This window comes from Collinsella sp. LCP19S3_D5, from assembly GCF_052121415.1.
In the GTDB taxonomy this organism is placed as follows: domain Bacteria; phylum Actinomycetota; class Coriobacteriia; order Coriobacteriales; family Coriobacteriaceae; genus Collinsella.
The window spans coordinates 1-50,752 of sequence record NZ_JBQKEH010000015.1; the positions used below are offsets into that span (position 1 = coordinate 1).

The following is a 50,752-nucleotide window of genomic DNA, read 5'->3' on the forward strand; positions in this document are numbered from 1 at the left end:
CATGCCGGGGGCGGACCGGGACGGGTTCAACGGCAGGCCCCGCCGACCGATTGCAAGCGGTCGGCGGGGCCATTGTGGCTCTTGACAGCGGATTGGGTCATATGAGCGAAAACCCGCCAGAGCGAGCAAGGCGCCTTGAAACGAGGCGGCATTGACCTTTTGGTCATGCCGCCGAAGTTGAAAGGCAGATTGCCGCTCTGGCGGGCTTGCAGCGTCGAGCCGTTACGCGGTTTGGTAAAACCGCGTAACTAAATCAACTTGAAGCCCTTGCGCTTGCCCACGGAGAGGGTGTCGCCCAGCTTGAGGGCACTGGGGTCGATGTTGTAGCTCTTGGGAGCCACGGCCTTGCCGTTGATCTTGACACCGCCGCCGTCAATGTCGCGACGAGCCTGGCCGGCGCTGGCCGAAAGACCCAGGTCCTTGAGCAGGCCGGCAAGGTAAATCTGGCCCTCGTCGTTTACGGTCAGTTCAACATGCTTCTCGGGGAAGTCGGCGAGCTGGCCCTCCTTGAACACGCGGTCGAACTCGGCCTGAGCCTCGTCGCCGGCACCGGCGCCGTGGTAGGTGTCGCACAGGTCGCGGCCCAGAGCGCGCTTGAGCTCATAGGGATCGGCAGAGCCATCGGCCAGGGCAGCGTCGATCTTGTCGACCTCGGCCGGGGTGAGCGAGCTCGCCAGGCGGTAGTACTTGCCGATCATCTCGTCGGGGATGGACATGGTCTTGCCGAACATATCCTTGGGCGCGTCGGTCAGACCGATGTAGTTGCCATAGGACTTGGACATCTTACGGACGCCATCGGTGCCCTCGAGCAGCGGCATGGTGAGCGCGATCTGCGGCTCCATGCCCATCTTCTCCATGAGCTCACGGCCGGCGAGCAGGTTGAAAAGCTGGTCGGTGCCGCCCATCTCCACGTCAGCCTTGATCATGACCGAATCGTATGCCTGCATCACGGGATACAGGAACTCGTGCAGGGCGATCGGAGTCTGTGACTGATAGCGCTTGGTAAAGTCATCGCGCTCAAGAATGCGGGCGACGGTGAACTTGGAGCACACCTGCAGCAGACCGGCCAGGTCCATCGACAAGATCCAGTCGCCGTTGTGCACGATGGTGGTCTTCTCGGGGTCCAAGATCTTCATGGCCTGGCTCACGTAGGTCTCGGCGTTGGCCTCGATCTGCTCCTGAGAAAGCTGCGGGCGGGTGGAGTTCTTGCCCGAAGGATCGCCGATCAGCGCGGTACCGTTGCCGATGATCAGGGTGACGTTATGGCCCAGGTCCTGGAACTGGCGCATCTTGCGCAGGGGCACGGCGTGTCCCAGGTGCAGGTCGGGGCTGGTGGGATCGACGCCGAGCTTGATGTTGAGGGGCTCACCCTTCTCAAGCTTCTTACGAAGGTCGGCCTCGGGGACGATCTTCGCGGCGCCCGAGGTGATGATACGCATTTGCTCGTCAACAGACAGCATTGGGTATCCTCCTTTTGCTATAGCACCCTCGCCGAAAACGGCGGTGCTGGAAGTCCATAAACTCTCATATGATAACAAACTGACGCGACACAGCACCTACGACAGGAAAATCCTCGTCCTGCCGTATGCGTCGATGGCAACTGGCAGACGTGTACCGTCACGCTCAACCAGATAGCGCGTCTGCCGGCGACGCAAGCAGTCGCGGCAACAGGCCTGTCCCGTCGCATCGGTGGCACAGACGCCCTCGGCGGTCAGCAGGCAGTGCTCGCACACCATGAGCTCGGGACGATCGGTATCGACGGTGCCCAGGACGCCAGGACAGGCGGCAAGCTCGGCAACGCGTTTCGCATCGTGAGCGACAAGTTCGGCAGGCAAAAACACGCGCTGCGCCCCAAGCCCTCGCAACCAGGCGAGCGTTGCCCGGTTCGCACAGAACACCGGCGCTGCCACGTCAAAGACGACGCGCAGTTCGCGAGCTATCGCCACTTGTCCCAGATTACGACAGACGATGCGGCCGGCGCGCTGCATGAGCGACCGAGTCCGCTCGATATCGCCCACACGGCAGACCTCGTCGAGCACAACAGTCGCACCGGACAGGTCGAGCTCTTCGTTCGGGTCCTGGTCCATCAGCTGCCAGGCAAAGACCAAGCGAGCGGCGACAGACTCTGCAGGTTCTTCCGGCTGCGTTCCGCTATCCATCAGAACGCCCGCAAACGGCAGCGTCTCGACAGCGCGTTTCGCAAGCACGACCGCATCGGCCTCGGCCCGCATGCGCTCCAGTGCCGCCGCCGTTTGCTCAAGCACACCAGCACTGCGAATCAGATACACTTCGCAGCCCGCGTCGACCTTGCGCTTGCAATGGACAACGATGCGCTCCCCCGCCTCGGCATCCACCGGGCAGGGAACTTGCGGCCAGCGTTTAGGTACATCGGGACGCGCGTCGGCGCCCGGGTAAAACCTGATCTCGAGCGTATCGCCCGCCGCCACGGCGGCATCGAGCTCGACGGTCACCTCCTCATGTCCCACGGCAACCAAACGGCCCACACGCACGCCCTGGTTGATCGCGCGTTCAAAACTCATAAGCTCCGCGCCCGAGAGGCCTCGCAGATACGCGTCGGTAAACCCGCGGTTAAACGACCTTCCCAGCTCACGTTCGAGCGCCTGCACGGCATCGGGATCCCACGCGCCATCACGCAGCATATCGAGCGCCCGGCGCCACGCCCGCACCACGTTGTAGACGTAGTCGGGGTTCTTCATACGCCCCTCGATCTTGAGCGACGCCACCCCGGCAGCAACAAGCTCGGGTAAATGAGCAATGCCCAGATAGTCACGCGGGCAGAGCAGACGATCGCCTTCGACGGCAACGACGCTCTCCCCAGCCTCATCCACCAAATCGTATGCCAGGCGGCACGGCTGCGTGCAGTCGCCACGCATCGCCGACCGTCCGCGCCGCAGGGCCGAAAACTCGCACGCGCCCGAATAGCCAATGCATATGGCGCCATGGCAGAACACCTCGATGGGCACACCGGTAGCGCAGAGCATCGCAATCTCTGCCACGGTCAGCTCGCGCGCCGTCGTCACGCGCTCGACCCCCAACTCGTCAGCCGCCAAACGCACAGCCCCCTTGCTATGGACGCCCGCTTGGGTGGACAGATGAATCTCGACCCCCGGAATTGCCGCATGCAGCGCGCGGGCTAGGCCCGCATCTGCCACGATCAGCGCATCGGCGCCCAGCGCATGCGCATGTGCCCCCAGTGCCACGGCTTCGGACAGCTCGTCGTCGAACACGAATACGTTGAGCGTCACGTACACGCGCACACCATGGGCGTGCGCCACGGCACACCCGCGCGCAAATTCGTCGTCACTAAACCCGTGCGCACTCACGCGGGCGTTAAATCCGCTCAACCCGGCATAAATGGCATCGGCACCTGCCGCGATCGCGGCGAGCATCTGATTGAGCCCGCCAGCCGGAGCCAACAGCTCGGGCAGTGCCAGACCCGATGTTGGCGTCCCATTCCCGCATTGTCTGCTAGGCTCCGTCGCCCAAATCGCCATCGGCAAACTCCTTACCAAGGTATGCAATCACTCTGTTAATTGCCGTCAACCAGCATACACGAGGCTTCGCGCGGCTCGATTGGTTTATCGTGTAATAACTTATGTCCATCCTGCCCGACGCATACCCGCCGCCTGGCACGACATACTTGGAGGTCAACATATGGGTCCTCGCCAACGACAGGGACACGGTCGCTCTAAGACGCACGTCCTGCCCGTCATCCTGCTTTCGCTTTTGGGCTTTTTGCTCATCGCGGGCGTAGCATTTGGCATCGGCATGATCGGCAACGTCAACCGCTGGCTGTCCGACCTGCCCGACTACACCGACGCCAACGCCTATCTGGTCAGCGAGCCTACCGAGATTGTTGACTGCAACGGCAACAAGATCGCCAGCTTCTATACCCAAAACCGCAAGTCCATCACCAAGGACCAGGTCTCCCCGTACGTCCTGCAGGGCACGATCGACGTCGAGGACGAGCGTTTCTACGAGCACGGCGGCATCGACCTCTTGGGCATCGCGCGTGCCTCGGTGGCAACCCTTGCCGGCGGCCACGAAGGAGCCTCGACCATCACCCAGCAGCTGGTGCGCAACACCATCCTGCAGGAGGAGCAGTTCGACTCGACCATCGAGCGTAAGGTGCGCGAGGCCTATATCGCCATCAAGATGGAGGACATGTACTCCAAAGACGAGATCCTCATGATGTACCTCAACACCATTTACTATGGCCACGGCGCCTATGGCATCGAGGCCGCCGCCGAGACCTACCTCTCCAAGAGTGCTTCCGACCTCACCCTGAGCGAGGCCGCGCTGCTCATCGGTCTGCCCAACTCGCCTTCACAGTACGACCCCACGGTCAATCCCGACCTGGCGCTGTCCCGCCGCAATAAGGTGCTCGACAACATGCTGCGCCTGGGCCACATCACGCAGGAAGAGCACGATGCCGCGCAGGCTGAGCCCATCACCCTCAACGTGACCGAGATCTCGGGCAGCGGCGTCGACGTATACTCACAGCCCTACTTTGTCTCCTATGTCAAACAGCTGCTCGAGCAGGAGTTCTCCACCGACGTACTCTTTAAGGGTGGCCTGACTGTTAAGACCACCATCGACCCCACCATGCAGCAGGTAGCCGAGGAGGCTGTGCGCGCCCAGCTCGACACGCTTTCGCTCGATGGCCTGGACATGGGCATGGTTGTCGTTGACCCCAAGACCGGCTACATCAAGTGCATGGTGGGCGGCTACGACTACAACGCCGACGAGAATCACGTGAACCACGCTACGGCAAAGCGCCCCGTGGGCTCCACGTTTAAGGCCTTTACGCTGGCAACTGCCATCCAAAACGGCATGAACCCCAACGTCATTCTCAACTGCAACTCGCCACTCAAGGCCAAGGGCACCACGACCGAGGTGCAAAACTATGGCAACCAGAGCTATGGCAACATCACGCTTAAGCAGGCAACGGCATACTCATCCAACACCGGCTATATTCAGGTGGCCGAAGCCATCGGCAATGACAAGATCATGTCGCTCGTCAAAAAGCTCGGCATCGATCCCGCCAAGGACAATATCGAGGACGTTCCCGTCATGACGCTCGGCACCGGGTCCATCTCACCGCTCGAGATGGCATCGGCCTACGCCGCTTTTGCCAACGGCGGCTATTATCGCCAGCCGATCGCCATCACCGAGATCGACTCGCGTACCGGCTCGGTTCTGTACCAGCACACCGACAATCCCACGCGGGTGCTCACCGAAGGTGAGGCTGCCGCGGTTACCGACGTTCTATCCGGCGTCATGCAGGGCAGCGGCACGGGTGCCGCCGGCGCGCTGAGCGTCAACCAGCCCTATGCCGGCAAGACGGGCACCACCGACAACACCACCAACCTGTGGTTCTGCGGCTACACGCCGCAACTGGCATGCGCCCTGTGGACCGGTTATTCCGCAGGCGAGATTCCCATCCAAAAGTACGGTTCGGACCTGCTGGGCGACAGCACCAACCTGCCCGTCTTTAAGAAGTTCATGAACACCGTTCTTGCGGGCGCCGAGCGCGAGGAGTTCCCGACCGGAACGGCTCCCACGTACAAGAACAATAACGTCTGGAAGTTCTACGGCACAAACAACAAGAAGAAGGAAGAGGACGAGGATAAGGACGAAGACGAGGAAGAAGAGACGGAGACCACCGGCGGGAGCGGCAACGAGGGCGGCAACACCGGCGGCGAAGGCGATGGCGGCAGTACCACCCCTACTCCCGACCCCAGCCCCAGCCCCGATCCCAGCCCCAGCCCCAGCCCCGACCCTGGCCCGACCCCCGATCCCAGCCCTAGCCCGACCCCCGATCCCTCCACAGGTCAGTAGATAGCAAAGCGCCCGAGCAGCTCAAATGCTCGGGCGCTTTTTGTTGGGACATACATGGCATATCGCGCGCAATCGAGATGCCACGACAGGACCGCCACAAAAAGGGCGTCGGCTCAAAACCGACGCCCCTGTATTTCTGCCGTCTTAGCTGGCGTTGTTTACGCGCGTATAGCTATTTACGCGCGGCACTGAGCTTGTTAATCAGCGCTTCGAGGCGTTCGCCATCCTCGGCAGTCTGAGCGATAACCAAAATCGTGTCATTGCCGGCAAGCGACCCGAGCACATCGGGCAGCTCGGCCGCATCGACAGCCGCGGCAATGCCCGAGGCGGTGCCGGGCTGAGCCTTAATCATAACCAGGTTGTCGGTGCGCAACACACCGGTAACCAGCTCGGAGACCATGCGCTGCAGGTGCAGGTCCTCAGCCAGAACATAGATGCCCTCGGGCAGTTTGCGCAGCCCCATATCGGCGATGTCACGCGAAACCGTCGCCTGCGTGCAATCAAAGCCCATGGCGCGGAGTTCGTCCACCAGCACGCGCTGCGTACGCACGTCTTTATTGCGCACGATATCTCTGATGGCATCCTGGCGCCCGTTGCGTTTTTTAGCCATATAAAACCTCACTCCATAGATGGCGAAGACAATCTATCAGTGATTGAATAGTTTAGCGCTATTTGAGGCTATTTGTGAATAAGAACGCATTTCGAAACAATTATATGCAAATTATTTGCGAATATGACACAGCTAGGCTATCCTTGCGCCCGTTCTGTTCAAAAAAGCAGCCAGATGCGCATACATAACGCAGCGCATAGGCTTAACGTTGGCAATCGGCCCAAACAAAAGCCCAAGGCCTCGGCGCTCTCCCTTAAGGGCCACCGCCATCTGGCGGGTCCGCACGTCATTGAGCATATCACGCAATCGTGCCGTGCGCTCAATTGAAGACACCCCATGGGGGCTCAGGCACAAATTCTCGATACAAGCAACCAAGCGGCCATAGTAAAACCGTTGGCAGGCCAGCTTTAGATGGTTATCGTCATCTATTGCGTCAAATGGCACGCAAAGCTCTTCAAGCGCCTTGGCGTCGTCGGAAAGTCGCGAGAACATGGTGGGGTCGAATGAATCCGCAACCGATGGCGCGGCCGTATGGAAACAAGCTTCGGCGCACCCAAATACGCGTTCCGCATGCGAAAGGGCAGGCGCCAAAAAGGCGATCGCACGATACGACTCGGCATGCTGCAGACACAACTCAAACAGGGAGCGTTCATACATCACGCCGGAATGTTGACAAACCAGACCGCTCTCGACCAGCTTGGCCAGGCCTGAAGCCCGGTCTCCATCGTCGGCAAGGGCAATGGATTGCGCGTCCAACATACGAGAATGGCGTTCCCGATGCGTATCGTAGCGATCGAGCGACACCGAGGGAAATACGATATCTGCCGAGGTCTCACAAGCGACATCGAGCATTGCCAAAAACGCGTGCGGCGCAAACCACTCATCGGCGCTCATTGCGATAATGTGGGCCCCGCGCGAAGCGGCAAAACCCTCGCGAAGGCAAGCTCCGCTCGACGGATCGTCAACGTCTATCAAATCGATGTGAATATCTCTGCCCGCGGCAACATCGAGCGAATGACGAACGCCCGGCGCAGCGTTGCGACATGCAACGACAATCTGCATATCGTAGAGGTCTTGGTTTTGGACGCTTTCGAGTGCGCGCATCGCGTAGCTGGGCGAACCCTCCACAACAAGGATCACCGAAAGTCGCGGAAGCGAGCCACGTCGAAGCAAGTTATCCATCCTCTCGACAGCAATAATCAACTGCCGTTCATGGTACACCCCGGCAATAAACGCAATGAGTCGCCCGATGCGCTGCACGCCAAGAACAGATGTTGCACACGGCTCGCCCACACGAGCAGCATACTTAGATGGCTCTCGCTTCCCCCCTATTCGAGCGCGACGAGCTCGGTGGGGTCATAATCTACGCCCATAAAGGTAAGGCCGCACGCCGGCGCCGTGGGACCCGCAGCAGTACGATCGCAAGCGTCAATCACCTCGCGCATCCACTCGGGATCGCGGCGATGCATGCCGATCTCGACGAGCGTTCCCACGATGGTGCGCACCATCGAATGCAAAAACGCATTGCCCTCGATGGTAAACGTAAGGATATCCTCGCCAAAGGCGACCTCATGGCCAAACTCGGCAAGCATCACGCAACGATGCGTTGGCTTGCCCACGGCAGAAGCGACCTTACAAAAGCTCTTAAAGTCCTGTTCGCCCAAAAGCGCTGGGCAGGCGGCTGCCATCGCATCCACGTCCAAAGGATAACGATGCCACCATACCGCACCACGCGATAGCACCGGACGCGCATCGCGATCGGCAATGCGGTAGGTATAGGTCCGAGAACGTGCGTCAAAACGCGCAGAAAAGCCCTTACGGGCCTTGTAGACCTCATTAACGGCGATATCTTTGGGCAGCAGCGCATCCATAGCTCGCAGCCACCTGCGGCGCGTTAAAGCGAGCTCAGCGTCCGTAACGGGCACGCTGATGTATTGGGCCACCGCATGCACCCCTGCATCGGTGCGCCCGGCACACGTCAAATCGACTGAGCGGCGCAAGAGCGTCTCTATGGCAAGACGCAGCTCTCCGGCAACCGTCGTCTGCCCCGGCTGCTCGGCAAATCCGCTATAGGACGAGCCGTCATAGGCAACACGAAACACCAACGTGGCATCGAGCTCTGGAGTCAAATTGAAATCAGACGGCGCGGTCATGGGCGCTCCCAACAAACAAACAACGATATCGCGACAAAAAAAGAGGGGTACGCGAACGTACCCCTCGAATATAGCCTATGCAGACGAATTGTCTACTCAGCGGTCTCCTCAGCAGGAGCCTCCTCGGCAGCGGTCTCCTCGACAGCCTCGACCTTCTTGGGAGCAGCGGCCTTCTTGGGGGCCGGAGCAGCCTTCTTGGCCTTGGGCGTGCAAGGCTCGGTGACGAGCTCCATGATAACGATGGGAGCGTTGTCGCCCTTACGGTTACCGAGCTTCATGATGCGGGTGTAACCGCCGTTGCGATCCTGCCACATGCCCTGAGCAGCCTTGTCGAAGATCTCGGCAACGAGCTGCTTATCGCCGAGCTTGGCGATAGCCAGACGACGAGAGTGCAGGTCGCCCTTCTTGGCCCAGGTGATGATCGGCTCGACAACCGAACGCAGCGCCTTAGCGCGGGTCTCGGTGGTCTTGATGCGGTCGTTCTCGAAGAGGGCCTTGGCCAGGCTCTTCTTCATGGCCTTGGTGTGGCTCGCATCGGTGCCGAGCTTCAGGCCCTTCTTAACGTTGTGACGCATGGTCTAGTTTCTCCTCAAATATGCGAAGCATTAAGCCTTCAGGCTCAGGCCCATGGACTCAAGCTTGTCCTTCACTTCCTCGATCGACTTAACACCGAAGTTGCGGATGTTCAGAAGATCGTTCTCCGAGAACTCAACGAGCTGACGGACCGAGTGAATGCTGGCACGCTTAAGGCAGTTGTAGGAACGGACAGAAAGGTCCAGATCCTCGATCTGCTTGTCCAGCTCGGCGTTGTCGTTGGTGACCTCGGGAGCGAAGATCGAAACCTCCTCCTCGACCTCGGGGGTCTCGGCAAGGTTCATAAAGGCAGCCATATGCTGGTTGATGATATTGGCAGCCTGGACCACGGCGTCGCGCGGGGCGATGGAGCCGTTGGTCTCGATCTCGAGGACAAGGCGGTCGTAGTCGGTGTGCTGACCGACACGGCAAGCCTCAACGAGCTTGGCGCAACGGGATACCGGCGAGTACAGCGAGTCGACGTGGATCACACCGATGGGATCGTTGTCGCGCTTGTTGGCCTCGCCAGAGACATAGCCGCGGCCATAGCCGATGCGCATGCTCATGGTGAGATGGCCACCCTCGGTGAGCGTAGCGATGTGCTGCTCGGGGTTGACCAACTCAAACTCGGACGGAATAAAGAAGTCCGCACCGGTGACCTCGCAGGGGCCGTCAACCGAGATGGTGGCGGTCGCCTCGTCGGTCGTGCCGAGAGCCCTGAAGACAAGACCCTTGACATTCAGGACGATGTCAGTGACATCCTCGACCATGTTAGGGATGGTCATGAACTCGTGCTGCGCACCATCGATCTGAATAGCCTCGACGGCGGCACCCTCGAGCGAGGACAGAAGAACGCGACGCAGGGAGTTGCCCAGCGTATCACCGTAACCGCGCTCGAGCGGCTCGACGGAGACACGAGCAGACGTCTCGTTGATCTCTTCGACCTGAACCTGAGGCCTAATGAATTCTGACATGTATTACCTCCAGCCTCAGCAGCCCGGATGGACTACTTAGAGTAGAGCTCGACGATGAGCTGCTCGTTGATATCACCGCTGATCTGCTCACGCGTCGGCAGAGCGAGCACGTTACCAGACAGCTTCTCGATATCGACCTCAAGCCAGCCAGGGACCTCAAAGCGCTCGGAGGAAATCAGAGCCTCCTTGATGGGGAGGAGGTCACGGAACTTCTCGCCGACAGCGACGACGTCGCCGGCCTTGACGCGGTAGGACGGGATGTCCACGCGCTTGCCGTTCACGGTGAAGTGACCGTGACGGACGGACTGACGAGCCTCTTTACGGGTGCGAGCGAAGCCAAGACGGAAAACAACGTTGTCGAGGCGAGACTCAAGGATGATCATGAGGTTCTCACCGGTGACGCCGTTCATCTTACGGGCCTTGTTGAAGTAGCCGTGGAACTGCTTCTCCAGAACGCCATAGATGAACTTGACCTTCTGCTTCTCACGCAGCTGCATGCCGTACTCAGATTCCTTGCGACGGCGCTTGGGCTGACGGATAGATTCCTTCTTGCTGCTGTAACCGAGCTCAGCGGGATCGATCCCGAGCTGACGGCAGCGCTTAAGAACAGGAGTCCTGTCGATTGCCATATTGATACGATCCTTTCAGTTACACGCGGCGACGCTTCTTGGGGCGGCAGCCGTTGTGCGGGATGGGGGTCTTGTCCTGAATGCTCGAGACCTCGAGGCCAGCAGCCTGGAGGGAGCGGATGGCGGTCTCACGACCGGAGCCGGGGCCCTTGACGAAGACGGAAACCTTCTTCATACCGTGCTCCATGGCCTGCTTGGCAGCAGCCTCGGCAGCCATCTGGGCAGCGAACGGCGTGGACTTACGGGAGCCCTTGAAGCCCACCTGGCCAGCCGACTTCCAGGAAATGACGTTGCCCTGGGGATCGGTGATCGAAACGATCGTGTTATTGAACGTAGAACGGATGTGAGCCTGGCCCACGGAAATATTCTTACGGTCCGCGCGCTTCAGACGGGCAGCGCGAACGTTCTTCTTAGCAGTAGCCATCTATCTAGCGCTCCTTATTTCTTCTTCTTAGCACCGATCTGACGCTTCGGGCCCTTGCGGGTACGAGCGTTAGTGTGGGTGCGCTGGCCGCGGACCGGGAGGCCCTTGCGGTGACGAAGGCCGCGGTTGCAGCCGATGTCCATAAGGCGCTTGACGTTCTGGTTGCGCTCACGGCGGAGGTCGCCCTCAACCATGATCTGGTTCTTGTCGATATACTCGCGGATGGCGTTAACCTCATCCTCGGTGAGGTCCTTAACGCGCGTATCCACGTTAACGTTGCACTCGACGCAAATCTTCGTCGCAGTGGTGCGGCCGATGCCGTAAATGTAGGTCAGACCGATCTCAACGCGCTTCTCACGCGGGAGGTCGACACCATTAATACGGGCCAACGTAGTCTCCTCTCTTAACCCTGACGCTGCTTATGACGGGGGTTCTCGCAAATGACGAGGACCTTGCCATGGCGCCTAATGATTTTGCACTTATCGCACATCTTCTTGACCGAAGGACGTACCTTCATCGTTCTTCCTTTCGGTAGCGCTCAAACTACTTCCCTACTATCTACTCGCCCAGCCGCAGGCGTTTAAAACTATGGCTGGTCTTCACACACAATCCGACCGTAGGTTGAGCTAAGCCTGCAGTCGGAAATAGAGTGCGTGTATGCGTGCCGCTATTTGTAGCGATAGGTGATGCGGCCGCGGGTCAGGTCGTACGGGGAAAGCTCCACGACAACCCTGTCACCGGGGAGAATACGGATGTAATTCATTCGAATCTTGCCAGAAATGTTGCACAGAACCGAATGACCGTTCTCGAGCTCGACCTTAAACATGGCATTGGGCAACGGTTCCTTTACCGTACCCTCGAGCTCAATTGCGTCTTCCTTCTTCACAAGCAATCATCTTTCTCTAGAAAACGACAGCGATTGAGTATTCTACAACACGTATACACGCATCGTAATAACTTCGTAATGGCTCCACAACTACGTGGAACTTGTTACATTTGAAATGTAAAACAAAGCCGTTCCCTGATGCCCAAGATCGCCTTGAAATGAGAAGGCATAGACCTTGGGGTCATGCCTTCGAAATTGAAAGGCGAGGTTGGGCATCAGGGGGCGGCGACTTTTACATTTCTCCGCCTTGGAGCGAACACCAGGATCCTTGCGCATCGGTGGTGAGAATCACCGGACCGTCATTGGTGATGGCGACGGTGTTCTCGTAGTGCGCGGCGGGCAGGTGGTCGTTGGTGGTGACGATCCAACCGTCGGAGCCCGTGCTCACATGGTTGGAACCCATCGTTACCATCGGCTCGATGGCAATGACCATACCGGCCTGGAGGCGAACGCCCCTCCCCTTCTTTCCATAGTTAGGAACGTTGGGGTCCTCGTGCATCACGCGGCCAATGCCATGACCCACATAGTCACGAAGCACGCCATAACCGTGAGACTCGGCGAGGGACTGGACGGCATAACCAACATCCCCGATATGGTTACCGGGAACAGCCTGCTCAATGGCAGCCTTAAGGCAATCGCGCGTAACCTCGCACAGGGCCTTGGCCTCGGGCGTAGGGGTGCCGACGAAAAACGTCCATGCGTTATCGCCAACCCAACCGTCGACAACGGCTCCCGTATCGATAGAGATGATATCGCCATCGCGCAGGATCATATCGGGGTTGGGAATACCGTGGACCACGGCATCGTTGATCGATGCGCAAATGGTCCCCGGGAACCCGCCGTAACCCTTAAAGGCCGGGGTGCCGCCATGCATGCGGATAATCTGCTCCGCGAGCTGATCGAGCTCAAAAGTCGAAACGCCGGGGCGCACCATGGCTCCAACGTGGCGGAGCGCCATCTTAGATAGCGCTCCTGCCTTCTTCATCTGCTCGATTTGCGTTGCAGACTTAATCTTAATCATAGACCGAGGGCCTCTTTGACATCCCCGTATACGGTCTCGCGAGCCTGGTCACCGTTGACCGACTTGAGCAGACCCTGGCCACGATAGTAATCGACAAGCGGGCTCGTGGACTTCTCGTAGACGTCGAGACGGTTCTTGATGGTCTCGGGCTTATCGTCGTCGCGCTGATACATCTCGCCGCCGCATTTGGGGCAGGTAACATCGGCAGCAGTGCCGGTGTAACCGCAGGCGCGGCAGGTGCGACGCGAAGACAGACGATCGATAATGACCTCGGGGGCCACGTCGACCAGAAGGGCGCAGTCGATCTCGCGGCCCATGGCGGAGAGCTCGGAATCGAGCGTCACAGCCTGGGCGGTGTTGCGCGGGAAGCCGTCGAGGATGAAACCCTGCTGGGCGTCATCGGCGGCAAGGCGCTCCTTGACAAGGTCGATCACGAGCTGGTCGGGAACGAGCTCGCCAGCGTCCATGTACTTCTTAGCCTGAATACCAAGCTCGGTGCCGCCCTTGACGGCAGCACGCAGCAGATCGCCCGTGGAAATGTGGGCGACGCCAAACTCGGCGACGAGCTCCTGTGCAACGGTGCCCTTACCGGCACCCGGAGCTCCGAGCAATACGAGGTTCATGAGCAATCCTCCTCTAGCCTATTTAAAGAATCCATCGTAATCATACATCTTGATCTGGCCTTCGAGCTTGTCGACCGTGTCGAGCACGACGCCGACCATGATGAGGATGGACGTGCCGCCAAATGCCTGGATCAGCTGATTGCCCGTGAAGGAGAAGATGATCGAAGGCACGATGGCGATGAGCGCCAAAAAGACAGCGCTGGGAAGCGTAATCTTGTTGAGCGCGTTCTTGATGTAGGCCGCGGTAGCCCTACCCGGACGAACGCCCGGAATAAAGCCGCCCTGCTTCTTAAGGTTGTCGGCCGTGTCATCGGGATTGAACACCATGGAGGTGTAGAAGTACGCGAAGAACACGATGAGGACAACGTTAAGCACCCAGTTGAGCCAACCGGTCGAAAGCGCAGAGGCAACTGCCTGAATCCAGCCGATGCCGGGGAAGAACACGGCAACCTGAGCCGGGAAGTACAGCAGCGCCGAAGCGAAGATGATCGGCACGACACCCGCGGTGTTGACCTTGATGGGCAGGTAGGTGGTCTGGCCACCCATCATGCGACGGCCCACGACGCGCTTAGCGTAGGAGACCGGAATGCGGCGCTGGCCGCGCTCAAGGAAAACAATCAGCGGGATAACCAGCAGGATGATGGCGCAGATGATCACCATAGTGATGATGCCACCGCCATTGCCCTCGGTGCTGGAGAAGATCGCCTGCGGCAGACCGGCCATGATGTTCGCAAAGATGATCAGCGACATGCCATTGCCGATACCACGCTGGGTAATGAGCTCACCAATCCACATGATCAGCATGGCGCCCGCGGTGAGCGTGCCGACGATCATGAGGTCGAAGATGATCTCGGGAGCGGCGGCGCCATTAAAGCTGATGCCGAAGCTCTTAAAGAGGAAGAGGTAACCCACGGAGTTGAGGATTGCCAGAGCCAGGGTGAGGTAACGCGAATACTGCGTAATCTTGGTCTGACCGACCTCGCCCTCGCGGGCAAGCTCATGCAGGGAAGGCACAACGGCCTGGAGCATCTGGAGGATGATCGAGCTGGTGATGTAAGGCATGATGCCCAGCGAAAACACCGACACATAGCTCAACGCGCCGCCAGAGAAAAGATTCAGGAGGGCCATAGCACCTGCGGCGACCGAATTGTTATCGGTCGAGAAAAGGCCCAGCATCCCCTGGAAGGGAATGCCGGGCACAGGAACGTGCGCACCAATGCGGTACACGACGAGCATAGCTATGGTAAAAAGAATCTTTTCGCGCAGTTCTTTGATGCGGAAAGCATTCTTAAGACCATTTAGCACGGCAGCTCGACCTTTCCGCCGGCGGCCTCGATCTTGGCCTGCGCAGAAGCGCTGACCTTGTCGACCTTGACCGTGAACTTCTTGGTAAGCTCACCATTGCCGAGCACCTTGACGGGCTCGAACTCGCTCTTGGTGATGCGAGCGGCCTTAAGAGCGGCACCGTCGATCACAGCGCCATCCTCGAACTTACGCTCGAGACGCTCAACGTTAACAGCGGTGTACTCGATACGACGGGGGTTGCGGAAGCCCGGAAGCTTGGGCAGGCGCATAGCCAGCGGAGTCTGGCCACCCTCGAAGCCGGCACCCTTGGTGCCGCCAGAGCGAGAGCCCTGGCCCTTCTGGCCGCGGCCAGAAGTGGTGCCGTGACCCGAAGAATTGCCACGGCCAACGCGCTTGCGGTTCTTGGTGGAACCGGGCGCGGGAGTAAGATCGTGAAGCTGCATTTGCTACTCCTCTACAATCTCGACAAGGTGCTTGACCTTGAAGATCATGCCGCGGACGGACTCGTTGTCAGTAATCTCGCGAACCTCGCGGATCCTGTGGAGACCGAGGGCACGGACAGTACGGACCTGGTCCTGCTTGCAACCGTTGGTACTGCGGACCTGCTTGATCTTGATGGTGTCAGCCATGCTTAGTTCTCCTTACCGACGAACATCTCGGAGACCGTCAGGCCACGGCGAGCCGCGACGTCCTCAGGGCTGGAGAGCTCCTTGAGGCCCTCGACGGCAGCCTTGATGATGTTGAGGCCGTTGTCGGTACCGAGGGACTTGGACAGGACGTTCTTGATGCCAGCAAGCTCAAAGAGGGGACGCACAGCGCCGCCGGCGATAACGCCGGTACCCTCGACAGCGGGCTTGATGATGATGCGGCCGGCACCAAAGTGGCCGATAACCTCGTGCGGAATGGTGCCCTCTTCGGTCACCGGCACGTGGAACATGTTCTTCTTGGCATCGAGAGACGCCTTGGAGATGGCCATGGGCACCTCAGCGGACTTGCCCATGCCAACGCCGACGTTGCCCTTGCCATCGCCAACGACGACGAGAGCGACGAGGCTCATGCGACGACCGCCCTTGACGGTCTTCGACACGCGGTTGATGTAAACGACGCGCTCCTCGAACTCGGAGGCCTCGCGCTGCTGCTTCTGATTACGAGCCATGTGCTACATACCTCCTAGAACTCGAGACCGGCGGCACGAGCACCGTCGGCGAGGGCCTTGACGCGGCCATGGTAGATACGGCCACCGCGATCGAAGGCGACCTTGGTGATGCCGGCCTCGATGGCACGCTTGCCAACGAGCTGACCGACCTTCTCCGCAGCCTCCTTGTTCGAGGTGTGGGTGCCCTTGAACTCGGCCTCGAGGGTCGAGGCAGAGACGAGCGTCAGGCTGGAGCCCTTGCTGTCGTCGATGATCTGGGCATAGATGTTGGCGTTAGTACGGGTCACGCGAAGACGCGGACGCTCGGCGGTACCCGAGATCTTGCCGCGAACACGACGCTGACGACGCTTGAGGCCTTCCAGCTTCGCCTTATGCTTGTTCATACGTAAACTCCTAAAAAGGTTGATCTTGCCAGCACCTAACGGGGTGCTGGTCTTATGCGAGTGAGTCGGTTACGACTACTTGGCGGCCTTACCCAGCTTGCGGCGGATGTGCTCGCCAACGTAGTGGATACCCTTGCCCTTGTAAGGCTCGGGAGGACGATGGCCGCGGATCTCAGCGGCGATCTGACCGACCTGCTGCTTGTTGATACCCTTGACGTTCACGTGGGTGTTGTCGGGAACCTCGAAGGTGATACCCTCGGGAGCCTCGACGATCACGGGGTGCGAGAAGCCCAGGGAGAACTCGAGGTTCTTGCCCTTCTGCTGCACGCGGTAACCGACGCCGGCGAGCTCGAGCTTCTTCTCGAAGCCCTCGGAAACGCCAACAACCATGTTGTGGATGAGGGCGCGGGTGAGGCCGTGGCGGGCACGGGTCTCACGCTCGTCGTCGGGACGGGAAACGGTGAGGACGTTGTCCTCGATGTTGATAGCGAGCTTCTCATAGACATCGAGCTCGAGCTGGCCCTTGGGACCCTTGACGACAACGTTGTTGCCGTTGACTGCCACTTCGACTCCGGCGGGAATCTGGACAGGCTTATTACCGATACGAGACACGGTGATCTCCTTTCCTTCTACCTACCGAGCGAATTACCAGACGTAAGCGATGATCTCGCCGCCGACGTTGTGCTTGCGAGCATCGCGGTCGGTCATGACGCCATGGCTGGTGGAAATAATGGCGGTACCAAGGCCACCGCGGACGCGGGGCATGTCGGCAACGCCGGTGTACTTACGCAGGCCCGGCTTGGAAATGCGGCGGATGCCGTTGATGACCTTAGCCTTCTTGGGACCATACTTAAGCGTGATGTGCAGAGTCTTCTGGGGAACGGTGTCCTCGACATCGTAGCCCTCGATGTAGCCCTCCTCGTGCAGAACACGAGCGATCTCGACGAGCTTCTTGCTGCTCGGCATGGAGACCGTGGCCTTGTTCACAGAGTTAGCGTTACGAATGCGCGTAAGCATATCTGCGATCGGGTCTGTAAGGTTCATACAGATTCTCCTTCGTTCTTGATGAACACGTGCTCTTGGTTCTTCGCCGCCCTTAACGGCAAAGCCTAACTAGCACGTTTTCCCTGTTCCAAACGGATGCTTGAAACGCTGGTAGTGACTTACCAGCTGGCCTTCTTAACGCCGGGAAGCTCGCCCTTGAGTGCAAGCTCGCGGAAGCAGACACGGCACAGGCCGAACTTGCGGTACACAGAGTGCGGACGGCCGCAGCGCTGGCAGCGCGTGTACTCACGAGTAGAGAACTTCTGCTTGCGATTGCACTTGACGATCATCGATGTCTTAGCCACTTATATCCTCCTCACATAGAGTATTGTTCGCCCCAAGCGCCGCCCCCTTGTGGGAACGGCGCTTATAGGGCAGGTGAACCTATTTCTTGAACGGGAAACCAAAGGCGTCCAGAAGGGCCTTGGCCTCCTCATCGGTGTTGGCGGTGGTCACGAAAGTGATGTCCATACCACGCTGGTGATCGACGGAGTCAAAGTCGATCTCGGGGAAGATGAGCTGCTCGGTGACGCCCATGGAGAAGTTACCACGGCCGTCGAAGCTCTTGGCGGAGATGCCGCGGAAGTCGCGGATACGGGGGATAGCGACGGAGGTCAGACGATCGAAGAACTCCCACATACGGTCGCCACGCAGGGTAACCTTGCAGCCGATCGGCATACCAGCGCGCAGGCGGAAGGTAGCGATGGACTTGCGGGCACGGGTGATCATCGGCTGCTGGCCGGTGATGGCGCGCAGGTCGCGCACGGCACCGTCGATGGCCTTGGAATCGGTAGCGGCCTCGCCGACACCCATGTTCACGACGATCTTCTCAAACTTGGGGATCATCATGACGTTCTCGTACTGGAACTTGTCCTGAAGCTGCTGCTTGACCTCGTTGTTGTACTTGGCCTTCAGACGCGGCACATACTTCTCTTCTGCCATTGTTCACTCCTTCTTGGGGTTTTAAGCACGGGGCGTGGCCACGGTGGGTTGTCCTCGTGCCTCCTGACTGCATCCGCGCCGCTCATGGCATTTCGCGGTTTGGACTCGACGCAGCAGGAGCCGACAAAACAATCGGTACTATACGCGCATTGGGCGCGTATTTCCAGAAAAACATCGTCTGCCTGCACAACTCCACAACTCCCCCGCACAAATGGGTCCCAAAAAACAGTTGCGGTGAAATAGGGACTGTTTGACGGCTTAACCGGCTTAAACAATCCGTATTTCACCGCAACTCATATATGAGGCGTTATTTTTGGCGAGGCAGGACCAGGTTGAGGACGACGGCGACAAGTGCGGCGACGGCAATGGAGGATCCGCCAAAGACGGTGTCGACCCATGCGGGGAATCCAGCGCCGGCAAGTGCGCCGGCCGTGCGCTCAATGCCCGTGCCAAAGGCGATAGAGAGACCCATGAGCGTGGTATCGCGCTGAGACAGGCCGTGGCGGGAAAACATGACCACACCGTTCATGCCGATGGTTGCGAACACGCCAATGGTGGCGCCGCCAATCACCGGTTGCGGAATGGACGTGAGCACTGCCGCGCACTTGGGCAGCAGGCCCGCGACGAGCAGAATGGCTGCTGCGAGCGTAAAGACCATACGGTTGACGACCTTGTTCTCGGCGATGATGCCCACATTCTGGCCAAAGGTTGCCGTGGGGACGCCGCCCAAAAAGCCCGAGAGCATACCGACGAGACCATTGGCGATCAATCCGCCCGAGATCTGACTATCGGTCGCGGGGGTATCGAGCGCCGCAGAGGACACGGCGGCAAACTCTCCCATAACCTGCACGGCGTTCACGATGGCCACAACGCCCACCACGGCGCACGCCGCTGGATCGAACACCAGACGATGGGCGCCAAACGCCGGTGGGGCAAACCAACTTGCAGTCGCGACAGCCGAGAAGTCGACCATGCCCAACACCGCCGCAACGACAAAACCTGCGCAGATACCGGCCAGGATGCTGCCCAGCTTGAGCGCGCCCTTGCCGTAGTTACCGACCATAAAGGTGACGACAAACGTCACGAGCGCGACGGTCCAGTTGGTGACGCTGCCAAAATCGGCCGCGCCCTCCCCGCCTGCCATGGACGCCACGGCAACCGGGCACAGCGACAGGCCAATGACAAAGATGACGGTGCCGAGCACCGGAGCTGGGAACAGAAAGCTCACGCGCTTAAACAAAAGACCAAAGAGCACGACGAGCGCGCCGCCGATAACTTGAGCGCCCAGCACGGCCTCGAAACCAAGCTCAAGACCGACCGCTTTAAGTGCCGGCACGAAGGTAAAGCTCGCGCCCATCACGATGGGCAAGCCCGAGCCGACGATGCCTTTTATGGGGAACTGTTGAAGGAAAATGTCAAGCGCCGAGAGGACGAGCGACGCCTGAATGACGGCGGCTTCCTCTTGAGGCGTGAAGCCGCAGACCGACGCGATGATGATAGCGGGCGTGACGATACCCGCGAATGCCGCCAGCACATGCTGCAGTGCATGGGGCAATACCTGCACAAACGAAACTCTTCCCGTACGCTCGAACAGGGCGTCCCCTGCCACCGACTCTGCCATTTGCGCCTCCCATACCCTAGGCAGCGGCCCTATGCCGCCCAACGGGCGGACATTATAGGGCATATGGCACAGGTAGCATTTTGACCCGCATGCGGCAGAGGGCTGGGGTAGCTAATTTGGGACGGGGCTCTTTTAGCTACCCAACAGTGAGCGAACGCCTCGAGATGATTTTTCTGGGACGGGGATTTATAAATCATTGCGTACCTAATGATTTTTTAATCCCCGTCCCAGAAAAATCATCGAGCAGGCAGGGTAGCTAAAAGAGCCCCGTCCCAAATTAGCTACCCCTGGGATGCGACTAGCGCTTGCGGGGGACGAGCTTGGTGCGACGCAGATGGATCATCTCGGCGGCGATGGAGATGGCGATCTCTTCGGGGTCCTCGGCCTGAATGGCAACGCCGATCGGCAGGTGCAGCTCGTCGATCTGGTCCTGCGTAAAGCCCTCCTGCTCCAAGCGAGCCCGCACAAAGGCCGTCTTGCGGCGCGAACCCAGGCAACCCAAATAGGCGGGCTTGGCGCGCAAGGCCTGAATCACCACATCGATATCGGACTTGTGGCCCGCCGTGGCGACGACTACCAGATCGCGCGGACCGATGGGGCATAACTCGTCCAGGTTCTTGTAGTCGACCAGACGACGGTCGTAGACGCCGGGCACCCATTCGGGCGTCAGCGTGCCGGGGCGGTCATCGCACGCCACAACGGCAAAGCCCGCCGCCGTGAGCGCGCGCGCCGTCGCGGCGCCCACGTGACCGCAGCCAAAGATGTAGGTCAGGCCCTCGGGGCAAAGCGTCTCGATGTGCGCCGGGGGAATCTCGGAGGCGGCGTTGGTGTAGGTGACCTTACTCCCCTCTTCCGTCAGCGAAAGCCCGGGGCAACCCACAATGGTGCGGCGCGACTCCTCGCCATGGTATTCGGCGGCGTCGCTTTCGAGCGCGCTTGCGATAAACGGTTCAAAGTCGATGACGAAGTCGCCGATGCGTCGATACGCCAAGACGTCGGCAACCTCCTGAAACAACGGCGCCTGCGATGCATCCAAGTGCAGATAGCACAGGCAGATGGCTCCGCCGCAGATCATGCCGGTATCGGAGTTCTCGCCGCCCATGGTGTAGCGGACCAGGCGCGACTGCCCTGCGGCCAACAGCTCGCGCGCCTCGTCCAGCGCAAAGAGCTCGATCTTACCGCCGCCGATGGTGCCCGCTTGGCTGCCATCGGCAAAGACGGCCATCCAGGCGCCCACGCCGCGCGGCGATGACCCTGCCGTGCCGGCCACTACCACCAGCTCGCACGTCCTACCGGCCTTCAGAGCGCCAAGCGCAGCATTCACCACATCGAGCTTTTCCATCGTCGCTTCCTATTCCCTAAAAACGTCGGTAAGCATGGCGAGCGCCTCGAGCACGCCGCCGCCGACCGACGTCGCCTTGTCCGAAATATAGTTGATGTAGCTGGCGTCGCCGCGTGGGTCGACATCGGCGCATTTAAAGCCCTCAGTGACTTGAACGCCGTCGGCCAAAAGCCCGCGCAAGCAGCCGTCAATCTGCGTGACCATGGGAGTGTCGCCCGCATACCCGATCACATCGCCGGCACTCACGATGTCGCCGATCGCGCGGTCGGACCTAAACACACCGGCGGCGGGGCTGTGGATAACGCGCTCCTTGCCATACCCGGCGATGACACCCGGCACGCCCGTATTGGGCTGGGGCGAGCCCTGGGTGATGACGCGGCCGAGGAAATGACCGCGCATGGTCTCGACCACGGCATCGCAATCGACCGGCGCGGTAAAGCCCGGTCCTACGGCGATGACGACAGGCGCCATATCGCGCGTGGTGCCCAAATTGCGCTTGGCCAGGATCGCGTCGACCACGGCAGCGGGCTTAAGTTCGCTGAGCATCTTGGCCTGGGGATCCACCACAACGGCGACATCTCCGGCCTGGGTAATTGCAAGCGCCTCTGCCGGCGTCTGCGCCAAGCGGGCGCGAATGCCCTCGACCTGGACCTCGCCCAGGCGAATAGCCTCGCAAAAACTGATTGTGCGACGGATGCACGTGGGAACCGCGATATCGGCCATAACGACCGACACGCCGGCGCGCACCAAGCGGGCGGCGACACCCGTGGCGATATCGCCGGCACCACGAACATAAACGAGCATTTCCGGGGCACCTCCCTGTGCTACGGTTTGAGCAGAGCAAAAGCGGTTCGACCGCTACTCTAATGATTATTTATTATCACAGTATTATACGGCGGTGAACAGATGGAAACGGTTAGCGGCAATCTCTCCTCGGCGCTCAGGATCGAGCCGGGCATTACCGCGATTATCGGCAGCGGCGGCAAGTCGACCTTGCTAAAGGCGCTCGGCCTTGAGCTTATGCGCGCGGGCGGCCGCGTGCTCCTCTGCACCACCACGCATATGTTTCCCGTCGCCGGCGTGCCATGGGACGGGTCGAGTCGTCGCCTGGACGCCGCACCTTGGAAGCCGGGCGCCGCACATGTCCCCGGTTGCACCTGCGAGGCCTGCGCGGGCCTTGCGCGGGGAAGCATCTGCCAAGCAGGTGTCTTGGACCCCGAGACGGGCAAGCTCTCTGCCCCCGCCGAGCCGCTCGGCGGGCTGGCACAGCGCTTTAACTACGTCTTGGCCGAGGCGGACGGCAGCAAGCGGCTCCCGCTCAAAGCCCACGCCGCCTGGGAGCCGGTGATTCCCTCTGGCACGGTCAACATCGTCTGGATCGTTGGCGCCTCGGGGCTCGACAAGCCCATCAACGAAGCCGTCCACCGCCCCGCGCTCTTTTGCGAGCGTTGCGGCTGCGAGCCCACCGACATCGCCACGCCCGAGCGCGTCGCCCAGGTGCTCAATGCCGAGATGCAGGCGCTGAGGCTCGACGCCGCGCACGTCATACTCAACCAAGTCGACACGCTCAGCGACCCGGCTATGGCCGCCCGCTTCGAGGCTGCCCTCGGCCGCCCCGTCGTCGCCACCAGCCTCCAGGGGTAGCTAATTTGGGACGGGGCTCTTTTAGCTACCCCATGTTGAGAGAAAAATCATCAGGTAGGCAGGGTAGCTAAAAGAGCCCCGTCCCAAATTAGCTACCCTGGCGGCACCCCCTGCTAGCGGGGCACGTAGCGACCGGGCTGGGCTCCGGTGGGCTCGCCATCGCGCGCCACCAGCACGCCGTTGACGTAAACGGCCTTGGCGCGACCATGCGCCTCAAAGCCCTCGAGCGGCGTGTAGTCCACAGCCTGATGCTGCGTCGCCGCGTGAATGGTCCAGCGCGCCTGGGGATCCCACACGCACACGTCGGCATCGGAGCCCTCGGCAAGACAGCCCTTGCGCGGGTACATGCCAAACACGCGCGCCGGGTTCTCGCTCATCAGGCGGCAGAGGTCCTCGGGGCCCAGCTGCCCCTCAAAGCTCGTAGCAATCGCGACAGGACGATGCTCCACGCCGGGCCCGCCGTTGGGAATCGCGCGGAAGTCGTCGCGCCCGCGGTCCTTTTGCCCGTGCAGATTAAAGCTGCAGTGGTCGGTGGCGATAGTATCGATCTCGCCGGCCACAAGTGCCTCGCGCAGAGCCGCACGGTCGCCGGCATGGCGCAGTGGCGGACTCATCACATACTTGGCACCCGCAAAGCCGTCCTCTCCCTGCTCCAGATAGCAGGTGTCGTCGAGCATCAGATACTGAGGACAGGTCTCGACATAGATGTTCTTCTGCCCGCGCGCCTTGGCAGCGCGAATGGCCTCGAGCCCCAGCTTGGTCGAAAGATGCACCACGTTGACCGGAGCGTCCCCTGCCAAGTGCGCCAGATACAGCAGACGGCTCACGGCCTCGGCCTCGCACACGTCCGGCCGGCTGAGCGCATGCCCCTCGGGCCCATGAATCCCCTGCTCGTACACGCGCTTCTGCAGTTCATTCACCAACGTGCCGTTCTCGCAATGCACGCACAGGATACCGCCCACGCGCTTGAGCTCCTCGAGCACCTCGAGCGTCTCGGCATCGTCCAAGCGCAGGTGGTCGTAGGCAAAGTAGGTCTTGAACGACGATACACCCGCCTCGCGCATGGCCGAAAGGTCGGCGCGATTGCGCTCATTCCACTCGGCGAGCGCCATATGAAAAGCGTAGTTTGCCGTGCAGGTGCCGTCGGCGCGGCGATGCCACTCGGCAAAGGCATCGGGCATGGTCACGCCGCGATCGGCCGTCGCGTAGTCCACGATGGTCGTCGTACCGCCGCAGGCAGCCGCGCGCGTACCGGTCTCAAAGCTATCGACCGTCCAATCCATGCCAGTCCAGCACTGCATGTGCGTGTGGCCGTCGATAAAGCCGGGGAACACCCAGCAGTCGGTGGCGTCCTGGACGGTATCGCCCTCGGCCGGCTCGATTGATGCGGCAATCCGCACAATCTTGTCGCCCTCCATGGCAAGATCGGCGCGGCGAAGCCCCTGGGGCGTCACGAGCGCGCCGTTTTTGATGATGATCATGTTGCTCCTTATTGATTCATACAGTTGGCCACGCGATCAAAATACGAGCAGGCCGCGATATGCTCCGTTATGCGTCGCTGTCCCTTGGCGGTATCGACGTCCCACAGCTCGTAGGCACGCGCCTCGACCAGCACCACGTCGGTGCGGTCCTTGAGGATCGAACCGCCGCCGTCCTTGCCCTCAAGACACATAAGCGCATCGAACAGTTCCGTCGGAAAGAGCACCGGGCTCGAAGGCTCACCGTTGCACGCAAGACGTACCGGGTGCTTGCGGCCGTGCTCGTCAAACGCGCGAACCATGGCCTCAAAAGAATCCGCGCTCACAAGCGGCTGGTCGCCCGGCAAAAAGAGGCAACCTTTCCAGTTGTGATCGACTCCCCACGAAAGGCCCGCACGGACGCTTTCGCTGCGCAGCTCACCCTCGTGCAGCGCGCACGGGCAATGCTTGTCCTCGCAAATCTGAGCAACCTCGGACCAACGCGTCGAAACCACAACGTCAAAGCCCCGGGGAACCGAATCGATGGTCCGGGCAATCAGCGGCTCGCCATAGATATCGGCAAGCATCTTGTTAGAGCCAAACCGCTTGCCCTCGCCCGAAGCCATAATGACGCAACCAAGTTTCATCTTCGCAAACCTCCCCTGGTTGCCTTGGACACCATAGTTGCTATACCCACCATACCAAGCTCGCACTCCGTCGGAACAGGCGCACGCTCGTTTTTCCAGCGAGCGCCCCTCGGCTCTCTGTAACACAAAGGAGGGCATCCCGCAGCGCAGGACACCCTCCTCTACATCAGTACGATATGCCTACTCGGCGTTGTCAGTAAACGTGGTACCGGTCTTGCCGGCAAGGCCATCGCGCGCCTTCTCGAGCAGCGTGATGAGCGCCGTGCGGCCCGGCTTGCTCTCGGCAAACGTCGAGGCGGCCTGAACCTTGGGCAGCATGGAGCCGCGACCGAACTCGTTGGCCTCGGACAGACGCTTAACGTCGGCAGCGGTCAGCGTGTCGAGCCACTGCTCGTGGTCGGTGCCAAAGCCAATGGCAACCTTCTCCACAGCCGTCAGGATGATCAGGGCATCGGCGTCGAGCTGCTCAGCGAGCTTCTCGGCCGCAAAGTCCTTATCGATGACGGCGGCAGCGCCCTTAAGGTGGTTGCCCTGGGACTTGGTGACGGGAATGCCGCCACCGCCGCAGGAGATCACCACATGGTTGGACTCGACGAGCGACTTGATGGTGTCGAGCTCGACGATGTTCACGGGCTTGGGCGAGGCAACCACGCGACGGAAGCCCTGCTTCTCGTCGTGGATGAACTGATAGCCGCGGTCGGCCTCCAGCTCCTTGGCCTCGGCCTCGCTCATCCACGGACCGATCGGCTTGACCGGGTCGGCAAAGGCCGGGTCGTCCGCCGCAACCTCGACCTGGGTGAGCACGGTGGCGACACCCTTGTCGATATTGCGGTCGAGCATTTCCTCGCGCAAGGCGTTTTGCAGGTCATAGCCAATGTAGCCCTGGCTCATGGCGCCGCAAACGGACAACGGGCAGGGAATGTACTTCTGAGGGTTAGAGCGCGTGAGCTCGGCCATCGCATTGGCGATCATGCCCACCTGGGGGCCGTTGCCATGTACGACGACGACCTCGTTGCCCTCCTCGATCAGGTCGACAATGGCCTTGGAAGTCGTCTTGACGGCCTCCATCTGTTCGGGAAGGTTGGCGCCGAGGGCGTTTCCGCCCAAGGCGACAACAATACGCTTAGCCATTTCTCAGCCCAGCTTTAGGCCTGGAACCAACGGGCGGTGTTTCGCTCGTCGAGGGCCTTGAGGGTGGCGGCGGGATCGGCAACCTTCTGCAGGAACATCATGGCAGCAATGGCATACGGCTTGTAGCTGGCCTCCTTGTACATGCCCACGCGGTGCATGTCGAAGACGTCGGCGTTGACCTCGCCGTGCTCGCAGGAGACACCGGAGATGTCGGCGGGCAGCGGGTGCATAAAGATGGTGTCCTGGCCGTTGGCAGTCTTCTCCATGAGCTCGGTCGTGGAGCACCAATCCTGGTGCGTGGCGTTCTGGGCAAGCAGCTCCTTCTCGAGCGCTGCGATGCCGGCGTCGTCGCCCTCGGCGTACAGGTTGGTGCGCTTCTCCATGGCGGCAAACGGAGCCCAGCTCTTGGGAATCACGATGTCGGCACCCTCGAAGGCCTCGGCCATGGTGTTGACCTGCTTAAAGGTGGTGCCGGACTCGGCGGCATAGCCGCGGGCGCGCTCGACGACCTCGGGCATGAGGTCGTAGCCCTCGGGGTGAGCCAGGGTGACGTCCATGCCAAAGCGGGGCAGCAGGCTGATCAGCGACTGCGGGCAGGACAGCGGCTTGCCGTAAGAGGGCGAATAGGCCCAAGTGACGGCAACCTTCTTGCCCTTGAGGTTCTCGAGACCGCCAAACTCGTTGATGAGGTAGAGCATGTCGGCAGAGGACTGCGTGGGGTGGTCAGAATCGGACTGCAGGGAGATGAGCGTGGGACGGTGATCCAGAACGCCGTCCTCGTAGGCCTGCTGCACGGACTCGGAGACCTCGGCCATGTAGGCGTCGCCCTTGCCGATGTACATGTCGTCGCGGATGCCGATGACATCGGCCATGAAGGAGATCATGGTAGCGGTCTCGCGGACGGTCTCGCCGTGGGCGATCTGGGACTTCTTCTCGTCAAGGTCCTGCAGCTCAAGGCCAAGCAGGTTGGCGGCCTTAGAGAAGGAGAAGCGTGTACGGGTGGAGTTGTCGCGGAACAGCGAGACAGCAAGACCGGAGTCGAAGATCTTAGACGAAACGTTGTTCTCACGCAGCTCGCGCAGGGCGTCGGCGACGATGTAGAGAGCCTTGAGCTCATCGGTGGTCTTGTCCCAGGTGTGCAGGAAGTCGCTGCCGTACATACCCTTAAAATCGAGGCCGTTCAGCTGCTCGACGAGCTCGGTAAACTTAGCGTCCATGTAAATATCCTTTCTAAAGGTGAAGCGATCGCAATGAGTAGATGTGCTCCGGCATGCGCGTGTGGCTAGAACATGCAGAGCACCATGACGAGGACCCGCCACCGTTGAGGAAGCATGGGAGATAACGACCGCGGGCCCCAAGTCAACAGGGGGTGCCGGGGACACGAGCGGCCCCCGGCTCAACAAAATCGAGGAATGGGACTAATCGATCTTGTTGTTGGTCAGACCGGCGCGGAACACGGTGGCGTCGCCATCGGCCTGGCTCGGATCGTAGAGGTTCAGGGCAGCAACGTACATGGCGGCAGCGGTGACCAGGTCGTCCTTGTAGGTGACCTCGTTGGGAGCGTGAGCCTGAGACTCGGCACCCGGGCCAAAGCCCACGCAGGGGATGCCGTAACGGCCCTGGATGGAGACGCAGTTCGTGGAGAAGGTCCACTTGTCGCACAGCGGGCGACCGGTGCGCTTGTCCATGCTGGGCTCGCAGCCGATACGCTCGTCACCAAACATGGCCTTGTGGGCGTCGACGAGGGCCTTGACGTGCGGAGCGGTCTCCTTGTTGATCCACGTGGGGAAATAAGCCTCGGTCTCGTAGACCTCGCCGGTCCAGGACGGACGGTCGTACATGTACATGGAGACCTTCACGTCGTCGCCGTACTTCTTGGCGGCCGGCAGGTTGCGGATCTCGTCCAGGCAGGACTCCCAGGTCTCACCGGCGGTCATGCGACGGTCGATGGAGATGGCGCAGGAGTCGGCCACGGCGCAGCGGCTGGGGCTGGTGTAGAAAATCTGGCTGACGGTGCAGGTGCCGCGGCCCAGGAAGCGAGCATCCTCGTAGTGCTCGGGGTTGTACTTGGGGTCGAGCATCTTGACGAGACCCTTGATGTCGGTCGACTCGTCGCAGCCGTTGTTGTTGAGGGCACGGACGTCGGCGATGATGTCGGCCATCTTGTAGATGGCGTTGTCGCCGCGGTCGGGAGCGGAGCCGTGACAGGAAGTGCCGTGAACGTCGACGCGGATCTCCATGCGGCCGCGGTGACCGCGATAGATGCCGCCGTCGGTGGGCTCGGTGGAAATGACGAACTCGGGCTTAATGCCGTCCTTGTTGTAGATGTACTGCCAGCACATGCCATCGCAGTCCTCTTCCTGGACGGTACCGACGACCATGATCTTATAGCCCTCGGGGATAAGGCCCATGTCCTTCATCATCTTGGCAGCGTAGGTAGCAGAAGCCATGCCACCCTCCTGGTCGGAGCCGCCGCGACCGTAGATGATCTCGTCGGTCTCGTAGCCCTCATAGGGATCGGCGTCCCAGTTCTCGATGTTGCCGATGCCGACGGTGTCGATGTGGGAGTCGATGGCGATGATCTTGTCGCCCTCGCCCATAAAGCCCATAACGTTGCCCAGGCCGTCGACCCTGACCTCGTCATAGCCGAGGTTCTCCATCTCGGCCTTGATGCAGGCGACAACCTCGCCCTCCTCGCAAGACTCAGAGGGATGGGAGATCATAGCGCGCAGGAAACGCGTCATATCAGCACGGTGGGACTCAGCAGCAGCCTTGATAGCGTCGAAATCGAGTTCTTTAGCCATAACAGTCAACCTTTCTACAAGGGTTTACCTACAGGTAGATATTTCAGATAGATCACTTGTGCCAAGCAGCGTGAGGTCGAGTACCCGGCAAGCAAGTCAACGAAGGGTGGCGGAGCATATGTTTGCTCCGTCGCGAGTTCCGCACGCAAAGGAAAGCACTTAATGTGCTTTCCGTCTTGCGCAGGACTGTTCGAGCAGCGGAGTAAACATATGCTCCGCCACCCGGACAGGTCGTCCTGCTAGCAGGTGGGGTACTCGCCCTCCCAGACGATGCGACGGTACTGATCCGGATCCGTGTCGCCCTCGGTGGAGAAGCAGAGCACGGAGCTCGTCTTGTCCAGGCCGATGAGCTCCTTGAGCTCGGCGTACTCGGGGTCGAGCATGATGGTCTCGACCAGGCCGGTGGTCACAGCGCCGGACTCGCCGGAGATAACGCGCGGGTCGCCCTTCTCGGGAGCGCCCAGGGTGCGCATGCCGCGAGCGGTAACCCAGTCGGGGCAGGACACGAAGGCGGTGGCGTGGTTGCGCAGGATATCCCAGCCCAGGATGTTGGGCTCGCCGCAGCACAGGCCGGCCATGATGGAGGGCATGTCGCCGTCCACGATGCGCGGGTCGCCGTCGCCGGCGGCAGCGCCCTTGTACAGGCAGGCGGCAGGCGCGCACTCGACCACGACGAATGTGGGCGGGTTATCGGGATACAGGTTGGTGAAGTAGCCCACCACGGCGCCGGCCAGCGAGCCTACGCCAGCCTGGACAAAGACGTGCGTCGGGCGGTTGATGGCCATCTCGCGCAGCTGCTCGGCAGCCTCGGAAGCCATGGTGCCGTAGCCCTCCATAATCCAGGACGGGATCTTCTCGTAGCCCTCCCAGGCGGTGTCCTGGACGATGACGCCGCGCTCGCAGGCGTCGGCCTCGGCGGCGGCCATGCGCACGCACTCGTCGTAGTTGACCTCTTCGATGGTCACCGTGGCGCCCTCGGCGGCGATGTTATCAAAGCGGGGCTTGGTGGAACCCTTGGGCATGTGCACAACAGCCTTCTGGCCCAACTTGTTGGCAGCCCAAGCCACGCCGCGGCCATGGTTGCCGTCGGTGGCGGTAAAGAAGGTGGCCTGGCCAAAGTCCTTGGCAAGCTGATCGGAGGTCAGGTAATCGAAAGTGCACTCGGCAACGTCCTTGCCGGTCTCGTCGGCAATGTAGTTGGCCATGGCAAACGAACCACCCAGGACCTTAAAAGCATTAAGGCCAAAGCGATAGCTCTCGTCCTTGACGCACAGATTGGACAGGCCCAGGCGCGCGGCCTGGCCGTCCAGGCGGGCAAGCGGAGTGACGGTGTACTGGGGGAACGACTGGTGGAAGGCGCGGGCCTTCTTCACGTGGTCGAGGCTCATGATTCCCATGTGCTTGTCATCGCTCTTGGGCATCGTGTTGCCCGCCCACTGGATCTTATCGGCCATACGGTGAACTCCTTAAGTCCTCTCTTGCCGGCCCCCGCATACGCGTTTCAGCCCATTCCCATTCATGCGACTGAACTTTTATGTGGATGCCAAACAAAAAGTTTGTTAGCAATGTTCTATCATACTTTTTGATTGGTAAACCTAACAAATTGTTTGTTGCCGTAATCGGTACCTTTTCCCCGACGAACGGTCACATAACGCAGCGGCACTTTCGTTATTTGCGAACAAGTGGGGTTTATGGCAAAGTGTGCCCAAACTAATTTTTAGGAAGGCACCCATGACCCCCGCACAGATTGAGTTTTTTAAGCGCCTTGCACACGGCCTGGCGCTCCAGTTTGGCCCTAACTGCGAAGTCGTCGTCCACGATCTGGAGACCGAGGACGTGGACCACTCCATCGTAGTGATCGAAAACGGCCATGTCAGCGGGCGCAAGCTGGGTGACGGTCCCAGCCATATTGTGTTTGAGTCCATGCACGAGGACACCACCGACGTGCACGACCGCGAGCCATACCTCACCAAAACCGCCGATGGCAAGCTGCTTAAGTCCTCGACCATCTTTATCCGCAACGACGAGGGCAAGCCTGTCGGCATTTTGGGCATTAACTTTGACATTACGCTCATGAAAGCTTTTGAGCGCTCGCTCGATGCCTTTACCGGCACCGACGGCACGGGCTACACCGAGCCCGAGCCCATTACCAAAACCATCGGCGACTTGCTCGAAGATCTGCTGCGCGAGTGCGAGCAATACGTGGGCAAGCCCGCAGCCCTTATGACCAAAGATGAGCGCATTCGCGCCATTGGCTACCTCGATCGTCGCGGTGCCTTCCTCATTTCCAAGTCGAGCGAGCGTGCCTGCGAGTTCTTTGGCATCTCTAAATACAGCTTCTATAGCTACCTCAACGAGGCAAAGGCTGCCGCCGGCGAAAAATAGTCAGCGCGCCTGCGCCCCTCCCCTTTTGGGCGTGAGTTCTGGAATGCACGAATCCAAGACTCGGCCGCAAGGCAAGTTCCATATAATCGAAGGACTAGACAGTTCGAAAGGATGGAACAAGATGGGGTCGAGCAACGCATCGCGCAACGGCCGTGGAGGCTTCGCTTCTGCCGCCAGGCATGCGAAACGCGCGTTTGACGAGGGCGAAGACGATCTGTTTGCGTTGAGCCTCGACGACGTGATGAGCGATCGCCCCTGGACAGCCGACGAGCCCATGAGCGGCAAAACCCATTCGGCAGGCGATCCTTCCGAGACGGCATCGTTTATCGCCGCGGCGCAGCATCTTGCGCCCGAACCGCCCGTTGCAGATCTCGACGACTATGCGACCCGTCAGTTTGCCTTCGATTCCTGGGCTGATGCCGATCTGGACGAAACATCTGCCGGCGCGCCGACGCTCGGCGAGCCGGTAAATCCGCTTGTCGCCGCGTCCGCTTCCGAATACGAGCCGGACGACCATGCGCAAGCTATACCCACATCCTCATACACCGATAGCCACACTGACAACGACGATTATTATGGCGACTACTACGCCGCAGAAGAGGCGCCGCGCTTTTTGGATTTCAATCCAGTGGCAAAGATTATCTTTATAGCGATTGTCGTGGTGCTACTTGGCGTCATTGCGTTTGAGGGATTTCAGCTGTTCCGCAGCCCCGTCGAGCCCGAAACGGCAACGCAGCAAAAAGAGGACGAGAGCAACGACTACCTCGACGTCAACAACCTCAAGGGCGACCCCAACGACGGGGACGAGTAGCGGGGGCTGAGGGCGGCTGAAGCGTCCATATGTAGCACCAGCTTCTACGTGCTGTTTTGTTATCCGGTTACACTTTTCCGAATGTTGAGACCGTCAGATTCGACACTTTTCCGTACTTTTGAGGTGCCGATTCCGACACTTTTCCGTTCTTTCTTACGGCTGATTTCGACACTTTTCCGAATGTTGGCCGAATAATTGCCGCGTAATCAAGCGCCGTCTGCACATCATTTCGCAGGCGCGCTTGATTTGTGTCCGCGCGCGCTGATACACTCCATCGTGCCCGCAAGGAGCGGGTGCGTTTTATCCAGAGTCGGGGTAGAGAGTTGGCTCCACGATCCCGACGCCAACCGGCCAAGAGGCACGGTGGCCCTGCCAACATCGATGAAAGGAGTCCGTATGGACAATTTCTCTGTGCGCAGTGAGCGCGACTTCCACAACCTGGCAGCTAAGCCAAAACGAATGCATCTTCTGGACAAGCCGAACGGCTATGCCTCGGCCATGGTCAAGAGCAGTCTCTCCCACCAGATGCGCTTTACGGTGCAGGTACTCGAGGAAGAGCTCTGTGCTGCCGGCGACCCTCACGTACTGCAGATCAAGCTGCTCGGAGACGACTCGCGCAAACCGTCTAGCTGGAAGCTCTTCGCCGACGGCATGTGCGTTGCGGACGGATCCGGCGCCTTTGCCCGCGAGTGCTTCTGCGAGGGAGCCGAGGTATTTTTGGACCTGTGCCGCGATGCCGTGCGCGCGGCCGAGCTGCGCCAGTGGAGCCAGAGGGAGTATGAGCTGCTGAGCGCGGCGCGCGGGATTGCGGGAGTGTAGACAGGCGGATGAGCCATCGATGATTTTGAGCTGGCAAGGGGCGGGAATTAGATTCCCGGCCTTCAACCTAGCACTGCTTTATGAGATCGAGCACCGCGGGGATATCGTCAGCGCTACGGAGTGCAACATAGGTCGGCATACCCGGCCCAAATCCGCCCTGCGTGCGTTTGTCCTGGCACATATCCTCCGGGTCAATCAGCTCGTCCACACTCTTTGCCAAGCCAACGGCAATCCAGCCGCCGTTGCTAGTCCTGCCTTCTAACACGGCATGCAGTTTTCGCTTGCCCGACCTGAAGCCTACATAGTACTTGGCTATATAGGACTCCCACGAAGGGTTACCACTCAGAACAGACTCGCACACCTCATCGAAAAGCTTCTGGTTGAGTCCGCCTTCAGCAAAAGTAGGGTGATTCTCCTGCAGAGTCCAGACAGGAGCCTCGTCGGACTCCCCGCGAGAGGGGCGATACTTATCGACGACATCTGCCGGAAGATCGGGGTACTTCCATATCTCGCACGCCTCCTTCGCCAGCTCGTCCGCACGCTGCCTAATCTCCTCCTCGCCCCATTTTTCATGCGAGGCAATCGACTTGTTCAGGTGAAGCGGACTGCACTTAAGCCCCACGCCAGGAAGATTGAGCTTGTCCGAAAACGACCGGTTTGAGTACTCCTGGTTGTAACCCGTCAGCGTTAGATTTCCCAAGTTGTTGCACAGCCTGTCGTGGATGTCTTCCCAGTTCTCGCCAAGCGATTCCTTCCAGCCGTGCACATCATCGATCGTCTGAGGCATGACATGCTCGATTTGGTAATTGTCAGCCGAGATGGGCTCCTTCGGGTGGTGCCAGTTCTCCATGCGTTCCAGGTAATAGCGCTTTTTGGAGAAGCGGTTATAGCAGTCACGCGTCTTAAACTCCTCGACAAAATGCTCGTCCGTCGGGAAGTACGCAGTCATGCCACTGCCATGGATAAGGAGCATCGCCGTAACGTACTCCTCTATATCGTCCTGCTGCTCGAGATTGCGATACATGCCGGCAAAGAAATTATTTAGGCCCGTGGTAAGTCTGCCGCAAACCGCTCGCCTGAACAGAAACGACTCGATAGTCTCGCAGATACGTAAAAACGCATTGCGGCTTAGCCCATTCCCCTCGTAAACCGAGTAAAGCAACATTAAGAGGGGCCTTATCTGCTTCACGTCGAGGCTTACGATTCTGCCGAACACTCGGCGCAGTCCGTCGTCCTTCTCCTTACCAAGGAACAGGCTGGCGTATCTATGTGCATACCCGCGCAGCTCCTTAAGCAGGCCCTCGGTGTCACCATCGTAGTCGTCGGTGAAATAGCGCTTAAACTCGTAGTAGGCCTCGTCCTCCTTCGGCATCCTATTGGGAACTTTAAGCCACAGCCAGTACCAGATAAATGCATTGAACTCGTCCTCGCCGCCTTTTCCGAACAAGTGCTCGAGTGGATGCCAGTAACCCTCGTAAAGCTTGGTCTGTTCGTCGTTGGGAAGCGACATTAGAACGTAGTTACGGATGAGGTCAATGGGCGTGAGCGGCTTGCCCTTGGAGTTCATGGACTCAAATATGAGCTGGGCATTATCAACGCCAGCGGTGAGCTTAGTGTCGATGACCTGTACACGGTTTAGCCCTGCCCAAAGCCTTGCAGGGTCAAATGATTTTCCGCGCATCTTTTCGCGGAAGAACGCATGATTCTCGACAATGCGATCCGATTTTTCATCTGGCACGGGAGACCCAGAAACGATGGAGAACAGTGTCTCTTTGTCGTCCTGCGAGAGCACCAGCTTGTAGCGCGCCAGACCGTTGTAGTCATCATCGTTAAAGAGATAGTTCTTCCGAAGCGCTGAGATCTTGAGGTCGCCAAGGAAGCCGGCCTTGTCGGGGTTGTTCTCCAAATAGTCAGCCAAAGCTGCAATCATCAACGAAAACGTCGTCATGCGCTGTTGACCGTCAATTAGAAGCACGCGCGAAATGCTCGTGGCAGAACTCTCGGACTCGGGGATATAGAGCATCGACCCCACGAAGTGCGATACGCCATCACGACCCGCTCGCATGACGTCATCCCAAAGCACCTCGCACTCTTTTACACTCCACGAGTAAACTCGCTGGTACACGGGAATGACGAACTGCATCTTCGCCACGCCCATAAGGTCGAGTAGATTTGCCTCGGTTGCTTTCATTTGCGGTTGTCCCCTCTTCCCATACTCCTCATTCTGAAGAAAGCCTCACCCGATTGGAGCTCGAAAATCAACGATTCCCCAAGTTAGGCAATCCCTCTTTCCGTTCTCCCTATCGAGCTCAGGATACTCGCTCAAAAACGCCGCAACGCCCTTCTCCATGCGCGCAAGCAGAGCAGTTAAGTTGATGCTGATCTTTATGCGGCAGTCGTCCTCAACCCCATCGGACCCTGGTGAGCTGGTGACACCATATCCGATGACCAGTTGACTATCGTTGTTGAAGACCTGTATGCCGATCGAATGGAACGGCGAGTATTTTGCTCCCGCGCCGTCAACGACCGAAGATCCGGTATGGAGCACAGCGTTTCGCAGCTGGCAGAAATCGGATGCGGTGAAGTTGTCTTCCCGCATGAGCACGTTCATCGTTCGCTCGATATGGTCTCGACTTTGCTTGCGAGATCTGTCAATGTCGTCAACCACAGGGGTGCTAGGAAACCCGAGATACCTCATGCACCAATTTCGCTGTCCATCTCTATTGCTAGAGTCAATCAGGTTCGAACAAACATCTGGAATGGTGACAAGAACTGTAAGGCATGAGATTAGCAGCCCGGCATCGAACGCCATACGAGCCTCTCCGATGAGATTTCTCGGCGAGCGCTCAATGGTTCGCGGGGCGCCCTGCGGCGCGCCCGCTTCGTTTTCGGTATCAGGAAGCAACAGGTCAAGCTCCGGGCTCATCGGCTAACCCTCGATCTCTATGCTCTCGCCGCCACCGTTCGGAACCAGCTTCACAGAGTAATCGAGCTGCGCCGCCGTTTGGCACAAGGTCTCAACCTTCATGGTCTTCGACTTCAGGCGCTGGTCTAGCGCCTGCGGGGTGAGACCGAGGTCGATGGCAAGGGAGCGTTGGGAGCGGCCCCGCTCCTCAAGTATCGACTTAATGGCGTCTGCGGATCTCATAGCTGCAACATCCCTTGGTAGAAGGTTGACGGGAACATAAATTCGCGATCTTTCTTCTTTTTATCGTTGTCGAAGCGCACGGCGATTCTGTCGCTGCCGATTGAGACGACCTCTCCGTAGCCAAAGCTCTTATGGAAGACCTGGGTTCCCTCCTCGATCTTGGAAAGGTCCTCTTCGGTGATGGCCGGCTCTTCTGGTTCCGATGCCTTGGGCTCGGTCTTCTTCGGATAACCGGAGAGCCACCAGCCGGCCTTAAAGCCCGTTGCCTTGCCGCCCTCCAGCTTGTAGGTGAACTGTGCGCCAGTTGCGGCAAGCTCGCTCATGACGGCGTCGAGCTCCCCGCCGCCGATTGCCCAAAGGCTTCCGCCCTTGGGGCGGCGATCGGTGATGCGAACGTTGCGGGACTCGAGAAGGTCGACGACCCAGTCCTTTTTGACGGGCATCTCTCCGAGGTGCGTCACGTTCGCCGTCGACCTTGGCGCAGCCGATGTAGACGGTTTGGCCGAAGGCCTTAGCGTGGGAACAGGAGACGAAACTGCCGCCTTATCATCGTTACCCAGAGCGGAGCCGTCGGGAGCCACCATCGACTCCTGCTGCTTCGCGTAGAGGTAGTCGTAATTGGACAGGGACGTATCGTAAAGGCCGACCTTCTCGCCCTCATGCTTGTTGATGCCGGTATAGACAAGGCTCGCATCCTCATAGCGACGGAACTTGTAGACAGCATCGTTCATGAGGGCGGAATTGAACACGCCGAGCGAAACGAGCAAGTTGAAATCCGAGACGTCAAGACCGGTGACCTTCTTAAAAAGCCCCGGCTCCAACTGAGTGATGACGTCGTAGAGGGTCTCCTCGCGATAATCGGTGAGGTACATGAAGACCGGGATGCGCGTGGCAAACTTGATCAGTTTCTCCTGTATCTCCTTGCGCTTGGACTTGAACTCCTTCTCCTCCTCAGTGAGCTGCTTCTTCTCCTTTTGGGTTAGGTTGTCGCCCTTCTCCTTCTTGACCTTCTTGACGGCTTCAGACTTGTTGATGATGGTCTTGATGTCGTCGTTGAGGCTGCGGAAGCCCTCGATGCTCATGAGGGCGTTGATTGCCTCGTCGTTGGCGAGCAGGCGTCGAAGCGTGTCGTTGTCGACGTTGACGAGCAGCGCCGACTCCCAGCGCTTGGCGAGAAGCGTCGCGGAGGTCCCTGCCATGGCGATGTCGAGGATCTCGGAGGCGTCAATCTCCTTCATGCGGCTGCCGTCGTAGGCGAGCACGGGAAGGAAGCGGATGAAGTCGCCGACCTTCTGCTCGGGGCCCTTCTTTTCTGTGGAGAGCTGCGTGGAGTAGTCGGACACCATGGTGAGGGCGCGGTCGAGCGCGAAGTCGAACACGTAGCACTCGTTCTTGACGATCTGCATGTTCCCGTCGTCGTCTTTGACCGTCCAGGGCGACTGCACGCGAAACGCCGTCTGGAAGTAAGTCTCGGCACTCTTCACGTTGGAGAGCATGAATACGCCGGTCCAGGGCTTCACCGTGACGCCCGTGGTGAGCTTGCCGCAGGACAGCGTGATGGACTTCGACTCAAGTGGGTCGCGCATCGACTTCTGCACGGGCGGCAGGGCGGCAAGGCCGATGCCCGCGCCCGAGCCTGCGCACACGTTGATGTGGTAATCATGGAAGAAGGTGTTCTGGCGCTCCATGAGCAGGTTCTTCATGGCGAAGCACGATGCGACGTTGGGCAGGAACCACAGAGTATGGCCGAGCACGGAAAGCAGTCGCACGTCGGAAAACGGCATGGCCGGCTTCTCCCCGAGCTTGAGCTCGTCAACCGTGGTAGGCATGTGCTGGCCGCGCATGAGATCCAACCACATCTGAACATAGCTCTTGAACTTAAACTGCGCAGCATCGCCTTCGCCTTCAGCGGAGAAGAAAACGTTAAGGTCGAACTGGTTGGTATCGGTGTTGAGCGCAATGCGCTTAATGTCCTCCGGCATCTGGTAGGTGAGCATGACCATGCGAGGGAGCGACGCATAGGGGTTGGGGCCTTGGGAAGGCTTCCAGGCGGCTTTCGCGGCCTGTTCGTCCGAGTAGGTCCAGTTGAAGATCTGCTCCTCGATGAACTCGCCCGAGTTGAGGGCGCGGAACGGCGTGCCCGACAGGAACAGGAAGTACTTGGTGACGATCGGCAGCCAGGTCTCGTCCTGTTCGTTGCCGGTGACCTTGACATCCTCGTGGATGGACTTCTCGTCGTCCTCGCCAATCGAGGCGAAGAGCTTGCGCGCGGAGTCTCGCCACGCGCCGAAGTGGTACTCGTCGAAGATGACGAGGTCCCAGTCGGTTAGACGCACCCATTCGTGGCGGGCCTTGATGTTGCCGTTGGAGTCGAGGCCGAGGTAGTCCTGAAACGAGCCGAAACAGACGATGGGACGGGATGGGTCGCAATCCTCGTATTGCTGGCCCTCGCGGCACACGAACTGCCAGCCCTCAAAATCGACATGGCGATTGAGGTCTTCCTCCCACGCGCTCTGGACAGCAGGCTTGAACGTGAGCACGAGCACGCGGCTCATGCCCATGGACTTGGCGAGTTCGTAGGAGGCGAATGTCTTGCCGAAGCGCATCTTTGCGTTCCATAGGAACTTGGGCGTACGTTTAGAACCCTCGGCGTTGACCGACTCGAAATACTCGCGAGTGCGCCGCACGGCTTCTGCCTGCTCTGGGCGCATCTTGAAGTTCTGGTCACGCTCCTCGACGTTCTCGGTACGGTCGCGTACGGCGACCCATGCAGTGCGCACATCATCTGGCGTGCAGCGGAACCACTCGCCACCCATCCCCTCGTGGCCATGTCTTTCAAGCCAGTGGTGCAACGGGTGGTCAAGGAACACCGTGCCATCATCGCGAACTGCCGACTCTGCGAAAACGATGTTGTAGGGTCGCTCCTCGGGTTGAATCACCGGAAATTGCTCACGCACACGCACTTCGACGTCGCGCGTGGTGTAGCCAACCTTGAGGAGCCCATTATGGTTGGGATTGGTGTCCTTATAGGCGTAGATCGACGGATGAGAATCCGGGCGTTGTGGAAAGAAGTCTTCTCCGTACATGACTATTCACCGTCCACCTGGCCGTGAGGTTTGATTTTTCTCTCTATCTCTTCGATTTCTTTTTCGGTCAGCTCGAACTGCCTGTATAGACCCATATCGGTCGGCTCCTCCGTCAGGTCAATATCTGGAACGAACATGAAACAGCCTTTGGAGATATTCTGCGTTGGCGTTGCCTGCCAAATGAGATAACGAACGAATTTCGTCTTGATATATCGCAAAAGGTTGTCAGCAGTACGCTTATCTTTAACGCTATCCACGACTAGATAAGTCTCACTACTTACAGTTTTAGGAGGCAATTCCTCGATAACGGTTAGCATTTTGCGCTGGCCATTTCTATCCGATTGTCCAGCATGCTCTGCGGCCGCTTTAGAAACAATTACCTTCCACTCATTAATCATCTCTTTGCCACTTGAAACATCAGAGGAATTGATGGTTGTCATGCCACCACGATAACGAAGTTTCAAATCCCCATTCGGGCACTCTTTTCCGGCGCCAATGGAATACGGATTACGTGCTCTCACGATTGAGTCGTAAAACGCATGCGACTTCGCTCGTACTTTTCTGATAATGCCAACAGCAACTTCCGAGGGAATAAAGACTGGAAACTCATCAAGCTGACGAATTGACGTCTCTTCTTCGTTGTTTTCTATAAGCGTGGTCTCACATAGGCCGTTATATTGACGTTCCCAGAGAAAGTAAGTGACGCCACCGGCAATGTCTACTCCCTGGAAGCAATCACGCGAGTCGGAATATGTCACCATTTTTTTCATGCGCCTATCAGCAAGCATGTTCGCCCTAAAGTTATCAAGACCTTTTCCACCTGATTGCCATTTCGCTGGAACAATCATCGCAAGATAACGAGGATTAAGCTTCTCTGCCTGCTCTATGAACTTTTGATAAATGGGCATAGCGCTACTACCATTCCCGCCGCCATCGTTCATCTGATAGGGGGGATTACCTATCACAACATCAAATTTCATCGGAAGTAGCTCCTTGGGTGATTCAGCGTGTATGAATTCGTAGGCATAGGTTTCAAGTTCATCCGAGCGATCATATACAGCCTTGGGAACGCCGCAAAACTTGCACTTCCCCAAATACCAATCATGCTCGCATCGCTTGAAGCGGATGTTGCCCTCGGCACTGTCGAATTCGACAACCGAATATTTGCTGTTCGGATACTTTGAGCAATAGACGCTTCGACGAGAGAGCAGACTTGTGAGTTCGGTAATCGCAACACCGTGGAGCTGCTTCTTGAAGATGTGCTCTAGGCGCTCATCCAGGTCGGGGAACTCGTCCTCGAGGCCCTTGATGAGACGCTTCGCTATCTCGCGCAGGAAGACACCCGACTTACACGCCGGATCGAGGAACGTCGCATTCGGGTCGCTCCAAATCTCTTTCGGCAGCATGTCAAGCATCTGATTCGCAACCTCGGGCGGGGTGAAGACCTCGTCATTCGATAGGTTGGCAAGGCAACTGAGGACGTCTGGGTTGTACGTCTTGTCATAGAGCTCGCTCATGCGGCAGCTCCTATCTGATAGATGTCCATAAGGGGAAACTCGCGGATGGGCAGCGGAATGTACGCTTGCAACTCTTCGTCGAACTCCCACTCCGAGGTATTGCTGCCCGAAAGGCCAAAGAGGCTCATCTGCTGGCGTTGGCCCTCGAGCAGCTCGTCAAGGCGGAAATCTCGGCGCTTGACCTTGCCTCCCATGGCAAGCGTCCACTCAGAAAAGATGATGGGCTCGTCAGTGTCGTTCTGCTCGGCGTCGACCATTTTCATGGACAGGGCGTTTCCGCACAGGATGTTCCTGTCGACAACAGTGCGGATGGCGTCAAGAAACGCAACATTGATTCGGTTTTTGCAGACCTTGGCGTATTCCGTCGAGAAGAGCTCGAAAAGACGTTTCCGGCAGGCAGCAGCGTTGTCGGCAAGCAGTTCTACGCCGTAGAGGCTCGACACGGCAAGAAACGCATTGCGCTCGTAGTCGGGCGCCGACTTGCCGTAGTTCTTTTTGACAACTGAAAGCTTGCGGCGCAATACCTCGGCCAGAAAGTTTCCGTCTCCGCAGGCGGGCTCGAGGAAGCGACTCTCGATCCGCTCGCACTCGGAAGCCACCATGTCGAGCATGGCGTTGACCTCGCGCTCGTTGGTGAAGACCTCACCGTGATCCATGACTCGATCTCGGGATTTAATTTGCTTGGCCATAGATGCTCCTATTGCATACGAATACAATCGGTATTTAGCATATATCAATGTGCAACTTGATACAAGGCCTAGCTTGATTTAACGAACCGCAGGGTGAGGGGCATACGACTTATGCTGCTAAAATTATCATGTTGGATTTTGCACGCAGGCTACGTCACCGTCGCTCTACGTTAGTCACGATTAGTCGAACTTGTCAAAAATGCCCCACTCGTTCTCTATGGTTTTGCTGACTTCGACAGCTGGACTCTCGGCGTGGCGCAAGCGACGGCTCCCAGCAGTGGCGCAATGCATGCTTTAGGAAATAAACGTTTAGAAAACAGCGCCCTGAGAGCCGATAGACGGTCGATTACTATTCCCCAGCTAATCGATTCAATAGTTCCTTGATTTCTTCTTTTCTTTTCGAAAAGGGTTTTGCCGACACGTCTAGAATCATCGATTCGCGCTTTTTGACGAAAGTCTTTAAAAAACTACCGTAGCGTTCAAGCGTCTCCTTCGATTCATCGGATGCATCCGGATCGATTTCAAACGCCTTCGAGTCAATGGATATAGCCGGATCAGGAGACGTTAGCCAAAGAAGCAGTTCCGTGTAGTCCTCAGGGGAAGACAAGTCATACGTATGAACATTTGCATTGATGATGATATTGCCGTTTTCGCCCATGGTAATCATCGTGCGTCTCCTATCTGGAAGTTGTATTTGTTGAAGCGCATCTTTAGATACAGTTCGCCACCATCAAGAACCGTCGCGACCTCCTGCTTTATAGCATCCTCGCTTAATGTTCCTTTCAAATAGTTAATCTCGCCGCTTTCGTTTTTGCAGACGATTATTTCGCGTGCATCGCCATTTACCACAACAGGGGCTGAATGGCTCGCAACGAACAACTGAACATCAAGCTTAAGGGCCTTGAGCCGTTCGACCAAAAAATCACCTATCGTTTTTACGTCAAGGTTGTCTTCGGGTTGGTCGAGAACGACATAAAGGGGTGCGTCTTCAGCAATAGTGTCATTCAAGAACAGGTGAAGAAGAGCGTGTGCCCTCATGCCTGGAGACATGCTTTTAATTGATTCCCCATCGAGCGCGATGTCGACATTGAAATCTTTACTGGCGCTCAACTCCTTTTCCAAGACGTCATAGTATTTCGAAATGTAGTCTTTTGCGTCGTTCGATCTGTTTGAAGGCTTCACTTTGCCCCTGTTGAAGACATCCGCAACGGTGCTTGATTCCGAACAGCACAGGACCGCCCTTGCCAAGCCGTCCAAATGAACGCATGTCTTCCCCTTGATTAGCCCGTCAGCGTGGTCGCAATAAGACATGGCGTTCTTATCTTGAAAGCCGAGAGAGATGGTTATTGTTTTTTCTGCGGAATGCACCTCTCTACTCGGAATCGGAGAGAGCTCTTCAAGCCGCGATTTCGAAATTTGATCATCCAAGTCAACTAGAGCTAAACGCAATTCCAGCAAGTCCTCGAAGAAGCCTGTTGCTTTTTTCTCATGCGATATGTAGTCATTTTTTTGATCAGAGTTATCTCGCGCATTGAGCTGTTCCAGTAATGCCGAAAACTCACTTACGAGTTGCATACGGAGCTCAAACCAACTGTCATCGCAACCTTCGAGCACGTTTACCAACAGTCCAGCTTTTGTTTTTAGTGCCAGGAGATCGCTCCTCAATAAAGCGACCTGGTTTGCAATTGTCTTGAATAGCACCTCATCTTCCGGAAAAGCGGTAGATAGCTCAATTTTTGAAAGAAGTTCCTCTTGATCCCCGAGGTCTTTATTAAATTGGGAAAGAGCGCCCTTTGCTTCTGTAAGCTGCGCCCTGCTGCCTTTGCCGATCGCGGGAGCAGAAGGCAGCACTATTCCAGAAGGCTCGGGGCTATTGAGATAGTCGATGCTAACCGTGCCACTGGGGTATTTCTTTATAAAGGCAAGAAGAAGGTCCCTTTGCATGGCCAGCATTGTGTTTGTGCACGTGGCTGCCTTACCGGATAGCCTCTCTGATTCTTTTTTGTCAGGCTCAATCTCTTTTCCAAGGAGCTCGATATCGGAAAAGCTCTTATCCTCAAAGATCTTTTCAAGAGCACCCTGAGCAAGATAGATGCTTTCAGGAGGCGTCTGCGTTGGTATGCCACCTACTTTCGTGTAGCGAATACTTGCCTTATCAATAAAGCCTTCGTAGTCGGTCAAGTCATGTCCATCAAGGATATGAGCAAGCAGGCTTTTTCCGCTTCCTCGTGAGCCCACAATGCCGTTGTATCCCGGAGCAAATTGAAGAGAAATATTGCGTTTGCCGTTGGCCGCGTTCGAATCAACGACGTCGAACGAAATTGACTCGAGGAAGTTCCGGCTGTTAGTTTGCGGTAGTTCACAATACTGATCAGATGTACGCAGACGGCTATCGGGATCGCTTATAGCAAGCAAAAGCGAGTCTAAGTCACCATCGAAGTCAATCCATGTAAACTTACTACCTATATCCTCAAGTTTTAGTGCATCGCTGAAAAGAAGGGAGGAGACGGTTGTTCCCAAATGCTTGGCAATACTAAGCGAAATGCTCTTACGGCTCTTTTCACCGCCTTCGACCGCCATGGCATGGCTGTAGTAGAACAAGCGGTCTTTATACCCATCGTTTTTAGCGTCAAAGCTGCCGTCTGATTTCCTGCTGGGCAGATAATCAGATAAGTTCCTCGAACCTTTGTTCTCGTGAGGAATGAAATAGTGTTTTATATGGCCTATGGAACGCTGCAGGTCTTCAAGAAAAATGAATCTACCCTGGGTTTTTTCAGAATACTGTTTGCGCGTGATAGACCCCTTGCTTAGCTCCTCTAGGGCGCTTTTCAGGTCAGCAGCGTCTTTAGAAAAAAGGCTATCGACGGCATCTGAAAGACTGCAAGCATCTTTCAGATCGCAAATAACAAGAGCATGGAAGTATTTATCGGCGACAGTAAGACCGCAGTTCTCAATCGTTGTTTGCCCGAGCGCGATATTCAACTCAACGCCGGCAAACATAGTTTTATTCAGGTCTTTAAGCTCTTGCGACAGCTCGAGCAAAAGAGGCACGTCAATGCTGTTGTGGTCGGTGACAGCTACGACATCCAAGTCACTATCAAGAAGGGCTTTAAGGAAATTGGATTTTGAGTAACTCCGGCTATAACATGACGAAGAGTGCACATGAAGATCGCATTTTTTGAATGTGTTTTCACGCAAACGGTCTCTAGCCATGGGTGCCCCTGTTCCTATGCGGTTCAAAAAATACCTAAACGACGCGATTATCTCATAGTCTTAAAAACATAAGGAAAAACATCGTTCAAAGCCTCCTTACCGCAGGTTGAAATCATATCGAGAGGGGGCTATTGCTTCATTTGAGACTACAGAAAAGGCGTTGAGACGAAAACGCAGGAAGTACGAATGGCGATCCGTCGATCAACTCGTTATCCGGTTTGCGGTGATTATTCTCCTAGCTCGACGCTTATTTGCCTCTTCGCGTCCAAAATGCAAGCCCAGGTAGGCCGTCTTCCTTCAAGTGGATACCATTTATCCGGGTGCACCTGGGGCAACGGGCCGGCAGGCCCGCACAAGGTCGCTCGCAGAACACGCAACAGCAAACACGACAGAAAAGGCGAACGACAGATGCCGGGGCCCGAATGACAGCACCGTGGAGAACGATCATTCCGGGTACAGTCAAATACATTTCGCTCCAAAGAAAGCACCCGAATGCCCCCCTGCGTCTTCGACTTGAGCTAAGGGCATAGTTCACAAAATCGGCCCTGGCATTGCATCGAGCGGCCGCCCACATCGCGCATCGCTATGCCACGCCTCGTCTGCTCCAGCCGCCCTCAGCATCGACATGGTCCTCGGCATCGATGAGTTTGGCCCAAACACGTCTCACTGAAACCTCTGAAATCGTACAGAACTCATACGCGTACCTGTTACGACCGCTACAGATAAGCCGCAACATCCCAAGCAGTGATAATCCCAAGAACCTTCTCGCTGGGCTTACCACTATGCGTGATGAACACCATGCCAATGCGATCAGCACGGCGCATCGCCACCGTGAACATCTCCGCAACCTCTGCGAGCGTTATCGTACGTGGCACGAACCTAAACGATTCAGAGACATGAGCGTCCACTGGGAGCAGCTCGGCAAGCGAAGAGAATGTCGTCTCGTCGTCAATGCAGACAATCTCTTCACCGTATAGGTAGGAGAGCAGCGTGTTCTCGCTGAACACACCGCGAACGATGCCATCCTCCAAGATAGGTACGTGGGTGTAGCATTTTTCCGCCATCTCGCGCAGGACGGGTCTCACGCAGTCCTCCGCAGTTGCCGAAAACACATTCTGCATGGACACGGCGTGGTCGATTGCCTTGGGAGGATTCTCGACCGCCGCAAGCGTATTGCGCAGGAGTGTTAGCATCGAGTCGCTCGGCTCGACGGCGTAATCGCCATCGACTCTCTCCTGGTGCGAGAGCAGGTTGCGAACTTCTGCGCAATATTTGAGAGCCCCGGCAACGTTCTTGAATGCCCTGCCGGGGTTTCTGCCAAGCCAAGCCACAGGACCGTGTTTTTCCGGCACGTCATAATGCTCACGAATACACCCCTCGAGCTTTCTATAGAGATCAAGGAACTCGCTCGCATTGTCACTTTTGCCCATGCCAAAACCTCCTGCAAAAATAGCTTCGGAACGCATTCGCACAGCTAAACAAGCGCAATTATACGTGTGATATCAAACGCCCTGCGCTCGGCCTCGACAAGCGGCATCGAACGCAGGCTTACCGGCATGGGCGCCCGCATTAAAACCAAAATGAGCCCCGGTGACTTGAATCAGCGATCATCCAGGCTCATCAATATGCAATGTACTTATTCATCACTTGTTGCCGGCAAGCTGTTGAGCGGCTCACTCCCACCGTCGGCACCAAGGCGCTTCTGCATCTTCTCAATCCGCTTAAGGGTTGAAGTCAAATACCCAAGACCCTTCCTCAACTGCTTAAGCAACCTGCTATCCCCGCGATCCCCTTTTCCATTCTCCTTCTCGACATCTTCCTCAACACCAGCGATGCTGCGCTGCACGGCCTCGGCCGCTTTCCGCACCAAAATAGCCCCTTCATGCGGGCAGCGGTCAGTAGCCACATCAAGAAAAGCAAGGAGCCTCGAACATTCGACGAGCACGAACTGCGCGTAGTTCTCCCCCATCGATGCCGCCAAGGCAACGCCGCCGGAACCCAATAGACCAAGCGCGGCGCCGCCGCCCGTAATCAAAGCAGTGCCACCGGCCATGCCCATGCCGCCAGTGGCCAAGGCTCCGCCGCCAGCTGCAGCAAGGCTCGCATTGACAAGCGCAGCCCCGTGAAGGCCGACAAACGAGCCTCCGAAGATACCGACAGCAATATCCGGAGCGAGTACCGCGGCCGCCCCTCCTGCGCCTACGGCCGCCGCCACGACAATGACGCCGCCCACCAATAGCTTTGGCAATGTACCTGAAAGCTCGCGGAAGCGTGTCCCGCAACGTTTCTCTAGGGAACGTACGGCGTCCAAATCAACTGCGTCTTGTCTCCTGGGAAATTCATCTTTAACCCAAGACCCACTCTCCTTCAAACCTTTGTATTCCTTCTTCTCTTCATCTCCCAACTGCGAATAGGGACAAAACTCGACTAACTCCTGCGCAACCAGCAAGGCGCGTACCTTACCGCCTCGCTGCCGTGAAATAGCCTCAAGGGCTCCGTACGCGTCCTCCTCGCTCAAAAAGTAGCCGTCTGCATCAATGCCTAGGCCATCCGCGACCGAATCCTGCCACGCGCGGGCCCAGCTCCTCTTTTGCCCTTTGCGCACTTCGTTCTTCTCGTTCCTGTAGTCGTAGTTGATGGCGACAAGCTCCAGCGAGAAGGCAATCCTCGTCGTTTCTCTATCTAGGCTATAAAAGTGGAATCCATCGAAGATATCCTGGCGGCGCCTGGCGCGCTCAGCCCAGGCCTCGGAAATTTCCTCCGCCATATAGCCCCAGTCAGCATGGAGGGCAAACGCAAGGCGTCCAACTCCGGCGTAGTTTATTCGCATGAAGAGCTTCTGGGCGAAAACGACCTTGTTCCCCTCGCATTCGATACCCGCCCTAACTGCTGCCGTCGCCAGATTTGCCAGAACGAACGAAGTGCTCGAAACCGTGACCATACGAGTGAGGGCTCTGCTGTTGTAGGGCATAAAATGCGAAGCCTTGAGTTTGTTCAAGCCGGAGACCTTGCTCACTTCACAACGCTCTAGCTCGGCCTTGAGCCTTGAAAGCATGTAGAGACAACGAACGATAACCTCGTTGGCCACGACTGCTGGCACCTGGCTTAAGGCCTGATCGAGAAGACCGACTTCCGTCCGAAGGTCGAAACGAATGGGCTTGCCGTCCTCGGTTTTGAACGCCGTTCCGTTAAACAGCTTTGAGATCCATTGCTGAATGCGAATATCCTCGCCCTTATAGGCAATCTGCATGTCTTGAAAAACAGGCAGGGAGGAGAGCTCCTTTAGCAGGGACAGCACAACGCCGGGAATACCCGTCCCCTTACCGGGGTTTGAACTAGACCCCGCCATGTCGCTCACGAGATGCATCGCCCAGAACAGAGTGCCAAACGCGATCTTCTCTGGAACGTTCCTGCCTATAAGAGGGCAGTCGGGATCGAAGGCGGCGGCAGACAGGTCAAAGGCGACAAACCGGCCGGCCGTATCGGCACCATAGCCTTTGCACGTGAATTGCGAGAGGATCGAACACGCAAGGCCAACCAAGCTCGGGTGGTGCGAGAAGTCCCGCAGATGATGTTGGAGCCCGCCGCCAAACTCGGCAGTCAGTTTGTCCGCGGCAAGAGGATACTCTTTCTCTAGAAAGCGAATAGCGTCTTCTAGAGTTGCATCCGCCTTTGTCATACCCGCAGACTTGGCAATCGTAAGAACGAATTTGCCAACCTTCTCGTCGCCCCACTCTTTGGCACCCTCTAGGTTGAAGTCTTTCTGCCACAGGATATTCAACGCGCCCGTGAGGAGCCCGCTAACGGCTGCAAGTTCATAGTCGAGCTTCGTAGCCTTTTCAGCCCGAGGGTCAAAATCAAAGAGGACCTCCTCCCCATCGGGAGCGTCCTTAAAACCAACCAGCAAGGCGCTACCGTTCAACGGCACAGATGTAACTTTGGGCAGTTGAGGCATGGTGTAAACTATCTTGCCGCCACTAAAAACAAGTTCGTCTGCCATACCGGCTTCCTCCTGCAAACGCGTAATATTAGATTGCTCTACGCCGCCAAATCCCTCTCGTAGAAGTATTCGAAAATCTCGGTGATGCAGTTGCTCAGAACCTCGTCGGGATAGTTCGCCTCTGGCAGCCTGTACGCCTCATTGTGCACGATAACACGCACAGCGTCACGGGTCTCTGCCTGTCCGTCCAGCGAATCATGTCAGCAAGCCGCTCTTCGATAATGGATGCAATCTCGATGTCCACGCTCTTGACCTGCTTAGTTCCAGCGAGTGTCAGCGCGTCCTTGACTAGGATCCCAAACGCAGTCATCTGCTGCTGATCCTAGAATCCTTCGCGCAACCATTCCGTCCGCTTGTCGCCAAATGAGCCCCCTACCTCCCCTCCGCCTTCAGCTTCAGCAGCAGGTCGCCCAGCTCGGGGCACTTGCTAGAAAGGCACGTCTTGGCTCGCTCGCCCATCCCCCACCGTTGGCGGACTTCCTTGGCGCGCGGGCTCACGTGGTAGTCCCCGTCCATCACCTGCTTGAGCAGCTTGGCGGTCACGCGTGCATCGGCCAGGGCGCTGTGGGCGTGACCCGTCGACTCGTCGAACTCGATGCCAAACCACATTGCCGCGTCACCCAACGAGACGCGCCCGTGGCTGCCCACGTCCATAATCGAGGTGTAAAACGCCTGCAGGTCGGCCCAGTCCGTAGGAAATGCGGAAAGGTCGATGTGCTTTGCCTGGCACTCGGTCAAAAGCTGTCGACGGTCCGTCCCGCTCCAGCAAACCACCTGGGCGGAGTAGCGACCGATCCAATCACCGAGCCTTTTGATCACTATGTAGAGCGGATCGGCCATCGCGGTGTCCACGGCCGATATCCCTGTGAGCTCGCGGACGGGATACGCAACGCCTTCGGTTAATTCTGTCTGCACAAACTGCGAGAACTCGCCCATAACGTTACCGTGGTAATCGAGCTTGACGGCGCCGACCTCGATAATCTCATTGCGCAGCCCACGGCGCTGGCGCTGCTTTGGCACCGGCGCAAACTCAAAGTCCAGCACGATCTGGCGCGCAAAGTTCGTCGTATCGATAGCCGAGATACCCGGCGTCTTTTCAGCTGACACGGTTATGGCCTCTCTCCGTTGCCTGCCGCTTGCTATATAGGCGGCTACATTGCCGTAAGGATAGGCGCTCGTGCGGACATGAAAGCGCCCAGCGCGGCCACCCGGCACCCTTGCGTAAAGCTGCGTTTTGAGATGGTCAGATCGCTGTTATTATCGAACATATATTCGTATTTATGGCTGCAGTTTGATAGACTGGTTATTGTTGACGGCAGTTCCATGTGCCGGGCAGCGCCCTCCATGCGACGGGAGGTGATGCCCATGACCGATCTGATTGATTTCGTGAAGCTCCTGACCTCTTTGGTCTCGCTCCTCACGGCGCTTATCGGACTTACCGAGGCACTCAAGCAGCGTACGAAGCAAAAGAAGAGGGGTCGACGCCGTTAAGGCATTGACCCCTTGAACTAAGTAACGGCGCTGCCCAGCTATCACCCTTGGGCTGCCGTCGACTTTATTCTACCCACGGTTGCCAGGTTTAACAAATGAATTTTCAGTAATGGAGCCTCGGGGCCCGCTCGCTCAACCACCTGGCCATCGGGTTAGCCGGATTCTGGGACATGCCTTCCGTCCCAGGCCTCTACCGGAAAAAGCGTCCCACCCTGAGGCTCGATTCCGGGACACGGTTTCCGTTTGAAGCCCGGGACTGCGGACGATTTCTTGGACCGTTACGCGGCCCTTCCCAGCGCGGCGCGGAACTCGGCCGGCGTGCGGCCGCCGAGCGCATCGCTGCGCCTCTCCGTATTGTATCG

At 58.1% G+C, this 50,752-nt stretch carries 49 protein-coding genes and 1 riboswitch; of the genes, 6 read left to right on the top strand and 43 right to left on the bottom strand.

Going from position 1 to position 50,752, the window contains the following annotated elements; genetic code table 11:
* Window positions 1-248: 248 nt before the first annotated feature.
* Both tyrS and ACTQXO_RS06995 read right to left on the bottom strand, forming a co-directional pair.
* Window positions 249-1,460 (bottom strand): tyrosine--tRNA ligase, encoded by a 1,212-nt coding sequence (tyrS, locus tag ACTQXO_RS06990; protein ID WP_117769435.1) that lies wholly within the window; start codon window positions 1,458-1,460, stop codon window positions 249-251.
* A gap of 96 nt (window positions 1,461-1,556) precedes the next feature.
* Window positions 1,557-3,515 carry a U32 family peptidase gene (locus tag ACTQXO_RS06995; RefSeq protein ID WP_441545586.1) on the bottom strand — a complete coding sequence of 653 codons (1,959 nt, stop codon included), beginning with the start codon at window positions 3,513-3,515 and terminating at the stop codon, window positions 1,557-1,559.
* 160 nt (window positions 3,516-3,675) lie between these two features.
* On the opposite strand from ACTQXO_RS06995, the gene ACTQXO_RS07000 reads away from it, so the two are divergent.
* On the top strand, window positions 3,676-5,862 hold the full coding sequence (locus ACTQXO_RS07000; RefSeq protein WP_441545587.1) for a transglycosylase domain-containing protein: 2,187 nt from the start codon (window positions 3,676-3,678) through the stop codon (window positions 5,860-5,862).
* A gap of 172 nt (window positions 5,863-6,034) precedes the next feature.
* On the opposite strand, the gene ACTQXO_RS07005 is transcribed toward ACTQXO_RS07000, so the two are convergent.
* From ACTQXO_RS07005 to yqeB, 24 genes are all read right to left on the bottom strand, one after another.
* Window positions 6,035-6,472 carry an arginine repressor gene (locus ACTQXO_RS07005; protein WP_154516043.1) on the bottom strand — a complete coding sequence of 146 codons (438 nt, stop codon included), beginning with the start codon at window positions 6,470-6,472 and terminating at the stop codon, window positions 6,035-6,037.
* Window positions 6,473-6,604: 132 nt separating this feature from the next.
* Complete coding sequence (locus ACTQXO_RS07010) at window positions 6,605-7,765, bottom strand: glycosyltransferase (protein WP_441545588.1); 1,161 nt, start codon at window positions 7,763-7,765, stop codon at window positions 6,605-6,607.
* Between the two features lie 35 nt (window positions 7,766-7,800).
* Window positions 7,801-8,625 carry a tRNA pseudouridine(38-40) synthase TruA gene (gene truA / locus ACTQXO_RS07015; protein ID WP_441032320.1) on the bottom strand — a complete coding sequence of 275 codons (825 nt, stop codon included), beginning with the start codon at window positions 8,623-8,625 and terminating at the stop codon, window positions 7,801-7,803.
* Between the two features lie 92 nt (window positions 8,626-8,717).
* Window positions 8,718-9,200 (bottom strand): 50S ribosomal protein L17, encoded by a 483-nt coding sequence (rplQ, locus tag ACTQXO_RS07020; protein ID WP_271742473.1) that lies wholly within the window; start codon window positions 9,198-9,200, stop codon window positions 8,718-8,720.
* A gap of 30 nt (window positions 9,201-9,230) precedes the next feature.
* Window positions 9,231-10,172 carry a DNA-directed RNA polymerase subunit alpha gene (locus ACTQXO_RS07025; protein ID WP_154516055.1) on the bottom strand — a complete coding sequence of 314 codons (942 nt, stop codon included), beginning with the start codon at window positions 10,170-10,172 and terminating at the stop codon, window positions 9,231-9,233.
* Between the two features lie 32 nt (window positions 10,173-10,204).
* Entirely contained in the window at window positions 10,205-10,801 is a 597-nt protein-coding gene (rpsD, locus tag ACTQXO_RS07030; RefSeq protein ID WP_006235275.1) for a 30S ribosomal protein S4, read from the bottom strand.
* Between the two features lie 19 nt (window positions 10,802-10,820).
* Window positions 10,821-11,225, bottom strand: a complete 405-nt coding sequence (rpsK, locus tag ACTQXO_RS07035; protein WP_006235274.1) for a 30S ribosomal protein S11 — start codon at window positions 11,223-11,225, stop codon at window positions 10,821-10,823.
* A 14-nt stretch (window positions 11,226-11,239) separates the two neighbouring features.
* Window positions 11,240-11,614, bottom strand: coding sequence for a 30S ribosomal protein S13 (rpsM, locus tag ACTQXO_RS07040; protein WP_154516058.1), 375 nt, complete (start codon window positions 11,612-11,614; stop codon window positions 11,240-11,242).
* A gap of 14 nt (window positions 11,615-11,628) precedes the next feature.
* Complete coding sequence (gene rpmJ / locus ACTQXO_RS07045) at window positions 11,629-11,742, bottom strand: 50S ribosomal protein L36 (RefSeq protein ID WP_006363204.1); 114 nt, start codon at window positions 11,740-11,742, stop codon at window positions 11,629-11,631.
* A 150-nt stretch (window positions 11,743-11,892) separates the two neighbouring features.
* Window positions 11,893-12,111, bottom strand: a complete 219-nt coding sequence (infA, locus tag ACTQXO_RS07050) for a translation initiation factor IF-1 (RefSeq protein WP_035137443.1) — start codon at window positions 12,109-12,111, stop codon at window positions 11,893-11,895.
* Between the two features lie 232 nt (window positions 12,112-12,343).
* The gene (map, locus tag ACTQXO_RS07055; RefSeq protein ID WP_329738298.1) at window positions 12,344-13,132 is read right to left on the bottom strand and encodes a type I methionyl aminopeptidase; all 789 of its coding nucleotides are present in this window, start codon (window positions 13,130-13,132) and stop codon (window positions 12,344-12,346) included.
* Entirely contained in the window at window positions 13,129-13,755 is a 627-nt protein-coding gene (locus ACTQXO_RS07060) for an adenylate kinase (protein ID WP_347486596.1), read from the bottom strand. Before ACTQXO_RS07060 ends, map begins: the two co-directional genes overlap by 4 nt.
* Before the next feature lie 18 nt (window positions 13,756-13,773).
* Window positions 13,774-15,060 (bottom strand): preprotein translocase subunit SecY, encoded by a 1,287-nt coding sequence (gene secY / locus ACTQXO_RS07065; protein ID WP_370450586.1) that lies wholly within the window; start codon window positions 15,058-15,060, stop codon window positions 13,774-13,776.
* Window positions 15,054-15,503, bottom strand: a complete 450-nt coding sequence (gene rplO, locus ACTQXO_RS07070) for a 50S ribosomal protein L15 (RefSeq protein ID WP_006235267.1) — start codon at window positions 15,501-15,503, stop codon at window positions 15,054-15,056. Before rplO ends, secY begins: the two co-directional genes overlap by 7 nt.
* Before the next feature lie 3 nt (window positions 15,504-15,506).
* Window positions 15,507-15,689, bottom strand: a complete 183-nt coding sequence (gene rpmD, locus ACTQXO_RS07075; RefSeq protein WP_154516067.1) for a 50S ribosomal protein L30 — start codon at window positions 15,687-15,689, stop codon at window positions 15,507-15,509.
* Window positions 15,690-15,691: 2 nt separating this feature from the next.
* Entirely contained in the window at window positions 15,692-16,216 is a 525-nt protein-coding gene (rpsE, locus tag ACTQXO_RS07080; protein ID WP_154516070.1) for a 30S ribosomal protein S5, read from the bottom strand.
* A 14-nt stretch (window positions 16,217-16,230) separates the two neighbouring features.
* Entirely contained in the window at window positions 16,231-16,599 is a 369-nt protein-coding gene (gene rplR / locus ACTQXO_RS07085; RefSeq protein WP_118270231.1) for a 50S ribosomal protein L18, read from the bottom strand.
* Window positions 16,600-16,674: 75 nt separating this feature from the next.
* Window positions 16,675-17,211, bottom strand: coding sequence for a 50S ribosomal protein L6 (gene rplF / locus ACTQXO_RS07090; protein WP_370450587.1), 537 nt, complete (start codon window positions 17,209-17,211; stop codon window positions 16,675-16,677).
* A 33-nt stretch (window positions 17,212-17,244) separates the two neighbouring features.
* Window positions 17,245-17,643, bottom strand: a complete 399-nt coding sequence (rpsH, locus tag ACTQXO_RS07095; RefSeq protein ID WP_006235262.1) for a 30S ribosomal protein S8 — start codon at window positions 17,641-17,643, stop codon at window positions 17,245-17,247.
* A 119-nt stretch (window positions 17,644-17,762) separates the two neighbouring features.
* Window positions 17,763-17,948, bottom strand: coding sequence for a type Z 30S ribosomal protein S14 (locus ACTQXO_RS07100; RefSeq protein WP_022094280.1), 186 nt, complete (start codon window positions 17,946-17,948; stop codon window positions 17,763-17,765).
* A 79-nt stretch (window positions 17,949-18,027) separates the two neighbouring features.
* Window positions 18,028-18,585 (bottom strand): 50S ribosomal protein L5, encoded by a 558-nt coding sequence (gene rplE / locus ACTQXO_RS07105; protein ID WP_154516073.1) that lies wholly within the window; start codon window positions 18,583-18,585, stop codon window positions 18,028-18,030.
* A 307-nt stretch (window positions 18,586-18,892) separates the two neighbouring features.
* Window positions 18,893-20,206 (bottom strand): uracil-xanthine permease family protein, encoded by a 1,314-nt coding sequence (locus ACTQXO_RS07110; protein WP_441032335.1) that lies wholly within the window; start codon window positions 20,204-20,206, stop codon window positions 18,893-18,895.
* Window positions 20,207-20,504: 298 nt separating this feature from the next.
* On the bottom strand, window positions 20,505-21,548 hold the full coding sequence (locus ACTQXO_RS07115) for an XdhC family protein (RefSeq protein ID WP_441032338.1): 1,044 nt from the start codon (window positions 21,546-21,548) through the stop codon (window positions 20,505-20,507).
* A gap of 9 nt (window positions 21,549-21,557) precedes the next feature.
* Window positions 21,558-22,352: a selenium-dependent molybdenum cofactor biosynthesis protein YqeB gene (yqeB, locus tag ACTQXO_RS07120; protein ID WP_441032341.1), complete on the bottom strand. Its 795-nt coding sequence runs from the start codon at window positions 22,350-22,352 to the stop codon at window positions 21,558-21,560.
* Window positions 22,353-22,454: 102 nt separating this feature from the next.
* Between yqeB and yqeC the strand changes: the two genes are divergently transcribed.
* On the top strand, window positions 22,455-23,192 hold the full coding sequence (gene yqeC, locus ACTQXO_RS07125) for a selenium cofactor biosynthesis protein YqeC (RefSeq protein WP_441032344.1): 738 nt from the start codon (window positions 22,455-22,457) through the stop codon (window positions 23,190-23,192).
* A 113-nt stretch (window positions 23,193-23,305) separates the two neighbouring features.
* On the opposite strand, the gene hydA is transcribed toward yqeC, so the two are convergent.
* From hydA to dpaL, 6 genes are all read right to left on the bottom strand, one after another.
* Window positions 23,306-24,673 (bottom strand): dihydropyrimidinase, encoded by a 1,368-nt coding sequence (gene hydA, locus ACTQXO_RS07130; RefSeq protein WP_441032347.1) that lies wholly within the window; start codon window positions 24,671-24,673, stop codon window positions 23,306-23,308.
* Between the two features lie 8 nt (window positions 24,674-24,681).
* Window positions 24,682-25,296 (bottom strand): nucleotidyltransferase family protein, encoded by a 615-nt coding sequence (locus ACTQXO_RS07135; protein ID WP_441032350.1) that lies wholly within the window; start codon window positions 25,294-25,296, stop codon window positions 24,682-24,684.
* A 180-nt stretch (window positions 25,297-25,476) separates the two neighbouring features.
* Window positions 25,477-26,427, bottom strand: coding sequence for a carbamate kinase (arcC, locus tag ACTQXO_RS07140; protein ID WP_441032353.1), 951 nt, complete (start codon window positions 26,425-26,427; stop codon window positions 25,477-25,479).
* Between the two features lie 14 nt (window positions 26,428-26,441).
* Window positions 26,442-27,644 carry a knotted carbamoyltransferase YgeW gene (ygeW, locus tag ACTQXO_RS07145; RefSeq protein WP_441032356.1) on the bottom strand — a complete coding sequence of 401 codons (1,203 nt, stop codon included), beginning with the start codon at window positions 27,642-27,644 and terminating at the stop codon, window positions 26,442-26,444.
* Between the two features lie 201 nt (window positions 27,645-27,845).
* Window positions 27,846-29,231: a YgeY family selenium metabolism-linked hydrolase gene (locus tag ACTQXO_RS07150; protein ID WP_441032358.1), complete on the bottom strand. Its 1,386-nt coding sequence runs from the start codon at window positions 29,229-29,231 to the stop codon at window positions 27,846-27,848.
* 239 nt (window positions 29,232-29,470) lie between these two features.
* Complete coding sequence (gene dpaL, locus ACTQXO_RS07155; protein ID WP_441032361.1) at window positions 29,471-30,685, bottom strand: diaminopropionate ammonia-lyase; 1,215 nt, start codon at window positions 30,683-30,685, stop codon at window positions 29,471-29,473.
* Window positions 30,686-30,962: 277 nt separating this feature from the next.
* On the opposite strand from dpaL, the gene ACTQXO_RS07160 reads away from it, so the two are divergent.
* The 3 genes from ACTQXO_RS07160 to ACTQXO_RS07170 all read left to right on the top strand — a co-directional run bounded on the left by ACTQXO_RS07160 (window position 30,963) and on the right by ACTQXO_RS07170 (window position 33,246).
* Window positions 30,963-31,616 (top strand): helix-turn-helix transcriptional regulator, encoded by a 654-nt coding sequence (locus ACTQXO_RS07160; RefSeq protein ID WP_441032364.1) that lies wholly within the window; start codon window positions 30,963-30,965, stop codon window positions 31,614-31,616.
* A gap of 121 nt (window positions 31,617-31,737) precedes the next feature.
* Window positions 31,738-32,427, top strand: coding sequence for a hypothetical protein (locus tag ACTQXO_RS07165; RefSeq protein WP_441032367.1), 690 nt, complete (start codon window positions 31,738-31,740; stop codon window positions 32,425-32,427).
* A 297-nt stretch (window positions 32,428-32,724) separates the two neighbouring features.
* Window positions 32,725-32,815: riboswitch (SAM riboswitch) on the top strand.
* Window positions 32,816-32,823: 8 nt separating this feature from the next.
* Window positions 32,824-33,246, top strand: a complete 423-nt coding sequence (locus ACTQXO_RS07170) for a hypothetical protein (RefSeq protein WP_441032370.1) — start codon at window positions 32,824-32,826, stop codon at window positions 33,244-33,246.
* A gap of 67 nt (window positions 33,247-33,313) precedes the next feature.
* On the opposite strand, the gene ACTQXO_RS07175 is transcribed toward ACTQXO_RS07170, so the two are convergent.
* From ACTQXO_RS07175 to ACTQXO_RS07225, 11 genes are all read right to left on the bottom strand, one after another.
* Window positions 33,314-35,437, bottom strand: coding sequence for a DUF262 domain-containing protein (locus ACTQXO_RS07175; RefSeq protein WP_427747856.1), 2,124 nt, complete (start codon window positions 35,435-35,437; stop codon window positions 33,314-33,316).
* Window positions 35,438-35,482: 45 nt separating this feature from the next.
* Window positions 35,483-36,172 carry a hypothetical protein gene (locus ACTQXO_RS07180; RefSeq protein ID WP_441032373.1) on the bottom strand — a complete coding sequence of 230 codons (690 nt, stop codon included), beginning with the start codon at window positions 36,170-36,172 and terminating at the stop codon, window positions 35,483-35,485.
* A 3-nt stretch (window positions 36,173-36,175) separates the two neighbouring features.
* Complete coding sequence (locus ACTQXO_RS07185) at window positions 36,176-36,394, bottom strand: hypothetical protein (protein WP_441032376.1); 219 nt, start codon at window positions 36,392-36,394, stop codon at window positions 36,176-36,178.
* The gene (locus ACTQXO_RS07190) at window positions 36,391-39,480 is read right to left on the bottom strand and encodes a DEAD/DEAH box helicase family protein (RefSeq protein WP_441032378.1); all 3,090 of its coding nucleotides are present in this window, start codon (window positions 39,478-39,480) and stop codon (window positions 36,391-36,393) included. Before ACTQXO_RS07190 ends, ACTQXO_RS07185 begins: the two co-directional genes overlap by 4 nt.
* Window positions 39,481-39,482: 2 nt before the next feature.
* On the bottom strand, window positions 39,483-40,997 hold the full coding sequence (locus ACTQXO_RS07195; RefSeq protein WP_441032381.1) for an Eco57I restriction-modification methylase domain-containing protein: 1,515 nt from the start codon (window positions 40,995-40,997) through the stop codon (window positions 39,483-39,485).
* On the bottom strand, window positions 40,994-41,686 hold the full coding sequence (locus tag ACTQXO_RS07200) for an SAM-dependent DNA methyltransferase (RefSeq protein WP_441032384.1): 693 nt from the start codon (window positions 41,684-41,686) through the stop codon (window positions 40,994-40,996). Before ACTQXO_RS07200 ends, ACTQXO_RS07195 begins: the two co-directional genes overlap by 4 nt.
* Window positions 41,687-42,035: 349 nt before the next feature.
* A complete protein-coding gene (locus tag ACTQXO_RS07205) occupies window positions 42,036-42,353 on the bottom strand; it encodes a hypothetical protein (protein ID WP_441032387.1) in 318 nt (105 codons plus the stop codon).
* Window positions 42,350-44,899: a hypothetical protein gene (locus tag ACTQXO_RS07210; protein WP_441032390.1), complete on the bottom strand. Its 2,550-nt coding sequence runs from the start codon at window positions 44,897-44,899 to the stop codon at window positions 42,350-42,352. Before ACTQXO_RS07210 ends, ACTQXO_RS07205 begins: the two co-directional genes overlap by 4 nt.
* A gap of 716 nt (window positions 44,900-45,615) precedes the next feature.
* On the bottom strand, window positions 45,616-46,329 hold the full coding sequence (locus tag ACTQXO_RS07215) for a CBS domain-containing protein (protein ID WP_441032393.1): 714 nt from the start codon (window positions 46,327-46,329) through the stop codon (window positions 45,616-45,618).
* 206 nt (window positions 46,330-46,535) lie between these two features.
* The gene (locus tag ACTQXO_RS07220) at window positions 46,536-48,899 is read right to left on the bottom strand and encodes a hypothetical protein (protein WP_441032396.1); all 2,364 of its coding nucleotides are present in this window, start codon (window positions 48,897-48,899) and stop codon (window positions 46,536-46,538) included.
* Between the two features lie 372 nt (window positions 48,900-49,271).
* Window positions 49,272-50,006, bottom strand: a complete 735-nt coding sequence (locus tag ACTQXO_RS07225) for an exonuclease domain-containing protein (protein ID WP_441032399.1) — start codon at window positions 50,004-50,006, stop codon at window positions 49,272-49,274.
* A gap of 258 nt (window positions 50,007-50,264) precedes the next feature.
* Between ACTQXO_RS07225 and ACTQXO_RS07230 the strand changes: the two genes are divergently transcribed.
* A complete protein-coding gene (locus ACTQXO_RS07230; protein WP_427717649.1) occupies window positions 50,265-50,390 on the top strand; it encodes a hypothetical protein in 126 nt (41 codons plus the stop codon).
* Window positions 50,391-50,752: the final 362 nt, after the last annotated feature.

Bases quoted from the DNA above. Each gene is read 5' to 3' on its own strand.
- tyrS (WP_117769435.1), bottom strand. From the start codon at position 1,460: ATGCTGTCTGTTGACGAGCAAATGCGTATCATCACCTCGGGCGCCGCG.
- ACTQXO_RS06995 (WP_441545586.1), bottom strand. From the start codon at position 3,515: ATGGCGATTTGGGCGACGGAGCCTAGCAGACAATGCGGGAATGGGACG.
- ACTQXO_RS07000 (WP_441545587.1), top strand. From the start codon at position 3,676: ATGGGTCCTCGCCAACGACAGGGACACGGTCGCTCTAAGACGCACGTC.
- ACTQXO_RS07005 (WP_154516043.1), bottom strand. From the start codon at position 6,472: ATGGCTAAAAAACGCAACGGGCGCCAGGATGCCATCAGAGATATCGTG.
- truA (WP_441032320.1), bottom strand. From the start codon at position 8,625: ATGACCGCGCCGTCTGATTTCAATTTGACTCCAGAGCTCGATGCCACG.
- rplQ (WP_271742473.1), bottom strand. From the start codon at position 9,200: ATGCGTCACAACGTTAAGAAGGGCCTGAAGCTCGGCACCGATGCGAGC.
- ACTQXO_RS07025 (WP_154516055.1), bottom strand. From the start codon at position 10,172: ATGTCAGAATTCATTAGGCCTCAGGTTCAGGTCGAAGAGATCAACGAG.
- rpsD (WP_006235275.1), bottom strand. From the start codon at position 10,801: ATGGCAATCGACAGGACTCCTGTTCTTAAGCGCTGCCGTCAGCTCGGG.
- rpsK (WP_006235274.1), bottom strand. From the start codon at position 11,225: ATGGCTACTGCTAAGAAGAACGTTCGCGCTGCCCGTCTGAAGCGCGCG.
- rpmJ (WP_006363204.1), bottom strand. From the start codon at position 11,742: ATGAAGGTACGTCCTTCGGTCAAGAAGATGTGCGATAAGTGCAAAATC.
- map (WP_329738298.1), bottom strand. From the start codon at position 13,132: ATGATTAAGATTAAGTCTGCAACGCAAATCGAGCAGATGAAGAAGGCA.
- ACTQXO_RS07060 (WP_347486596.1), bottom strand. From the start codon at position 13,755: ATGAACCTCGTATTGCTCGGAGCTCCGGGTGCCGGTAAGGGCACCGTT.
- rplO (WP_006235267.1), bottom strand. From the start codon at position 15,503: ATGCAGCTTCACGATCTTACTCCCGCGCCCGGTTCCACCAAGAACCGC.
- rpmD (WP_154516067.1), bottom strand. From the start codon at position 15,689: ATGGCTGACACCATCAAGATCAAGCAGGTCCGCAGTACCAACGGTTGC.
- rpsE (WP_154516070.1), bottom strand. From the start codon at position 16,216: ATGGCTCGTAATCAGAAGCAGCAGCGCGAGGCCTCCGAGTTCGAGGAG.
- rplR (WP_118270231.1), bottom strand. From the start codon at position 16,599: ATGAACAAGCATAAGGCGAAGCTGGAAGGCCTCAAGCGTCGTCAGCGT.
- rpsH (WP_006235262.1), bottom strand. From the start codon at position 17,643: ATGAACCTTACAGACCCGATCGCAGATATGCTTACGCGCATTCGTAAC.
- rplE (WP_154516073.1), bottom strand. From the start codon at position 18,585: ATGGCAGAAGAGAAGTATGTGCCGCGTCTGAAGGCCAAGTACAACAAC.
- ACTQXO_RS07110 (WP_441032335.1), bottom strand. From the start codon at position 20,206: ATGGCAGAGTCGGTGGCAGGGGACGCCCTGTTCGAGCGTACGGGAAGA.
- ACTQXO_RS07115 (WP_441032338.1), bottom strand. From the start codon at position 21,548: ATGGAAAAGCTCGATGTGGTGAATGCTGCGCTTGGCGCTCTGAAGGCC.
- yqeB (WP_441032341.1), bottom strand. From the start codon at position 22,352: ATGCTCGTTTATGTTCGTGGTGCCGGCGATATCGCCACGGGTGTCGCC.
- yqeC (WP_441032344.1), top strand. From the start codon at position 22,455: ATGGAAACGGTTAGCGGCAATCTCTCCTCGGCGCTCAGGATCGAGCCG.
- hydA (WP_441032347.1), bottom strand. From the start codon at position 24,673: ATGATCATCATCAAAAACGGCGCGCTCGTGACGCCCCAGGGGCTTCGC.
- ACTQXO_RS07135 (WP_441032350.1), bottom strand. From the start codon at position 25,296: ATGAAACTTGGTTGCGTCATTATGGCTTCGGGCGAGGGCAAGCGGTTT.
- arcC (WP_441032353.1), bottom strand. From the start codon at position 26,427: ATGGCTAAGCGTATTGTTGTCGCCTTGGGCGGAAACGCCCTCGGCGCC.
- ygeW (WP_441032356.1), bottom strand. From the start codon at position 27,644: ATGGACGCTAAGTTTACCGAGCTCGTCGAGCAGCTGAACGGCCTCGAT.
- ACTQXO_RS07150 (WP_441032358.1), bottom strand. From the start codon at position 29,231: ATGGCTAAAGAACTCGATTTCGACGCTATCAAGGCTGCTGCTGAGTCC.
- dpaL (WP_441032361.1), bottom strand. From the start codon at position 30,685: ATGGCCGATAAGATCCAGTGGGCGGGCAACACGATGCCCAAGAGCGAT.
- ACTQXO_RS07160 (WP_441032364.1), top strand. From the start codon at position 30,963: ATGACCCCCGCACAGATTGAGTTTTTTAAGCGCCTTGCACACGGCCTG.
- ACTQXO_RS07165 (WP_441032367.1), top strand. From the start codon at position 31,738: ATGGGGTCGAGCAACGCATCGCGCAACGGCCGTGGAGGCTTCGCTTCT.
- ACTQXO_RS07170 (WP_441032370.1), top strand. From the start codon at position 32,824: ATGGACAATTTCTCTGTGCGCAGTGAGCGCGACTTCCACAACCTGGCA.
- ACTQXO_RS07175 (WP_427747856.1), bottom strand. From the start codon at position 35,437: ATGAAAGCAACCGAGGCAAATCTACTCGACCTTATGGGCGTGGCGAAG.
- ACTQXO_RS07180 (WP_441032373.1), bottom strand. From the start codon at position 36,172: ATGAGCCCGGAGCTTGACCTGTTGCTTCCTGATACCGAAAACGAAGCG.
- ACTQXO_RS07185 (WP_441032376.1), bottom strand. From the start codon at position 36,394: ATGAGATCCGCAGACGCCATTAAGTCGATACTTGAGGAGCGGGGCCGC.
- ACTQXO_RS07190 (WP_441032378.1), bottom strand. From the start codon at position 39,480: ATGTACGGAGAAGACTTCTTTCCACAACGCCCGGATTCTCATCCGTCG.
- ACTQXO_RS07195 (WP_441032381.1), bottom strand. From the start codon at position 40,997: ATGAGCGAGCTCTATGACAAGACGTACAACCCAGACGTCCTCAGTTGC.
- ACTQXO_RS07200 (WP_441032384.1), bottom strand. From the start codon at position 41,686: ATGGCCAAGCAAATTAAATCCCGAGATCGAGTCATGGATCACGGTGAG.
- ACTQXO_RS07205 (WP_441032387.1), bottom strand. From the start codon at position 42,353: ATGATTACCATGGGCGAAAACGGCAATATCATCATCAATGCAAATGTT.
- ACTQXO_RS07210 (WP_441032390.1), bottom strand. From the start codon at position 44,899: ATGGCTAGAGACCGTTTGCGTGAAAACACATTCAAAAAATGCGATCTT.
- ACTQXO_RS07215 (WP_441032393.1), bottom strand. From the start codon at position 46,329: ATGGGCAAAAGTGACAATGCGAGCGAGTTCCTTGATCTCTATAGAAAG.
- ACTQXO_RS07220 (WP_441032396.1), bottom strand. From the start codon at position 48,899: ATGGCAGACGAACTTGTTTTTAGTGGCGGCAAGATAGTTTACACCATG.
- ACTQXO_RS07230 (WP_427717649.1), top strand. From the start codon at position 50,265: ATGACCGATCTGATTGATTTCGTGAAGCTCCTGACCTCTTTGGTCTCG.